Annotated in this window: 49 protein-coding genes and 1 pseudogene (2 of these 50 cut by a window edge); 21 read left to right on the top strand and 29 right to left on the bottom strand. The window is 69.3% G+C overall.

The features are described from left to right. The 7 genes in view from MYA_RS21145 to MYA_RS21115 are tightly spaced (at most 53 nt apart) and all read right to left on the bottom strand, a layout consistent with a single transcriptional unit that may run on beyond the window. A protein-coding gene (locus tag MYA_RS21145) for an ABC transporter substrate-binding protein (RefSeq protein ID WP_014724976.1) crosses the window boundary here: on the bottom strand, window positions 1-860 show its 5' portion. 97 nt of this gene lie to the left of the window's left edge; 860 of the gene's 957 nt are visible here — the first part of the coding sequence; its start codon is at window positions 858-860; the stop codon falls past the left edge of the window. A gap of 37 nt (window positions 861-897) precedes the next feature. Further along, complete coding sequence (locus tag MYA_RS21140) at window positions 898-2,091, bottom strand: c-type cytochrome (protein ID WP_014724975.1); 1,194 nt, start codon at window positions 2,089-2,091, stop codon at window positions 898-900. A 53-nt stretch (window positions 2,092-2,144) separates the two neighbouring features. Then, on the bottom strand, window positions 2,145-2,969 hold the full coding sequence (locus MYA_RS21135) for an ABC transporter ATP-binding protein (RefSeq protein WP_014724974.1): 825 nt from the start codon (window positions 2,967-2,969) through the stop codon (window positions 2,145-2,147). Continuing rightward, a complete protein-coding gene (locus MYA_RS21130) occupies window positions 2,963-4,051 on the bottom strand; it encodes an ABC transporter permease (RefSeq protein ID WP_014724973.1) in 1,089 nt (362 codons plus the stop codon). The genes MYA_RS21135 and MYA_RS21130 overlap by 7 nt, the downstream gene beginning before the upstream one ends. Window positions 4,052-4,055: 4 nt before the next feature. Further along, the gene (locus tag MYA_RS21125; RefSeq protein WP_014724972.1) at window positions 4,056-5,090 is read right to left on the bottom strand and encodes an ABC transporter substrate-binding protein; all 1,035 of its coding nucleotides are present in this window, start codon (window positions 5,088-5,090) and stop codon (window positions 4,056-4,058) included. 37 nt (window positions 5,091-5,127) lie between these two features. Beyond that, a complete protein-coding gene (locus tag MYA_RS21120; protein ID WP_014724971.1) occupies window positions 5,128-5,973 on the bottom strand; it encodes a class II aldolase/adducin family protein in 846 nt (281 codons plus the stop codon). Window positions 5,974-5,991: 18 nt separating this feature from the next. Beyond that, window positions 5,992-7,077 (bottom strand): LLM class flavin-dependent oxidoreductase, encoded by a 1,086-nt coding sequence (locus tag MYA_RS21115; RefSeq protein ID WP_014724970.1) that lies wholly within the window; start codon window positions 7,075-7,077, stop codon window positions 5,992-5,994. Window positions 7,078-7,430: 353 nt separating this feature from the next. Between MYA_RS21115 and MYA_RS21110 the strand changes: the two genes are divergently transcribed. The 5 genes from MYA_RS21110 to MYA_RS21090 all read left to right on the top strand — a co-directional run bounded on the left by MYA_RS21110 (window position 7,431) and on the right by MYA_RS21090 (window position 14,389). Next, a complete protein-coding gene (locus MYA_RS21110; protein WP_014724969.1) occupies window positions 7,431-8,771 on the top strand; it encodes an acyl-CoA dehydrogenase family protein in 1,341 nt (446 codons plus the stop codon). A gap of 309 nt (window positions 8,772-9,080) precedes the next feature. Then, the gene (locus MYA_RS21105) at window positions 9,081-9,647 is read left to right on the top strand and encodes a cysteine dioxygenase (RefSeq protein ID WP_014724967.1); all 567 of its coding nucleotides are present in this window, start codon (window positions 9,081-9,083) and stop codon (window positions 9,645-9,647) included. Window positions 9,648-9,741: 94 nt separating this feature from the next. Further along, a complete protein-coding gene (locus MYA_RS21100) occupies window positions 9,742-11,367 on the top strand; it encodes a rhodanese-related sulfurtransferase (RefSeq protein WP_014724966.1) in 1,626 nt (541 codons plus the stop codon). Window positions 11,368-11,608: 241 nt separating this feature from the next. Then, entirely contained in the window at window positions 11,609-12,676 is a 1,068-nt protein-coding gene (locus tag MYA_RS21095; RefSeq protein ID WP_011882113.1) for a phytoene/squalene synthase family protein, read from the top strand. A gap of 516 nt (window positions 12,677-13,192) precedes the next feature. After that, complete coding sequence (locus tag MYA_RS21090) at window positions 13,193-14,389, top strand: porin (protein WP_011882114.1); 1,197 nt, start codon at window positions 13,193-13,195, stop codon at window positions 14,387-14,389. A 100-nt stretch (window positions 14,390-14,489) separates the two neighbouring features. Here the strand turns inward: MYA_RS21090 and MYA_RS21085 are convergent, their stop codons facing one another. The 3 genes from MYA_RS21085 to pdxR form a co-directional block, all read right to left on the bottom strand. Continuing rightward, window positions 14,490-14,915 (bottom strand): cupin domain-containing protein, encoded by a 426-nt coding sequence (locus MYA_RS21085; RefSeq protein ID WP_011882115.1) that lies wholly within the window; start codon window positions 14,913-14,915, stop codon window positions 14,490-14,492. A gap of 10 nt (window positions 14,916-14,925) precedes the next feature. Then, window positions 14,926-15,363 carry a carboxymuconolactone decarboxylase family protein gene (locus tag MYA_RS21080; protein WP_011882116.1) on the bottom strand — a complete coding sequence of 146 codons (438 nt, stop codon included), beginning with the start codon at window positions 15,361-15,363 and terminating at the stop codon, window positions 14,926-14,928. Between the two features lie 94 nt (window positions 15,364-15,457). Next, a complete protein-coding gene (gene pdxR / locus MYA_RS21075; protein ID WP_014724964.1) occupies window positions 15,458-16,939 on the bottom strand; it encodes a MocR-like pyridoxine biosynthesis transcription factor PdxR in 1,482 nt (493 codons plus the stop codon). Between the two features lie 236 nt (window positions 16,940-17,175). On the opposite strand from pdxR, the gene MYA_RS21070 reads away from it, so the two are divergent. Both MYA_RS21070 and MYA_RS21065 read left to right on the top strand, forming a co-directional pair. Continuing rightward, window positions 17,176-18,093, top strand: a complete 918-nt coding sequence (locus MYA_RS21070; RefSeq protein ID WP_011882118.1) for a LysR family transcriptional regulator — start codon at window positions 17,176-17,178, stop codon at window positions 18,091-18,093. A gap of 143 nt (window positions 18,094-18,236) precedes the next feature. Beyond that, window positions 18,237-18,986 (top strand): SDR family oxidoreductase, encoded by a 750-nt coding sequence (locus MYA_RS21065; protein WP_041494144.1) that lies wholly within the window; start codon window positions 18,237-18,239, stop codon window positions 18,984-18,986. 56 nt (window positions 18,987-19,042) lie between these two features. Here MYA_RS21065 and MYA_RS21060 read toward each other — a convergent pair whose 3' ends face one another. After that, complete coding sequence (locus tag MYA_RS21060) at window positions 19,043-20,689, bottom strand: glycoside hydrolase family 32 protein (protein WP_014724962.1); 1,647 nt, start codon at window positions 20,687-20,689, stop codon at window positions 19,043-19,045. 154 nt (window positions 20,690-20,843) lie between these two features. Beyond that, entirely contained in the window at window positions 20,844-22,424 is a 1,581-nt protein-coding gene (locus tag MYA_RS21055; protein WP_034193502.1) for a glycoside hydrolase family 68 protein, read from the bottom strand. 182 nt (window positions 22,425-22,606) lie between these two features. Here MYA_RS21055 and MYA_RS21050 point away from each other — a divergent pair, with 182 nt between their 5' ends. From MYA_RS21050 to MYA_RS21030, 5 genes are all read left to right on the top strand, one after another. Further along, window positions 22,607-23,620, top strand: coding sequence for a LacI family DNA-binding transcriptional regulator (locus MYA_RS21050; RefSeq protein ID WP_011882122.1), 1,014 nt, complete (start codon window positions 22,607-22,609; stop codon window positions 23,618-23,620). A gap of 423 nt (window positions 23,621-24,043) precedes the next feature. After that, the gene (locus tag MYA_RS21045; RefSeq protein WP_041494292.1) at window positions 24,044-24,730 is read left to right on the top strand and encodes a type 1 glutamine amidotransferase domain-containing protein; all 687 of its coding nucleotides are present in this window, start codon (window positions 24,044-24,046) and stop codon (window positions 24,728-24,730) included. 148 nt (window positions 24,731-24,878) lie between these two features. After that, the gene (locus MYA_RS21040) at window positions 24,879-25,988 is read left to right on the top strand and encodes an NADH:flavin oxidoreductase/NADH oxidase (RefSeq protein ID WP_014724959.1); all 1,110 of its coding nucleotides are present in this window, start codon (window positions 24,879-24,881) and stop codon (window positions 25,986-25,988) included. Window positions 25,989-26,127: 139 nt separating this feature from the next. Further along, entirely contained in the window at window positions 26,128-27,198 is a 1,071-nt protein-coding gene (locus MYA_RS21035; protein ID WP_014724958.1) for an AI-2E family transporter, read from the top strand. A 123-nt stretch (window positions 27,199-27,321) separates the two neighbouring features. Further along, a complete protein-coding gene (locus MYA_RS21030; protein ID WP_041494143.1) occupies window positions 27,322-27,696 on the top strand; it encodes a hypothetical protein in 375 nt (124 codons plus the stop codon). A 60-nt stretch (window positions 27,697-27,756) separates the two neighbouring features. On the opposite strand, the gene MYA_RS21025 is transcribed toward MYA_RS21030, so the two are convergent. Continuing rightward, window positions 27,757-28,551, bottom strand: a complete 795-nt coding sequence (locus tag MYA_RS21025; protein WP_014724956.1) for an SDR family NAD(P)-dependent oxidoreductase — start codon at window positions 28,549-28,551, stop codon at window positions 27,757-27,759. 159 nt (window positions 28,552-28,710) lie between these two features. Between MYA_RS21025 and MYA_RS21020 the strand changes: the two genes are divergently transcribed. Beyond that, entirely contained in the window at window positions 28,711-29,559 is an 849-nt protein-coding gene (locus tag MYA_RS21020; protein WP_014724955.1) for an AraC family transcriptional regulator, read from the top strand. A gap of 57 nt (window positions 29,560-29,616) precedes the next feature. On the opposite strand, the gene MYA_RS21015 is transcribed toward MYA_RS21020, so the two are convergent. The 4 genes from MYA_RS21015 to MYA_RS21000 all read right to left on the bottom strand — a co-directional run bounded on the left by MYA_RS21015 (window position 29,617) and on the right by MYA_RS21000 (window position 33,611). Further along, a complete protein-coding gene (locus MYA_RS21015; RefSeq protein WP_011882129.1) occupies window positions 29,617-30,213 on the bottom strand; it encodes a LysE family translocator in 597 nt (198 codons plus the stop codon). A gap of 94 nt (window positions 30,214-30,307) precedes the next feature. Then, a complete protein-coding gene (locus tag MYA_RS21010) occupies window positions 30,308-31,750 on the bottom strand; it encodes a heavy metal sensor histidine kinase (RefSeq protein WP_014724954.1) in 1,443 nt (480 codons plus the stop codon). Beyond that, window positions 31,747-32,442 (bottom strand): heavy metal response regulator transcription factor, encoded by a 696-nt coding sequence (locus tag MYA_RS21005; RefSeq protein WP_014724953.1) that lies wholly within the window; start codon window positions 32,440-32,442, stop codon window positions 31,747-31,749. The genes MYA_RS21010 and MYA_RS21005 overlap by 4 nt, the downstream gene beginning before the upstream one ends. Before the next feature lie 308 nt (window positions 32,443-32,750). Next, window positions 32,751-33,611, bottom strand: a complete 861-nt coding sequence (locus MYA_RS21000; RefSeq protein ID WP_443101902.1) for a Crp/Fnr family transcriptional regulator — start codon at window positions 33,609-33,611, stop codon at window positions 32,751-32,753. A 167-nt stretch (window positions 33,612-33,778) separates the two neighbouring features. On the opposite strand from MYA_RS21000, the gene MYA_RS20995 reads away from it, so the two are divergent. Next, entirely contained in the window at window positions 33,779-35,431 is a 1,653-nt protein-coding gene (locus MYA_RS20995) for an acyl-CoA synthetase (protein WP_011882133.1), read from the top strand. 36 nt (window positions 35,432-35,467) lie between these two features. On the opposite strand, the gene MYA_RS20990 is transcribed toward MYA_RS20995, so the two are convergent. The 5 genes from MYA_RS20990 to MYA_RS20975 all read right to left on the bottom strand — a co-directional run bounded on the left by MYA_RS20990 (window position 35,468) and on the right by MYA_RS20975 (window position 40,013). Beyond that, window positions 35,468-37,450, bottom strand: coding sequence for a methyl-accepting chemotaxis protein (locus MYA_RS20990; protein WP_041494142.1), 1,983 nt, complete (start codon window positions 37,448-37,450; stop codon window positions 35,468-35,470). Between the two features lie 145 nt (window positions 37,451-37,595). Beyond that, on the bottom strand, window positions 37,596-38,027 hold the full coding sequence (locus MYA_RS20985) for a YqaA family protein (protein ID WP_011882135.1): 432 nt from the start codon (window positions 38,025-38,027) through the stop codon (window positions 37,596-37,598). 387 nt (window positions 38,028-38,414) lie between these two features. Beyond that, complete coding sequence (locus tag MYA_RS30150; RefSeq protein WP_072465343.1) at window positions 38,415-38,669, bottom strand: hypothetical protein; 255 nt, start codon at window positions 38,667-38,669, stop codon at window positions 38,415-38,417. A 78-nt stretch (window positions 38,670-38,747) separates the two neighbouring features. Beyond that, window positions 38,748-39,098 carry a VOC family protein gene (locus tag MYA_RS20980; RefSeq protein ID WP_041494141.1) on the bottom strand — a complete coding sequence of 117 codons (351 nt, stop codon included), beginning with the start codon at window positions 39,096-39,098 and terminating at the stop codon, window positions 38,748-38,750. Between the two features lie 267 nt (window positions 39,099-39,365). Continuing rightward, entirely contained in the window at window positions 39,366-40,013 is a 648-nt protein-coding gene (locus MYA_RS20975; RefSeq protein WP_014724948.1) for a LysE family translocator, read from the bottom strand. Window positions 40,014-40,294: 281 nt separating this feature from the next. Between MYA_RS20975 and MYA_RS20970 the strand changes: the two genes are divergently transcribed. Next, window positions 40,295-40,777 (top strand): Lrp/AsnC family transcriptional regulator, encoded by a 483-nt coding sequence (locus MYA_RS20970; protein ID WP_011882138.1) that lies wholly within the window; start codon window positions 40,295-40,297, stop codon window positions 40,775-40,777. A 684-nt stretch (window positions 40,778-41,461) separates the two neighbouring features. Here the strand turns inward: MYA_RS20970 and MYA_RS20965 are convergent. Continuing rightward, the gene (locus tag MYA_RS20965) at window positions 41,462-43,105 is read right to left on the bottom strand and encodes an IclR family transcriptional regulator (RefSeq protein ID WP_014724947.1); all 1,644 of its coding nucleotides are present in this window, start codon (window positions 43,103-43,105) and stop codon (window positions 41,462-41,464) included. A gap of 177 nt (window positions 43,106-43,282) precedes the next feature. Here MYA_RS20965 and MYA_RS20960 point away from each other — a divergent pair, with 177 nt between their 5' ends. Both MYA_RS20960 and MYA_RS20955 read left to right on the top strand, forming a co-directional pair. Then, window positions 43,283-44,242, top strand: a complete 960-nt coding sequence (locus MYA_RS20960) for an MBL fold metallo-hydrolase (protein ID WP_014724946.1) — start codon at window positions 43,283-43,285, stop codon at window positions 44,240-44,242. Window positions 44,243-44,399: 157 nt separating this feature from the next. Further along, entirely contained in the window at window positions 44,400-45,773 is a 1,374-nt protein-coding gene (locus MYA_RS20955) for an MFS transporter (protein WP_014724945.1), read from the top strand. Between the two features lie 22 nt (window positions 45,774-45,795). On the opposite strand, the gene MYA_RS20950 is transcribed toward MYA_RS20955, so the two are convergent. After that, window positions 45,796-46,596 (bottom strand): SDR family NAD(P)-dependent oxidoreductase, encoded by an 801-nt coding sequence (locus MYA_RS20950; protein WP_014724944.1) that lies wholly within the window; start codon window positions 46,594-46,596, stop codon window positions 45,796-45,798. Between the two features lie 160 nt (window positions 46,597-46,756). Here MYA_RS20950 and MYA_RS20945 point away from each other — a divergent pair, with 160 nt between their 5' ends. Beyond that, entirely contained in the window at window positions 46,757-47,719 is a 963-nt protein-coding gene (locus MYA_RS20945) for a GlxA family transcriptional regulator (RefSeq protein WP_014724943.1), read from the top strand. Between the two features lie 74 nt (window positions 47,720-47,793). Continuing rightward, window positions 47,794-48,942: an epoxide hydrolase family protein gene (locus tag MYA_RS20940; protein ID WP_014724942.1), complete on the top strand. Its 1,149-nt coding sequence runs from the start codon at window positions 47,794-47,796 to the stop codon at window positions 48,940-48,942. Between the two features lie 87 nt (window positions 48,943-49,029). Here MYA_RS20940 and MYA_RS20935 read toward each other — a convergent pair whose 3' ends face one another. Together MYA_RS20935 and MYA_RS20930 are read right to left on the bottom strand one after the other, a co-directional pair. Then, window positions 49,030-49,521 carry a 2,4'-dihydroxyacetophenone dioxygenase family protein gene (locus MYA_RS20935; RefSeq protein ID WP_014724941.1) on the bottom strand — a complete coding sequence of 164 codons (492 nt, stop codon included), beginning with the start codon at window positions 49,519-49,521 and terminating at the stop codon, window positions 49,030-49,032. Window positions 49,522-49,699: 178 nt separating this feature from the next. Next, window positions 49,700-50,668 (bottom strand): LysR family transcriptional regulator, encoded by a 969-nt coding sequence (locus MYA_RS20930; RefSeq protein ID WP_011882146.1) that lies wholly within the window; start codon window positions 50,666-50,668, stop codon window positions 49,700-49,702. A gap of 105 nt (window positions 50,669-50,773) precedes the next feature. Here MYA_RS20930 and MYA_RS20925 point away from each other — a divergent pair, with 105 nt between their 5' ends. Together MYA_RS20925 and MYA_RS20920 are read left to right on the top strand one after the other, a co-directional pair. Next, window positions 50,774-52,132 (top strand): aspartate aminotransferase family protein, encoded by a 1,359-nt coding sequence (locus MYA_RS20925; RefSeq protein ID WP_011882147.1) that lies wholly within the window; start codon window positions 50,774-50,776, stop codon window positions 52,130-52,132. Window positions 52,133-52,206: 74 nt separating this feature from the next. Then, window positions 52,207-53,724: a CoA-acylating methylmalonate-semialdehyde dehydrogenase gene (locus MYA_RS20920; RefSeq protein ID WP_034193517.1), complete on the top strand. Its 1,518-nt coding sequence runs from the start codon at window positions 52,207-52,209 to the stop codon at window positions 53,722-53,724. A gap of 135 nt (window positions 53,725-53,859) precedes the next feature. On the opposite strand, the gene MYA_RS20915 is transcribed toward MYA_RS20920, so the two are convergent. From MYA_RS20915 to MYA_RS20905, 3 genes and pseudogenes are all read right to left on the bottom strand, one after another. Next, on the bottom strand, window positions 53,860-54,234 hold the full coding sequence (locus MYA_RS20915) for a COG4315 family predicted lipoprotein (protein ID WP_014724939.1): 375 nt from the start codon (window positions 54,232-54,234) through the stop codon (window positions 53,860-53,862). A gap of 634 nt (window positions 54,235-54,868) precedes the next feature. Then, on the bottom strand, window positions 54,869-55,795 hold the full coding sequence (locus MYA_RS20910; RefSeq protein WP_014724938.1) for an AEC family transporter: 927 nt from the start codon (window positions 55,793-55,795) through the stop codon (window positions 54,869-54,871). A gap of 143 nt (window positions 55,796-55,938) precedes the next feature. Continuing rightward, window positions 55,939-56,765 (bottom strand): annotated as a pseudogene (locus MYA_RS20905) (LysR substrate-binding domain-containing protein) (it continues 48 nt past the right edge of the window).

Here is a 56,765-nt window from a genome sequence, read left to right as displayed (position 1 = left end):
TGCGCGATCACCGCCGCGTCGATCGGTTGCCAGCGCGTGTTGCGCCGCTCGAACTGCAGCTTTGCCGCCGCCGGCGGGATGCCGATGATGCGCGCGAGCGTCGCGGAATACGCGTCGACGTGCCGGTACGACCACGCCTGCGCACGCACCACGCGTTGCACGAAGTCGCGCAGCACGTCGCGCTTCGCCGCGATCGCGGCATCGGTGGCCGCGATGTAGCTGAGGCCCGACCACAGCCCGCGGCCGTTGACGAGCACGCGCGCGCGGCCGCTCGTTTCGGCGAGCGCGGTGTACGGTTCCCACGTCGCCCATGCGTCGATCGATCCGGTGGCGAGCGCAAGCATCGTGTCGGCCGGCGGCAGGAAGCGGAACGACACGGCGTCGGGCGGCAGGCCGGCCGCATCGAGCGCCTTCAGCGTGACGAAATGGCCGATCGAGCCGCGCGTGGTGCCGATGCGCTTGCCCTTCAGATCGGCCGCGTCTTTCAGCGCTGCGTCGGGCCGCACGAGCACCGCGGTGCCGTACGGGTCCGAGCGGTTCGCGCCGATCACCTTGAGGCGCGCGCCCGACGCGAGCGCGAAGATCACCGGCGCGTCGCCGATCGGCCCGCAGTCGACGGCCGCCGCGTTCAGCGCTTCGGCGAGCGGCGCGGCGGCCGGAAACTCGGTCCACGCGATGTCGTAGGCGACGCCGTTCAACTCGCCGGCCGCTTCGAGCAGCGCGCGCAGCCCGCCTTTCTGGTCGCCGGCGCGCAGCAGCGGCCGCGTGCCCGATTGCGCATGCAGTACGGCCGGCGCGGTGCTCAAGGTGGCGGCGAGTGCGCTGGCCTGCGCGAGGAAGTGGCGTCGGTTCGGATTCATCGTCGGTTCGGTTCGGGCGGAGAAACGGTTCAGGGTGTCAATGCGGCAGCCCGGCCTGCACGTCCTGCACGGGCTCGCTGTCCACGCGCACCAGCAGCGCGGTCAGCGGATCGGCGTTTGCGGCGTCGTCGGACGGACGCGTGCTCGTCTGCGCGCGGCATAGCAGGTCGTCGGCGGACCAGCCGGCGCTGCCCGGCAATGCGCGGGCGCGCAGCCAGCCGCGCCGGTCGGCGAGCAGCTGCGTGCCGCCGAACGCATCGGGCGGCACGCCCGCGATCGTCGCGAACGCCTGCCAGGCGCCGGCCGTCGTCGCGACGCAGTTCGCGCGCGCGCCGGCCGGCGCGTTCGGTGCGGCCGACGTACGAGCGTCGTCGCCGGTCAAGATCAGCGTCTGCCAGCGCGGATCCTCGCGAGGCGGCGTGGCGCCCGCGGCGAGCGCGACGATGCGCACGCGCTGGCCGTCGCGCCAGCGCGCGAGCGGCTGCGGCGCCGCATCGCCGCAGCGCACGTCGAGCGCCGGCAGCGGGACGGGCACGGGCCACGCGCCCTCGGCGCGCGCACCGCTGCCGGCCGACAGCGCTTTCAGGTAATCGAGTACCGCCCACGTGTCGGCCGGCCCGAGCGTCGCCGCAAAGCCCGGCATCGAGGTCGCGCCGTGCGCGTCGCGGGTGCCGTGGCGCACGCGCCAGTACAGTTCGCCGTCCAGCCGCCGCGCGAGCAGCGCGCCCGCGAAGGTCGGCGGCCAGTGCGCGAGCGTCGCCGCGAGCGGCCCTTCGCCGCGGCCGTCCGCACCGTGACAGGCCGCGCAATGCTGCCCATACAGGCGCGCGCCGTGCATCACGTTCGCGACGGAAAACGGTTCGGGATTGCGCTGGAAGCTGGTCGGCACGGCGGGCGCGAGCCACAGCGAAGCCGGCGGCCACGGCGCGAAGCAAGCGCCGGCGAGCGCGGCGATCGACGCGGCCGCACGGTACTTGCGGCTCGCGATCGCGACGCAGCCGAGCGCCGCGGCGAACACGGTCGCCGCGACGGCGAACGCAAGCTGCCGCGTGAGGCCGGCGTCGATGCGCAGCGTTTCGAGCGCGACCCGCTGCGCCCACGGCCACGCGGCCTGGCCGTCGGCGTCGCCGGTCAGGCCCAGCGCATGGAGCGTTTGGGCACACGCGAGCTGCGCGCGATACAGCAGTTGCAGGAACCGCAGCGCCCAATCGGCAAACGGCAGCGCGTTCATCCGCGCCGCGCGTGTCGAGGCAAAGCGCCGGTTCGGCGAGCGACGCCGTGCATCTACCAGCTCGCATCGAGTCCGAGATGCCGCAGCGCGTCGTGGCGCAGCTCGGCGAGCCGCGGATCGCCGCGATGGCGCGGATAGGGCAGGTCGACGCGCAGCTCCGCGACGATGCGCGCCGGCCGCGGCCCGAACACGATCACGCGCTGGGCGAGGAACAGCGCCTCCTCGACATCGTGCGTGACGAGCAGCGCCGAGAAGCCGTCGCGTTGCCACAGCGCGGTGAGCTCGGCCTGCATGGTCAGGCGCGTCAGCGAATCGAGCTTGCCGAGCGGCTCGTCGAGGATCAGCAGGCGCGGGTCATTGACGAGCGCGCGCGCCAGCGCGACGCGTTGCGCCATCCCGCCCGACAGCTGATGCGGAAACGCGTTCGAGAATTCCTGCAGCCCGACGCGCGCCAGCGCATCGTCGACGCGATGCTGGGCGCGGCGCGCGACGCCGCGCGCTTCGAGGCCGAGCGCGACGTTGGCGCGCACGCGACGCCACGGGTAGAGCGTCGGGTCCTGGAACACGACGATCCGCGACGGGTCGGGCTGCTCGATCGGCACGCCGTCCTGCGCGATCGTGCCTTGCCGCGCGGCATCGAGCCCGGCGACGAGCCGCAGCAGCGTCGATTTCCCGCAGCCGCTCGGCCCGAGCAGCGCGACGAACTCGCCGGCGGCGACCGACAGCGTGACGTCGTCGAGCACCGGCAGCGGGCCGCCGGGGCCGTCGAACGCATGACTGACGCGGCGGACGTCGATACGTGCACCGCGCGGCGGCGTGGCGTTTCCGGCGACGGGCGCGGTCGCGGCGAGCGGTTCCACAGCGGCGGCGCTTACCATTTGACGGTTCCTTTCTGCCAGGCGAGCACGCGGTCGCGCACGGCGAACAGCAGCGCGATCAGCCCGGAAAACAGCAGCGCCATCACGATCAGCGCCGCATACATGTTCACGTACGATGCCCAGCCCTGCGCCCAGCTCAGATACCAGCCGAGCCCCGACTTGACGCCCATCATCTCGGCCACGACGAGCACCGTGAACGATGCGCTGAGCCCCATGAAGATGCCGACGAACACGTGAGGGAGCGCGGCCGGAATCGCGACGCGCAACACCAGGAAGCGGGCGTTCGCGCCGAGCGTGCGGGCGACGTCGTAGTACTGCCGATTCACGCTCGCGACGCCCGACCACGTCAGCACCGCGACCGGGAAGCCGGTTGCCAGCGCGATCAGGAACGCGGCGGCCGAATAGCTGGTCGGGAAGAAGTAGAACGTGAGCGGCAGCAGCGCGGTGGCCGGCACCGGCCCCAGCACGCGCAGTACCGGATGCACCCAGTAGCCGATGCGGCGCGACCAGCCGATCGACACGCCGACCGCGAACCCGACCGCGACGCCGTACGCGAAGCCGAGCGACAGCAGCTTCAGCGTGTTGGCGGCGCTGCCGGCGAGGCGCGGCCAGTCGTCGACGTAGACCTCGATGAGCGCCTGCGGCGGCGCGAAGAACGGCGTCGGCAGCCACGCGGTTTTCGCGGTCGCGACCTCCCACGCGGCGAGCACGAGCGGCAGCGCGACGAGCCACGGGCCGGCCGGCCGCACGCGGGCGAGCTGCGCGCGCGTGGCCGGCACGCGCTGGCCGAGCGTCGCGGCGAGCAGCAGCAGCGCGGCGATCGCCCATGCGGCGGCGCCGAACGCGTCGGTATACGCCCAGTCGCTGAAACCGGCGATGCGGTTGGGCCACAGCCGCGTCAGCGCGCCGAGCGCGCTCCACGCGAGCGCGGCGGCGACGCCGGTCGGCCAGTTGCGCGCGCGGCGCGCTTCGGCGGCGAGCGTCGCGTCGCAGGCCGTGCAGCCGGCCGCGGACGCGGCGGCCGCGGATGCGCCCGCGATGGACGCGCGGCGTGCGGCGGAGGCGGGTTCGATCGTCGACATCGGCTCACCCCAGCACGTTCGCATAGACCTGCTGCGCGAAGCGCTGCGGGTCGGTGCTTTTCTTCAGCACGTTGATGCGGCGGAAATCGTCCGCATAGAACGCGATTTCCTGCTGCAGGTCGACGTTGGTCGGATGGTGCGTGTAGGTCAGCGTCGCGTACAGCTTGCGCAGGTCGTCGGGGCTGATCTTCGGCGAATACTTCGCGAACACCTTCGCGGCTTCGTTCGGGTTGTCGTGCGTGTATTCGGTGGCCTGCACGATCGAGCGCGCGAGCGCGGCCGCCGCCGGCCGATCGTTGCGCACCAGTTCGCCGCGCGCGCCGATCACGCAGCACACCTTGCGCGCGTATTCGCCGGACAGGTTCGTCGCCAGTTCCGCATACGCGCCGTTGCTGCGCTTTTCGAGCAGATAGAGGTTCGGGTCGCCGTCGGCGATCGCCTGGATCTCGCCCTTGTCGACGGCGACGCCGAGCAGGTCGGCCGGATACTGGCGCCACGTGATGTCGCGCTCGGGGTCGATGCCGTTCTTCGCGAGCAGGATCGAGAAGAAGTGCTTGCCGGGCGCGGCGAGATCGCTGACGCCGACCGTCTTGCCCTTGAGCGCCTGCAGCGTCGTGACGCCGGCCGCCTTCGCGCCGACGAGCCGCACGCAGCCGCCGTGCGAGCTGCCGATGATCTTCACGTCGAAGCCGGCTTCGAGCGGCTTGAGCCAGCGATGGATCATCCCGACCGCGGCGTCGGCCTTGCCGGTCGCGATCGCTTCGAGCAGCTGGTCGGTCGAGCCGCTGTAGTTGATCAGGTCGACCTTCAGCCCGTTCTTTTCGAAGAAGCCGCGTTCCTGCGCGACGACGATCGGCGTCAGGCAGAACGCGTTCTGGTTCCATGCGAACGTGAGCTTTTTCAGCGGCGCCGCGGACCAGGCCTTGCGGCCCAGTGTGATCGCGGGCGCGGCCAGCGCGACGGCGCCAGCCGCGCGCAGCAGCCGGCGACGCTTGTCGCTAGGGGCGCCGGCCGGCGCGGGTGCGGTGGTATCGGTCATTCGTGTGGTCTCCGGTTCCGGTCGTGCGCAAGGGCGCTCAGTCGAGCAGGTCGGGTTCGTCGGCGACGACGCGTTGGAACAGGCTGTCGAACGCGTGCAACGCGCCGTCGGGGCCGCCGATCTGGCCGTGCGTGTGCCGCGCGGTCGCGTGATCGATCGGTTGCGGCGTGCCGGCCGCTTCGGCCAGCAACTGCGTATGCGCGGCGTTGTCGAGCGCGATGTACCACCACGCGGCCGCCTCGACGCTCGGGCCGGCCGTCAGGATGCCGTGGTTCTTCAGGATCACGCCCTTGTGCGTGGAGCCGTCGGGCCGCGCGAGCGCATCGGCGATGCGCGCGCCTTCGCTGGTGTCGACGACCATTCCCGTGAAGTCGTCGAACAGCGCGTGGTCCTCGTAGAACACGCACGCGTCCTGCGTGAGCGGATCGAGTGGGCGGCCGAGCGTCGACCACGCCTTGCCGTAGGTCGAATGCGTATGGGCGGCCGCGACGAGATGCGGATGCGCGTCGTGAATCGCCGCGTGGATCGCGAACGCGGCCTTGTTCAGCGGCCGGCTGCCGATCGCGGTTTCGCCGCGCGCGTTGACGAGCAGCAGGTCCGACACCTTGATCTGCGAAAAATGCACGCCGAGCGGATTCACCCAGAAGTGGTCGGGCAGCTCCGGATCGCGCGCGGTGATGTGGCCGGCGAGCCCGGCCGCGAAGCCGAAGCGCGCGAACAGGCGGAACGCGGCCGCGAGCCGCTCCTGACGGTGGCGGCGCTCGGCGGCGACGTCGATGCGCGGGGCCGGCGGATCGAACCAGAAGTGCTGGCGCGGCGCCTCGGCGAGCACGAGGCCCGACGCGGTGCGCGTGCGCGACGTGGAAGACAGGACGGCGGACATGGCGATGGTCTCCGTGCGTCAGGCGGCGCGGCGCGCGGCGTCGCGGGCGGCGACGCCGCTGCGCACGCGCGGGATCAGTTCGCGGCCGTAGTCGAGCGCGTCCTCGAGCGGATCGAAGCCGCGGATCAGGAACGTCGTCACGCCGAGGTCGTAGTAGTCGAGCAACGCGTCGGCGACCTGCTCGGGTGTGCCGACCAGCGCGGTCGAATTCGAGCGCGCGCCGGTGAGTTTCGCGATCTCGGTCCACAGCCGCTTGTCGACGCGCGAGCCGCGCTCGGCCGCCGCGAGCAGACGCCGCGCGCCTTCGCTCTGCTGCGGGTCGCCGGTGCCGAGGCCCGCGGCGTCGCGCAGCCGGCGCGTTTCGTCGAGGATCCGGTGGGCGCGCGCCCACGCTTCGTCCTCGGTGGCCGCGAGGATCGGCCGGAACGACACGGAGAAGCGCACCTGCCGGCCGTGTTTCGCGGCTTCGGCGCGCACGCGGGTCGTGAGGTCGCGCACCTGGTCGAGCGATTCGCCCCACAGCGCATAGACGTCCGCGTGCTTGCCGGCGACCGCGAGCGCCGCTTCCGACGCGCCGCCGAAATAGATCGGCACGTGCGGCTTTTGGTGCGGCTTCACTTCCGAGTAGCCCTGCCTGAAGCGATAGTGCGCGCCGTCGTGATCGAACGGCTGCGACTCGGTCCAGATGCGGCGCAGGATGCCGAGATATTCGTCGGTGCGCGCATAGCGTGCGTCGTGGTCGAGGAAATCGCCGTCGCGCTGCTGCTCGCTGTCGGAGCCGCCCGAGATGAAGTGCACGGCGAGGCGGCCGCGGCTGAACTGGTCGAGCGTCGCGATCTCCCGCGCGGCGAGCGTCGGCGCGATGAAGCCGGGACGATGCGCGAGCATGAAGTGAATGCGCTCGGTCGCGGCGGCGGCGAACGCGATCGTCAGCGTCGCGGACGGGCTGGTCGAGTGATGCGGGACGAGAATTCGGTCGAAGCCGGCCGTTTCATGGGCGCGCGCGAAGTCGCGCACGTAGTCGGGGTCGACGGCCGGGCCAGTGGCCGGATGAATTTCCGACTGCTTCTGGCTCTGGATCATGCCGATGAATTCAACGCTCATCTCGGTCTCCGATGCAAGGAAGGCCCGCCGTGCCAGCTGCGGCCGGCGGGGCAGGAATGCAGCGCAGATTACCGTCCGGATCAGGCGCAACGGAAATAACGATTGCCGATTTCAATATCAGATTTGCATGGTTTGGGCGGGCACCATGCTGCGCATACGCTGTGCGCTCCGAATGGATCGACAGGGCGTCTGCCGGCGCCTGTGCGGGCTTGCTGCCGCACGGGCGCAAACGGTCGGCGCGCACGCATGCCGAGCGGCGAAGTCGGCGCGCAGACGGCCGTCGGCGCGGGCACGGCGCTCGCGCGTCGATCCAACGCTGCCCCGCTACCCGTCACCGAAGGGAAACCGTACCGATGTCCGCCAGCCTTGCCGCTTCCGCGCCGCTTCCGGCGCAATCGTCACTGCGTCATCTGCCCGCCGACGATGCACGCGTCGCCGCGTTGCTCGAGCGGCTCGCGCCCGAACTCGCCGCCGACGCCGCGCGCAACGACGTCGACGGCCGTTTCCCGCACGAGAACTTCGCGCGGCTGCATCGCGCCGGGCTGATCGCGCAGGTCGTGCCGCGCGAGCATGGCGGCGCGGGCGCGACGCTCGCGCAGGCGAGCCGCATCGTCGCCGCGATCGCGCGCGCCGACCCGGCGACCGCGCTGGTGCTGACGATGACGTATCTGCAGCATCGCGCGCTCGGCCGTGCGGACAGCCGCTGGCCTGCGCGCGTGCGGCGCGCGGTGTTCGACAGCGCCGTCGACGAAGGTGCGCTGATCAACGCGTTGCGGGTCGAGCCGGCGCTCGGCTCGCCGTCGCGCGGCGGGCTGCCGGAGACGATCGCGCGCCGCGACGGCGACGGCTGGCGGCTGTCCGGCCACAAGCTGTACAGCACCGGGATTCCGGCGCTGCGCTGGCTGGCCGTCTGGGCGCGCACCGACGAGCCAGAGCCGCGCGTCGGCGTGTTCCTGGTGCGGCGCGACGGCGACGGGCACGACGACGCGCGGATTCGCGTGATCGAAAGCTGGGATCATCTGGGCCTGCGCGCGTCGGGCAGCCACGAGGTCGTGTTCGACGACGTGTGGCTGCCCGCCGATCATGCGGTCGACGTGCGCGCGCCCGGCGCGTGGGCCGTGTCGGCCGCGAGCCACGCGGACATCGACGCGCAGACCGACCAGCAGGCATGGATGGTCGCGCTGCTCGGCAGTCTCTACGATGCGGTCGCGCGCGCGTCGCGCGACTGGCTGCTCGGGTTCGCGACGACCCGCGCGCCGAGCGGTCTCGGCGCGCCGCTCGCGACGCTGCCGCGCGTGCAGGAGGCCATCGGCGAGATCGAAGGCTGGCTGCACGCGAACCGCGTGCTGCTCGACGAGCACATCGCGCGCACCGATGCGGGCGACGCGCCGACGGTGACGACGAGCGGCCTCGTCAAGCGAACCGTGACGGAGCAGGCGATCCGCGTCGTCGAGCATGCGTTGAAGCTGTCCGGCAACCACGGGTTGAGCCGCCACAATCCGCTCGAACGTCACTATCGCGACGTGCTGTGCGGGCGCGTGCATACGCCGCAGGACGATGCGATCGCGATGGCGGCCGGCCGCGCGGCGCTCGATGCGGCAGCGGCGGCGGCGGCGCGCAACGCGCCGAGCGACGCCGCGAGTTCGCGCAGCGCGCCGCACGCTGCGCGGGCATTCGATCGAAGCGATGCGTAAGGACGGCGATGGGGCATACCGCGCAGGCCGGACCGCGCCGTGCGTGCGTCGCCGAACGGGCTCGATCGGCCACATCGGCGCGCAGGGCGAAGGCGCCGCAGACTTGCGCGGGACTTCGCACGCGTTGCGCGATCACTGGCTGCGTGATTCCGAGGCCCGCTGCGGCGCGGCTCGGCCGAGTTCGGCGTTCGGCAACGCACGACCACCACAAAGCATCGATATCGCTGATTTTCACGTTTGTTCTGCATGCACGACCAGGTGCATCATGACGATCGATCAAGCCGGGCATTTTTATTCGAGGAGACCCCGATGAGTACGCTTTCGTTGCAGCACACGCCGCTGCGCCCGTTCGTCGAAGGCTTGGGCGCCTTGCTCGCGTCCGGCGCGAACGAGGCGCGCATCCTGGACGACGGCGGCGCGCTGCTCGCCGCGCTGGTCGCGCGCGACGACTGGCTGCCCGACGCGTTCGCGCAACCCGATCCCGAGCGCTACCGGCAGTACCTGCTGCATCTCGACCCCGACGAACGGTTTTCCGTCGTCAGCTTCGTGTGGGGCCCCGGCCAGGCCACGCCGATCCACAACCACACGGTGTGGGGGCTGATCGGCATGCTGCGCGGCGGCGAGTTTTCGCAGCCGTACCGGCTCGACCCGACCGGCAAGCCGGTGCCGTCGGGCGACGCAGTGCGGCTGCAGCCGGGCGAGGTCGAGGCCGTGTCGCCGCGCATCGGCGACATCCATCGCGTGACCAATGCGTACGCCGATCAGGTGTCGATCAGCATCCACGTCTATGGCGCGAACATCGGCAAGGTCGAGCGCGCCGTGTTCCTGGACGACGGCACCGTGAAGCCGTTCATCTCCGGCTATTCGAACGCATGACCCGCAGCGCGGCGGGCCGCGCCCGGCGCGCCCGGCATCCATCCGACGCCCGCTTCGCTTTTCAACGACTTCAACCGAATCCGACCGAGACACCGTGACGCAATCCGCCGATTCCCTTTCCCGTTTTCCCGTCGCGACGTACGAAGACGTCCGCGCACGCCTGCTGGCACGCGACGAACTCGCGCTGATCGACGTGCGCGAGGAAGATCCGTACGCACAGGGCCATCCGTTGTGGGCCGCCAACTTGCCGCTGTCGAAGCTCGAACTCGACGCATGGACGCGCATTCCGCGCCGCGACACGCCGATCGTCGTCTTCGGCGAAGCCGGCGGCGAGGATCTCGCGCCGCGCGCCGCCGCGAAGCTCGCGCAGCTCGGCTACACCGACGTGCGCGTGCTCGACGGCGGCCTCGCGGGCTGGCGCGCGGCCGGCGGCGAGCTGTTCATCGACGTCAACGTGCCGAGCAAGGCGTTCGGCGAATGGGTCGAAGCCGAGCGCCACACGCCGTCGCTGTCCGCCGAGGAAGTGCAGGCGCTGATCGACGCGCAGGCCGACGTCGTGATCGTCGATGCGCGCCGCTACGACGAATACCAGACGATGAACATCCCGACCTCGACCAGTGTGCCGGGCGCGGAGCTCGTGCTGCGCGTGCGCGCGCTCGCGCCGAACCCGGCGACTCAGGTCGTGGTGAACTGCGCGGGGCGCACGCGCAGCATCATCGGCACGCAGTCGCTGATCAACGCCGGCCTGCCGAACCCGGTGGCCGCGCTGCGCAACGGCACGATCGGCTGGACGCTCGCGGGACAGACGCTCGAGCATGGCGCCGCGCGGCGCTTCCCGGACGACGTCGAACCCGCGCAACGCGAAGCAGCGCGCCGCGCGGCGCGCGCGGTGGCCGAGCGCGCCGGCGTGCCGCGCATCACGCTCACTGAACTGGCCGCGCTCGACGAGCCGGGCCGCACGCTGTACCGCTTCGACGTGCGCACGCCCGAAGAATACGAGTCCGGCCACTTGCCGGGCTTCCTGAGCACGCCGGGCGGCCAGCTCGTGCAGGAGACCGATCATCATGCGGCCGTGCGCGGCGCCCGGATCGTCCTGGCCGACGACGACGGCGTGCGCGCCGACATGACCGCGTCGTGGCTCGCGCAGATGGGCTGGGACGTGCGCGTGCTCGAACCGGTCGATCCGGCCGCGTTCACCGAGCGCGGCCAGCCGCCGCGCGCCGTGCCGGCCGCGCCGCAGGTGGCCGAGGTGTCGCCGGCGACGCTCGCCGGCTGGCTGCGCGAAGCGGGCGCCGGCGAGATCGCGATCGTCGACGTGACGACCAGCGCCAACTACGTGAAGCGCCACATCCCCGGCGCGTGGTTCGTCGTGCGTGCGCAGCTGCGCGACGCGCTCCGCGCGATCCCGTCTGCGCAGCGCTACGTGTTCACGTGCGGGTCGAGCCTGCTCGCGCGCTTCGCGGCCGACGACGCGCGCGCGTTGCTGCCGGCGTCCGCGCCCATCTCGGTGCTGACGGGCGGCACGGCCGCGTGGATCGACGCGGGGCTGCCGCTCGAGCACGGCGACACGCATCTGGCTTCGCCGCGCGTCGACCGTTACCGGCGGCCGTACGAGGGCACCGACAATGCGAGCGCGGCGATGCAGGCGTATCTCGACTGGGAGTACGGGCTGGTCGAGCAACTGAAGCGCGACGGCACGCACCACTTCCGCGTGATCTGAGCGCGGCGCGGCAAGCGCGGGGCAGGCGAGGCAGGCGAGGCAGGCGAGGCAGGAGGCAGGCAAAGCAGGCGAGGCGGCGGGCCGCGCACGGCGCTCGGTCGCCGCGCCGGCGGCAGCAGTCGCGCCGGATGCACTAAACTTGCGGGACTTTTGCATCGCCGCGTCGGGCCGCGTCTCGCGCGCACGCGGCGGTGCGGCGAATCGCGGGCCGGCGCCCGCGCCGGCCGACCCTGACCGACCCATGACGACTCATACCGAACCCGCCTACCTGCTCGGCGATCTGCTGAAAAACGTTTCCCGCTCCTTCTACCTGACGCTGCGCGTATTGCCCGACGGCATGCGCGAACCCGTCGGCCTCGCCTATCTGCTCGCGCGCGCGGCCGACACCATCGCCGACACCGCGCTGGTCGCGCCCGAGCGGCGCGCGACGCTGCTGAATGGCCTGCGCGACGAGATCGAGCAGCTCGGCGACGGCGCGGCGCTGTCGCGCTCGCTCGACGACGTGACGCGGATGCAGGCCGATTCGCACGAGCACGTGCTGCTCGGCTCGATGGAGCCGATGCTCGCGCTGCTGCGCGCGCAGCCGGACGCGGATCGCGCGGCGATCCGCAAGGTCGTCGCGACGCTCACGTCGGGGATGGAGTTCGACCTGCGCACGTTCCCCGACGAGCAGTCGGGGCAGGTCGCGTCGCTGCCGACGCGCGACGCGCTCGATCGCTACACGTACCTGGTCGCCGGCTGCGTCGGCGAATTCTGGACCGACATGACGGCCGCGCACACGCGCGCCGCGCGCGGCTGGGACTGCGCGGACATGCGCGAGAAGGGCATCCGCTTCGGCAAGGCATTGCAGATGACCAACATCCTGCGCGACTGCCCGAAGGATCTGCGGATCGGCCGCTGCTATCTGCCGGACGACGTGCTGGCCGCGCACGGCGTCGGCGTCGCCGAACTGATGGCGCCGCACGCGTCGGCGCGTGCGCGCGGCGTGCTGGTCGACCTGCTGCGCGTGACGCTCGACCTGTATCGCGACGCATGCCTGTACACGCTCGCGATTCCGCGCCGCTTCGTGCGGCTGCGGCTGGCGTGTCTGTGGCCGATCATGATCGGCCTCGAGACGCTCGAACGCCTCGCCGGCCACGACGCGTGGCTCGATCCGGCCCGGCCGGCGAAAGTGCCGCGCAAGCGCATCTACCGGATCATGGCGGCGTCGCTCGCGCTCGTCGGCTCGAACGCGGCGGTTCGTGCGCGCCTGAACGCGCTCGTCGGCGCGGTCGACGCGCGGCTCGCGCAGACGGGACGCGCGTCCTGACGCGCGCCGAGCCGCGCTGCCGGCCGTCAGCCGGCTGGCGGCAGCCGGCAGCAGCGTCGCTCGGCGGCATTCTTCGGCCCGCGTTCGCGGGCCGTTTCCATTCAGCGCCCGTCTCCGTACAAAAACGTTTTCACGATTTCGTGTTCCGAAATGTGGCTGTCATGAATGTCAGCGATCCTGCGCGGCGGTGTGATCAGTCTTCGGCCAGGGGGCCGCGCCTCGGCCGGGCACTATGTGCCGAAGGCGTCTGACGACATCGGGCGGTCGCGTTACAGCCGTAAAAATGTAAAGCTAGGGTTTTCACCGGGAAATGCCGGAAAGGCCCGCTGCGTAAGCGTTTTCAGGTGTTAGGTAACCGCTTGGTGAACCACCGCGTTGCGTCGATCATACGATGACCGACCGCACGTGTTGGGAAACGATTGGTAATCCGTCAGAATCGCACCGGCATGTACTCGCACATGTGTCAGTCATAAAACCACACCAGAAAAGAAATCATTCTTTGAGGACGGAGAATCAATGAAAAAGCGCGTCGCTTTCGCCATGACGGCAGCGGGTCTCGCAGCCGCAACCGCAGCCCACGCTCAGAGCAGCGTGACCCTGTACGGTATCGTCGACAACGCCATCGCTTGGCAGAACAACTCGTCGGGAACCGGCGCGACCTCGGGCGGCCACTCGAAGGTGCAGATGGCCACCGGCATCTGGGCGGGCAGCCGCTTCGGCCTGAAGGGCAGCGAAGACCTCGGCGGCGGCACGAAGGCGATTTTCCAACTGGAAGCCGGGTTCAACGCGAACAACGGCTCGTCGCAATGGGCGAACGGCATCTTCACGCGTCAGGCGTGGGTTGGCCTGACCAACCAGACGTACGGTACGCTGACGGCCGGCCGTCAGTACACCGCGTACTACACGCTGCTGTCGCCGTATAGCCCGACGACCTGGCTGACCGGTTACTACGGCGCGCACCCGGGCGATATCGACTCGCTCGACACCAGCTACCGCGCGAACAACTCGCTCGTCTACATGTCGCCGAAGTTCTACGGCTTCACGGTCGGCGGTTCGTACTCGCTCGGCGGCGTCGCAGGCAGCTTCAACCGCGGCTCGACCTGGAGCGCGGCGATCCAGTACCTGAACGGCCCGGCAGGCATCGCGGTCGGCTTCCAGAAGGTCAACAACTCGACGCTCGGCGGCGGCGTGTGGGGCGACAACTCGACGGTCACGAGCGGCGGCCAGCCGGCCGTGTCGTCGATCAACAGCGGCTACCAGACGGCGCAAACGCAGCAGCGCCTCGGTGTGACCGCCGGCTACCAGTTCACGCCGGCATGGGACGTGTCCGTGTCGTACACGAACGTCCAGTACGTTCCGGGCGTCGGTTCGGCGTTCCGCAACACGGCGATCTTCAACACGGCAGGCGCCGTGCTGCATTGGAAGGCAGCGCCGCAGTGGGACTTCGCGGCAGGCTACTCGTACACGGCGGCAACGCAGTCGAACGGCATCTCGAGCTCGGCCAAGTACCACCAGGTCACGCTGTCGCAGTACTACAGTCTGTCGAAGCGCACGGGCCTGTACGCAGTCGAGGCTTACCAGCACGCAAGCGGCAACACGCTGAACAAGACTGGCGGCATCCAGGCAGCAACGACGTCGATCGGCGACGGCGTGGGCGCAGGTTCGAAGCAGAACCAGATCGCTGCCGGCGTTGGCATGATCCACCGCTTCTGATGTCGTGCGGCGCGCGAGCGCCGCTCACGGCACGCGGTACGAAACCGGCCTTCGGGCCGGTTTTCTCGTTTACGGCGCGTGCCTTTGCGTGGCGCCCCGATCACTGGTCGATCGGCGACTTCAGCGGCTGATGCTCGCCGGTCAACCCGAACACGACGAGCTGCGCCGGTTCGGTCGCGCTCGCATTGCGCGACACCATGTGGCGCGAGCCGGGCGGCTCGTACCAGCCTTCGCCGGCGCGATAACGGCGCAGCGGGCCGTCGTTCACCTGCGACAGCACTTCGCCTTTCGACACGACCGCGAACACCGAGCCGAGATGCTTGTGGGCGGCGGATGCCTGACCGGGCGCGTAGTCGACGGTCGCGACCACCGCGAGTCGGCCCGGCGCTTCGGGCACCGGCTGCTGCAGGATGGCGTGCACGTTGTCGCCGCCGTCGTGCGCCTGCGCGGCGGCCGGCAGCGCGACGCCCAGCGCGAGCGCGGCGCCGACGAGCGCGCGGCGCAACGTCATGCTCGTTTGCGTCATCGTCGGCTCCTCACTCGGGCATCTTGCGGAACGCGATCGCGAAGCGGTTCCACGAATTGATCGTGGCGATCAGCATCGACAGGTCGAACAGTTCTTCATCGGTGAAGTGCGGCCGGACGGCTTCCCACACCGAATCGGGCACGTGGCTGCCGGCGACGAGTGTCAACGCTTCGGTCCATTCGAGCGCTGCGCGTTCGCGCTCGGTGAAGAACGGCGTCTCGCGCCACGTGACGACGGTCGCGAGGCGGCGATCGGTTTCGCCGCCCTTGCGGGCATCGCTCGTGTGCATGTCGACGCAGAACGCGCAGCCGTTGATCTGCGACGCGCGCAGGCGGACCAGCTCGGCGAGCGGCTTTTCGATCGAGCACTTCGCGAGGAATTCCTCGGCGTTGCGCATCACCTTGATCGCGTTCGGGTTGGCGGTATAGAAGTTCAGGCGGGGTTGCATCACGGGTCCTCATTCGGTTGGTGCGCACGGCGGCGCGACAGGACCCACTTTAAGCGTGCCACTGGCCCGCTTGAATGACCAATTCCGGGAAAAGTCAGGTGACCACCGGCATCGCACCGGCACCCCCGGATTTCAGCAGCACGGCGAGCCGGGCGAGCGCGGTGTCGATGCGCAGCGCGTCGATTCCGCCGTATCCGAACAGCAGCCCGGCGCGTGCGCCCGCGCCGACATGGAAGCCCGAGATCCCGTACAGCCCGATACCCTCTGCGCGGGCCGCCCGGATCAGCGCCGTTTCGTCGAGCCCCGGTTTCAGCGGCGCGGCCACGTGGATGCCGGCGGTCGGCACGATCGCGTCGAACCAGTGCGCCAGCTCGCCGTGCAGATGCGCGAGCAGCATCTTGCGGCGCGCGTCGTAGTGCTTCTGCACGCGCCGCAGATGCCGCGCGAAATCGCCTTCGAGCATGAAGCGGGCGAGCGCCGCCTGCGTCAGCGTGCAGCTGTGCCAGCCGACGATCTGCCGCGCCTTCGCGAGCGCGCCGCGGAGCGCGCGCGGCGCGATCGCATAGCCGATCCGCAGTTCGGGAAAGATCGTTTTGGAGAACGTGCCGACGTACACGACGAGGCCGGTACGGTCGAGGCTCTTCAACGATTCCACCGGCCGGCCCTCGAAGCGGAATTCGCCGTCGTAGTCGTCTTCGACGATCACCGCGCGGCGGCGCTGCGCCCATTCGAGCAGCGCGATGCGCCGCTCGAGCGTCATCGGCATCCCGAGCGGGAACTGGTGCGACGGCGTCACGTAGACGAGCCGTGCGTCGTCGGGTAGTTGCTCGATCACGAGGCCGTGCGCGTCGACCGGCACGCCCGCCACCGTGGCGCCGAGTGACGCGAACGCCGCGCGCGCGGGCGGATAGCCGGGATTCTCGACGGCGACCACGTCGCCGGGCCGCAGCATCACGCGCGCGACGAGGTCGAGCGCCTGTTGGGCGCCCTGGGTGACCAGCACGTCGTCCCAGCCGCACGCGACCGCGCGGCTGAACCCGACGTAGCGGGCGATCGCGCCGCGCAGCTGCGCGTCGCCGGCCGGGTCGTGGTACTGGCCGGGGCCGCGCGCCTGCTGGCGCAACGCGTGATGCAGGCAGCGCCGCCACGCGTCGAACGGGAACAGCGCCTTGTCGGTCACGCCGCCGCGGAAGTCGAACGCGGGCGAGTCCTGCGGCGCCGGCATGGCGAGCGTGTCGGGCAGTTCGTCCCACAGCGCTAGTGCGCTGACGGCGGCGGGCGGCGGCGTGCCGTCGACCAGCGACGCGGCCGCCGCGGCCGCATGCGGCACGCGCGCGAGGCCGTCGGCGACGAACGTGCCGTCGCCCGCGCGCGCGGTCAGATAACCCTCGGCGACGAGGCGCTCGAACGCGTCGAGCGTCGTCTTGCGCGATACGCCGAGCTGCTTCGCGAGATCGCGGGTGGACGGCAGCCGCGCGCCGCCTTCCAGCCGCCCGTCGACGATCGCGGTGCGCAATTGCCGGAAGATTTGCCCGGTCAGGTCGTGCCGGCCTTCGATGCGGATCGCGATGTCCATTGCAGTGGTTACCTCGACGTAGCGGAATGGGGTGTCGGTCAGCATACCGGAACAGCGGCGGCAGAGCGGCGTGAGCGGATCGCGGATGGGTCGGTGGGCGGACGAGCCATTGCGGCGCGGGGAGGCGGCGGCCGCCCTGCGGTGGATCCCGCCGGTGGATTCCTGCGTGGATCCGATTGGACCGCCGCTCCCCGCTGCCTTAGGATCGACTCCATTACCGCGACCGGAGTGCCCTCATGCTGTCCGAAGACGAACTCGCGTTGCTCGATGCGATCCGGGCGACCGGTAGCCTGTCGCGCGCCGCCGCGCGGCTCGGCAAGGCGCCGTCGACGATCTCGCACGCGGCGCGGCAGCTCGAAACCCGCTTCGACGCGCTGTTGTTCGACCGGCGCGGCTACCGGCTGCAGCTCACGCCGGCCGGTCAGCTGCTGACCGACGAGGCGGCGCGCCTCGCGCTCGACGTCGCGCGGCTCACGCAGCGCGTGCGGCAGGTCGCGAGCGGCTGGGAGGACCGGCTGTGGATCGTCAGCGACGAGGTGCTCGAGTTCGATACGCTGCTGCCGGTCGTACGCGCGTTCGATGCGCTCGAGTCGGGCGTGTCGCTGCGCTTCACGCACGAGGTGCTCGGCGGCACGTGGGAGGCGCTGCGCGACGGCCGCGCCGATCTGGTCATCGGTGCGACCAACGAGCCGCCCGCCATCCCCGGCTTCAAATGGTTCGAACTCGGGGCGATGGAATGGGTGTTCGCGGTCGCGCCGCGCCATCCGCTCGCATCGGTGGCCGGGCCGCTCAGCCGCGATGCGATCGGCGCCCATCGCGCGGTCGTGGTCGCCGATTCGTCGCGCCGGGCCGTCGGCCGCGCGTACGGGCTGCTCGGCGGCCAGTCGCTGCTCGCGGTGCCGTCGATGCGCGCGAAGATCCTCGCGCAGCGCGACGCGCTCGGCGTCGGCTGGCTGCCGCGCCGACGCGCCGCGACGCTGCTGGCGCGCGGCGAGCTGCTCGAGAAGGAGACCGCCGATCCGCGCGAACCGAACGTGCTGTACGTCGCGTGGCGCGGCGACCGCGACGGCCGCGCGCTGCAATGGTGGCTGGAACGGCTGCGCGAGCCGCGGCTCGCGCAGCGGTTGCTCGACGGAATCGACGTGACCGGGTGAGGGCGCGGCGCGCGGCGCAAAGCGCGGCTCCATCGACTCGTTCGACGTTTTCGAACGTGTTCGTCGTGCCGCTCGTACGGCACGGCCGGGCGACGCGCGCATCCTGTGTTCACGGTCAACTCACCGGTTCACAGGAGAACATCATGCAACGTTTCGAAGGAAAGACGGTACTCGTCACGGGCGGCAACAGCGGCATCGGCCTGGCGGCCGCACGGGCATTCGCGGCCGAAGGCGCGCGCGTCGTCATCACCGGCCGCGACGAGCACACGCTCGAAGCGGCCCGCGCGACGCTCGGGCACGGCGCGCTCGCGATCCGCAACGAAGTCGGCAGCGTCGCGTCGGCGCGCGCGCTGGCCGACGCGCTCGGCGCGGCCGGCGTGCGGCTCGATGCGGTATTCGTCAACGCGGGCGTCGCCAAACTCGCGCCGTTCGCGGACACCGACGAGGCGCTGTGGGACCTCGTGTTCGGCACCAACGTGAAGGGCGCGTACTTCCAGATCCAGGCGCTCGTCCCGCTGTTGAATCGCGGCGCGTCGATCGTGATCAACGGCTCGATCAACGCGCATATCGGCATGCCGGGCTCGTCGGTGTATGCGGCGAGCAAGGCTGCGGTCAATTCGTTGGCGAAGACGCTGTCGACGGAGTTGCTGCCGAACGGCGTGCGCGTGAACGTGGTGAGCCCGGGGCCGGTCCAGACGCCGCTGTACGGCAAGCTCGGGCTCGACGCGGCGACGCTCGACGAGACCGCCGACAAGATCAAGGGGCTCGTGCCCCTCGGCCGGTTCGGCACGCCTGACGAAATCGCTTCGACCGTGCTGCATCTGAGCGCGCCCGAATCGGCGTTCATCGTGGGCGCGGAGATCATCGCGTCGGGCGGGATGGGCTTGCTCTGAGCGCGTGGCCGGCGCAGCGGCATGCGTGCCGCTGTGCCGGCCGGGCGTTCGTGTCGCTAGCGCGCAGAAGCCACGCAGTCGCCTTCGCCGGCCCGGTCGCGCGCGCCGAGCGGCGTCACCGTCAGTCCCGAGAACGTCGCAGTGCCCCGTTCGGCGAATACCGAAACACGGTCCGCGTCGGCGGGCGGGAAGACCACGTCCGTCAGCACCGTGCGGCCGCCGTTGGCAAACACTTCGACGGACCCGCGGTCGACGATGATGTCGAGTCGCAGCAAGCCGTTCTCGAGCGGCAAGGCGACGATGTGCTGGCGGCTGAAAGTGGCGGCGAAGTCCGGTGTGCCGGAGCGTGAGCGGTCGAGCGTCAGCGTGCGCGCGGCGGTGTCGTACACAATGCGCGTGCCGATCGCGCCGTCCGCCGACGCCCGCACGACGACGCCTGCGCGGGCCGCCTGCCCAGGTGCGATCGTCACATCGATGCGTTGTGCGACGCCGCGGGTGGCCGGCGGCAATGCACGCGCGGCCGAATCGACTTCCAGCGTGCCCACGTGCACCGCGGGGCGCCGGTCGGCCCATGCGGTGAATGCAGCGGCCGGCGTGACGACGAGCGTCGGCTCCCCATCGATCGCCTTGAGTGCGAGTTCGCGCGGCAACGTCATCGCGCCGCGCCACGGCGCGGTCGGCGATTTCGCCGCGTAGTCCCAGTTGCTCATCCACGCGATCGCGAGCGGGCGGCGGCCCGGCGCACCGGAAAACGTCCCGGCCGCGTAGAAGTCGGCGCCGTGATCGACCCAGCGGAATTGCGCAGGGTCGGAGCCGGCCGGCGCGACACGGTCGGGAACGAACGTGCGGCCGTCGAACTCGCCGACGAAGTACATCGCGCCGGAGCCGCCGGCAATCGACCACGGATTGACGTTGACGATCATCACCCACTTGATGTGCCGCGGATCGTCATCGACGGGTAGCGGCACGAGATCGGGCATCTCCCACAGTGCGCCGGTATGCGGCACGCCCGGCAACGTGAAGTCGCTGAGGAACGACCAATGGATCAGGTCGTCGGAACGGTAGAGCTTGACCACCTGCGCGTCCGCGACCACCGTCGTCATCAGCCAGTAGCGCCCCGGCGCGTACCACGAGACCTTCGGGTCGCGGAACGCCTTCGATTCCGGATCGAGCGTCAGTACCGGATTGTGCGCGTACGGTTGCCAGCTTGCGCCGTGGTCGAGGCTGTACGCGATCGACTGCGCCTGGGTGCCCGGCGGGTGCCCCGAACCTTCCTTGTAGACGCTCGTGTACACCGCGATCAGCGGCGTATCGCCCGGCGTGCCGAGGCCGGAAGTGTTGTGCGGGTCCGCGACGATCGAGCCGGAGAAGATTTCCTCGGTCGCGTTCGCGTGCATGGCCACCGGCTGCTCGTGCCAGTGGACGAGGTCGGTGCTGGTCGCATGGCCCCACGACATGTTGCCCCAGTCGGCGCCCAGCGGGTTGTACTGGTAGAACAGGTGATAGCGGCCGTTCTCGTAGACGAGGCCGTTGGGGTCGTTCATCCAGTTGCGTTGCGGCGTGTAATGGAACGCGGGCCGCCATTGCGGCGTGCCGTCGGCGGGCGTTGCGGTGCAGGCGGCGCTCGCCGCCTGTACGCCGGCCGAGCAGGCGAGCAGGAGTCCGGCGAGCCGGAGGAAAAAGCAGGGGAAAGTCGATGTCATGCGAGAGGCCGGGCGTCGTCGTGCGGGGCGGGAGAGAAGCGCGCACGCTGCCGGCGCCGGCTGCATGCGCGTGATGGGGAACGGAAGGCGAGGCGCACGCGCGACACGCGCGACGTGCGCCTCCGCAGCAGGCGGCGTGTGCCGCCTGAGCCCGTTACGGCCGCGTGCCGGGGCCGCCGTCGTTGTGGCCGGCGCCCGTCGCCGGCAGATTCGACGGAATCTCGCCGTATCCGCCGAGGCCGCCGCGGCCGTAGCTGCGGTCGACCGCCGTCGACGTGCCGTTGATGTTCACCTTCACGGTCGGCGCGAGCGTGCCGCCGCGGCGCGGGCCGATCGCGTCGATGAACGACTCGACGAGCCCGCCCGGCATCACGTAGTGCGAATACGACTGGAATTCGCGCGGATTCTGATTCGGGTCCTGCGCATACGGGGCGCCGGCCGGTGCGGAGAAGTCGGTCGGGTTGCCGAGCACGAGGCCGCTGCCGCCGTTCAGCGGCTGGAAGTCGCTGCGGATGCCGTTGCCGACGAAGCCGTAGACGCCGTCGGGGCCGTCGACGCCCGCGGCCATCGTGGTGCGGTGGCTGATCGTGAACAGGTAGTACTTGCCGTCCTTCAGATAGATCTGCGGGCGCTCCGTCTGGTCGTCGACGCAGTTCGCCGACAGGATCGGCGGCAGGAACTTCCACTCGGTGAGTTGCGGGTCGGTGGCCACCGCAAGACCGACGTTGGCCTTTTGATACACTGCGCCCGCGTTCATCACGGCGTTGAGGTCCTCACGGTACGGATCGTTCGGCGCGTAGCCGAGATCGGCTTCCGTGCAGGTGCGTGCGCCGCGGGGGCCGCCGGTATTGCCTTCGAACACCATGTAGGTCTTGCCGGGGTGTGCGGGATCGGTGAACACGAACGGGTCGCGGAACGAGAAGTAGGTGTTCTGCTGGCCGGTCTGGTAGTAGTTGCCGTCGGGCTGCAGCAGCGCCTTGTGGTCGTCGAAGCCGGTGAACCACACATGCTTGTCGTCGGCATGGATATGGCCGTCGGCACGCGTGATGATCGCCTGCGGCGGCGTGATGTCGGCGCCGCCCGGTGCCGAGCGGTTGAACGACGTCGCGGTGTAGTACAGGCTGACGTTGTCGCCATGCGTGAGGCGCGCGGAGCCCGACCATTCGGCGTTGTTGGTCATCGGCGACGTGCCGAACACCTTCACGCTCGCCCCGTCCGGGAACAGATGCCCGCCCCAGATCCAGCCGCCGTTCGCCGGCCGCAGCGCTGCCGGCACGCCCGCGCGGCGATAGAAGAAGCCGATGCGCGCATGCACGTGGCGGTCGTCGAAGGTATAGCCGGCGTGCGGGTCGGCGGTCAGCGAGAAGATGACTTCCCAGCCCTTGTAGCTGAGCTGGTTCGCGCGCAGGTCCGCCAGCGGCCAGGTGTCCCACACCCAGACGTCCGAGTTGATCAGCGGGAAATCCTGCGGGATGGCGGGCATCGTCAACGCCTGCGGCAGCGAGTTCCGGTCGGCGCCGGACGTGTGCGACTGTGCGACGATCTGACGGATGTCCGCACGGGTCCAGCGCATCGTGAAGTTGCTCTCGGGGTCATGCGCCTGCTGCGTGTGAGGCGTGGGCGCGGGTGCGCCGGCGGTCTGCGCTTGCGCAGCGCCCGCGAAGGCGGCCAGTGCGGCGCCGGCGAACAGCAAACGTTTGGCCGCGGTCGCGCGGCAAAAGGGAAAGCGTGTCATGGCGGTGAGTTGTCCCGTTGACGGTAAAGGTGAACGAATGACGGCGGCATCGATGTCCAAACCGGTTTGGATACTATTTCAAACCGGTTTGGTCGTCAAAAGATAATTTTTTGACGGTATTAATTGCTGTCCGGAAATAATTGCCGCGCTGATGGTGGGGCGCGACTCGAGCGAGGAGCAACGTGAAGGTGAATCTGAAGGCGCTGTCGGATGCGCTCGGGCTGTCGCGCACGACGGTGAGCCGTGCGCTGAACGGCTATGACGACGTGAGCGAGGCGACCCGCGAGCGTGTGATGAGGGCTGCGCGCGAACTCGGCTATGTGGCCGACCCGACCGCACGCCGGCTCGCGACGGGGCGGGCCGACACCATCGGCATCGTTTATCCGTTCGGCGCGGGCGATCTGGGCGACCCGCGTTTCGGCGAAGTGGTGGCGGGCGTGACCGAGCGGCTCGCGGAACGCAATCTCGATTTCATCATCGCGGCCGCGCGGCCGAACGCGGAACTGGACACCTATCGGCGGCTGGTCGAAGGCAAACTGGTCGACGGCTTGATCGTTGCGCGCACACTGGTCGACGATCCGCGGCTCGCCTACCTGCGATCGAGCGCGTTTCCGTACGTCGCGTACGGCCGCACCCGCGCCAGCGAGCCCTATGCGTGGTTCGATTTCGACAACGAGGCGGGCGCGCGCGACGCCGTGCGGCGGCTCATCGGCCTCGGTCATCGCCGCATCGCGATGATCAGCGCGCCGCTGGCGCTCAATTTCGCGATGCAGCGCCGTGCCGGTTATCTCGCGGCGCTGCGCGAGGCGGGCATCGAGCCTGATCCGGTATGGCAAATCGAATGCGCGTTTACGCGCGACGGCGGACGCGAAGGCGTCGAGGCGCTTCTCGCCGTATCCGAACCGCCGACGGCGCTGCTCGTCGACAACAACATCGCCGGCTGCGGTGCGTTTCGCGCGCTGGTCGAACGCGGCCTGCGCCTCGGTCACGACATGTCGTTGATCGTCTACGACGGCGTGCCGCCCGATGTCGCGCTTCCGCATCGCGTGACCGCGGTGGTGCAGCCGACCGGCCATACGACCGGGCGTGCGCTTGCCGAGTTGATGCTCGGGCTGCTTGCCGATGGCGTGCACGGGCAGCGGCTGGAGCACCCGGTGCTCGAGATCGGCGACACCGACGGGCCGCCGCCAGGCTGAGCGGTGCGGCGACGCGGCGGTGCGAGGCGAGGGCGAGCCGCCGGTCGTCGGCCCGGTGGAGTTCGCCCGCTCCACAAAAGCCATGACATCGACAGGGTGTAGTCGACGCGACTAGACGACCGGTCTAATTCGCGACTATCATCCCGTCTCGACAGTGCAACGAGACAGCCGCCATACAGGCCTGTGCGCCGAAGTCCTGTCGATCTGGGCGGAACTTCCGTCTTTTTTATGCCTTTCAACTAGACGACTGGTCTAATAGCCAGGCAAACATATTCTGCGTGGACGGGCACGTTGCCGCGCGGCGACGGCCTAACCGGCAGGCGCCAAGTCGTCGCCGGCAGCGACAAGCGGCACGCGCCATGCGCGACATCGACCGCCGCCGCGACGCGGCCCGATCCACCCGATTCGAAGGAGTATCCGATCATGAAGATTCTGGTTGTCCTGACCTCGCACGACACGCTCGGCGACACCGGCAAGAAAACCGGCTTCTGGCTCGAGGAGCTGGCCGCGCCGTACTACGCGTTCAAGGATGCGGGCGTCGATCTGACGCTCGCGTCGCCGAAGGGCGGCCAGCCGCCGCTCGACCCGAAGAGCAGCGATCCGTCCGCGCAGACGGACGCGACGCGCCGCTTCGACGCCGATCCCGCCGCCAAGGCCGAACTGGCGGCCACGCGCAAGCTGACCGACGTGTCGGTCGACGACTACGACGCGGTGTTCTACCCGGGCGGCCACGGCCCGCTGTGGGATCTCGCCGAGGATCTGCATTCGATCGGCCTGATCGAGCGCGCCCTGTCGGCCGGCAAACCGGTCGCGGCCGTCTGCCACGCGCCGGGCGTGTTGCGCCACGTGAAGGACCCGGCCACCGGCGAGTCGGTCGTGCGCGGCAAGCGCGTGACCGGCTTCACCAACAGCGAGGAAGCGGCCGTCGAGCTGACGGAAGTGGTGCCGTTCCTCGTCGAGGACATGCTGAAGACCAACGGCGCGCAGTTCGAGCGCAGCGCCGACTGGGCGCCGCACGTCGTCACCGACGGGCTGCTGATCACCGGGCAGAACCCCGCGTCGTCGGCGCCCGCGGCCGAGGCGCTGCTCGCGAAGCTCGGCCGCCAGTAAGCGCGTACCCGGCGCGGCGATTGTCGCGCCGGCTCAATTTGCGCCGGCGCGCTTGGTTCGCGCGCCGGTCGCCCCAAAACGTTCCGCCGTGCGCCTCGCACGGCGGCTCACCCCGTCGTTTTGCCTGACCAACACAAAGGAGTGGTGGATGTCTGCCCTGTTCGAACCGTTCAAACTCAAGGATGTCACGCTGCGCAACCGTATTGCGGTGCCGCCGATGTGCCAGTACGTCGCCGAGGAAGGCGTCGTGAACGACTGGCATCACGTTCATCTGGCCGGCATCGCGCGCGGCGGCGCCGGTCTCGTGATCGCGGAAGCGACGGCCGTGGCGCCGGAAGGCCGCATCACGCCGGGATGCGCCGGGTTGTGGACCGATGCGCAGGCCGAAGCATTCGCGCCGTCGGTCGCGGCGATCAAGGCGGCCGGCGCGGTTCCCGGCATCCAGATCGCGCATGCGGGCCGCAAGGCGAGCGCGAACCGTCCGTGGGAAGGCGACGACCACATCGCGGAAGGCGACCCGCGCGGCTGGCAGACCATCGCGCCGTCGGCGATCCCGTTCGGCGCGCATTTGCCGAAGATGCCGCGCGCGATGACGCACGACGACATCGCGCGCGTGCAGGCCGATTTCGTCGCGTCGGCGCAGCGCGCCCGCGACCTCGGCTTCGAATGGCTCGAACTGCATTTCGCGCACGGCTATCTCGGCCAGAGCTTCTTCTCGGTTCACTCGAACCAGCGCGACGACGAGTACGGCGGTTCGGCCGAAAACCGCGGCCGCTTCCTCGTCGACACGCTGAAAGCCGTCCGCCGGGTATGGCCCGAGCATCTGCCGCTGACCGCGCGTCTCGGCGTGATCGAATACGACGGCCGCGATGAAGAGACGCTCGCCGAATCGATCGCGCTCGTGCAGCGGATGAAGCAGGAAGGGCTCGACATGCTGAGCGTGTCGGTCGGCTTCTCGACGCCGGATGCGCAGATTCCGTGGGGGCCGGCGTTCCTCGCGCCGATCGCGCAACGCGTGCGCCGCGAGACCGGCCTGCCGGTGTCGTCCGCGTGGGGCATCGACACGCCGCAGCTCGCGAATCGCGTCGTGGCCGAGCAGCAGCTCGACCTCGTGATGGTCGGCCGCGCCCATCTGGCCGATCCGCACTGGCCGTACTATGCGGCCAAGCAGCTCGGCGTCGAGCGTCCGTCGTGGACGCTGCCCGCGCCGTACGCGCATTGGCTCGAACGCTACCGCGTCGCCGACAAGGTGGCCTGAGCCAGAGCGCGAGCACGCGCCGTGCATTTGACAATGCTTGGCAAGGCGCGTGCCTCGCGTCGCGACATCGATGGATAGAATGGCGGTTCGTGCAGGCATGCGGCCTGCGCGAACCGCCATTCCTACTTTCCGAGGTGCCATGACCGCACAGGTCCCGCCGTCAAACGACATCGCCGCGCGGCCGCGCGCACAGCAGATCGCCCGCGTCGTGCTGTATGCGGCGCTGCTGGTGCTCGCGTTGTGGGTGATCCGCGATTTTCTTCCCGCCATCGCGTGGGCCTGCGTGATCGCGATCGCGCTGTGGCCGCTGTTGAAGCGCTTCGAATCGAACCGCTGGTTTCGCGACCGGCCGACGCTGATCGCGACCGTCGTCACCGCGGGCGTTTCGCTGCTGGTCGTGCTGCCGGTCGCGATCGCGCTCGGCCAGGCGATTGCGCAGGCGCACGACCTGCGCATCTGGCTGCACTCGATCCAGGACAACGGCATCGCGCTGCCCGACGTGGTGAGCCGCTTGCCCTACGGCTCCACGCAGATCGCCGACTGGTGGCAGGCCAATCTCGGTCACCCGCTGCACGCGGGCACGGCGATGCATGGCGCGAACGGCGAGAAGGTCATCGCGTTCGGGCGGCAATTCGGCACGAAGCTCGCACACGCGCTGTTCGAATTCGGCTTCATGCTGGTCACGCTGTTCGTCATCATGCGCGCCGGCCACCAGCTGTCGGGCGCGTTGCTGCTGGGCGCGCGGCGTGCGTTCGGACGCGGCGGCGCCGCGCTGATCGAGCGGATGGTCGCGGCCGTGTACGGCACCGTGACGGGGCTCGTCGTCGTCGGGCTCGGCGAAGGCGCGATTCTCGGCGTCGCGTACGCGCTGGCCGGGCTGCCGCATGCGGCGCTGCTCGGCTTCGTGACGGCCGTGGCGGCGATGCTGCCGTTCTGCGCGCCGATCGTGTTCTGCGGCTCCGCGCTGTGGTTGTTCGTGCAGGGCGCGACGGCATGGGCGATCGTCGTGCTGGCGCTCGGCATCGTCGTCGTGTTCGTCGCCGAGCATTTCGTGCGGCCGGTGCTGATCGGCAACTCGACGCGGCTGCCGTTCCTGCTGGTGCTGTTCGGCATCCTCGGCGGCGCCGAGACGTTCGGGCTGATCGGACTGTTCGTCGGCCCCGCGCTGATGACCGTGCTGACGATGCTGTGGTCCGAGTGGGTCGCATGACGACGGACGCGCCGGCCGGCGCGTCGGCCACCTGTCTGTAGATTTCTTTTCGATCCGGACCCAAAGGTCGAGTAGCATGGGGCTTTCGATCACGCCGGCATGGCGCAGCAGGTTTCCCCGAGCATGCGATTGATTCCGTTGTCCCATCCCGCCGCGACGCTGTCCCTGGCCGCCAGTTGCCTGATGCTGCATGGCTGCGCGTGGTTCGACTCGTGGCTGCCGTTCTCGTATTCACGCACGCCGTTGCCGCGCGCCGCATCGCGGCACGGCGCGACCCGCGCCGACGTCGTGCGCGCTGCCGGCAACCCGCGCAGCGTGTGGATGGTCCGCAACGGCAGCGGCGTCTGCTACAACTACTTCATCGAACACGGCAACGAACACCGGCCTTATTTCGTCGTGTTCGACAAGGCCGGCGCGGTCACGCGATCCGGCTTCGACACCTGCATGGATGCCGACCGCAAGGGCATGCTCCAGTCGCACAAGGCCGCCGCGCGCTAGTACGACGGCAAGGCAGACGGCAAGGCGCAAGGCCCGCCGTCGTGCAATGTCACACTGCCGTCACGCGATCGTGTCCACCACGCCGCCGTCGACGCGCAACGCGGCGCCCGTCGTCGCCGACGCCTGCGGCGAGCAAACGTACACGACCAGATTCGCGACTTCCTCGGTGGTCGCCGGCCGCTGAATGATCGAGCTGGCGCGCTGGCTGCGCACGAAATCGACCGCGACGTCGTCGATGCTGCGGCCGGTTTCGTCGGCGGTCTGCTTCAGCAACGCGCGCACGCCTTCCGACATCGTCGGGCCGGGCAGCACCGAATTGACCGTCACGTTGGTGCCGGCCGCGAGCTTCGCGAGCCCGCGCGCGATCGCCAGCTGCGCGGTTTTCGTGAAGCCGTAATGAATCATGTCGACCGGAATGTTCAAGCCCGATTCCGACGAAATGAACACGATGCGCCCCGTGTTGCGCGCGAGCATCCCCTTCAGGTAGTGCCGCGCGAGGCGCACGCCCGACATCACGTTCATCTCGAAGTAGTGCGACCACTCGTCGTCCGCGATGTCGAAGAAGGGCTTCAGCCCGTAGATGCCGGCATTGTTGACGAGGATGTCGGCGTCCGGCGTGTGCTGCGTGACACGTGCGACGCCTGCGGCGTCGGACAGATCGGCGGCGACGCCGTCGAATTGCGCGCCGGGCACCGTGGCGCGCAACTGCGCGAGGGCGGCTTCGACCGACTCGTCGCTGCGCCCGTTGACGATCACGCGCGCGCCCGCACGTGCGAGCCCCTCGGCGATTGCCAGCCCGATGCCGGCGGTGGAAGCGGTGACGACCGCGGTCTTGCCTGTCAGATCGATGTGCATGAGCGTACCGGTGAAAGAAGGAAGGGAACCGCCGCGTGCGCCGCGGCGGGTGGAACCCAAAGCTTAGGCGATTCGGCGGCAACGCGTCCGTTCGCTGTTGCGTCGCGCCGCGCAGTCTTGTACGGTGTGCGTTTGCCGTCCGAACCGGGAGCCTGTCGCGTGAGCCGTTCCGCCCGTCCTGCCGCCGTGCCGTCGCCGTTCTGGCGCGACACCGCATTGCCGTTCATCGAGGCGCGCAGCGTCGACGACGGCCGGTCGATCTGCTACGCGAAGCACACGCACGACACGTTTTCGCTCGGCGCGATCGTCGGCGGCACGAGCACCTATCTGAACGGCGCGCGCAAGGAACACGTGGGGCGCGGCGTGCTCGTGATCGTCGATCCCGAGCAGGTGCATGCGTGCAATCCCGACGGCGCCGATCCGTGGGCATACCGGATGGTCTTCGTGGACGTGCCGTGGCTCGCGCGTCTGCAGCATTCGCTGGGACGCAGCCCGAACTGCGATTTCCACGGCTTCGCCGCGAAGGCGACGCAGCGGCGCGACCTGTTCGCGCAGTTCGGCGGCTTCTATCGCACGCTCGTCGCGGCCGAGGTCGATCCGCTCGGCAAGGAAAGCGCGGCGGTCGAGTTCTTCACCGCGCTGCATCGCGCGCTCGACCGCGCGTTGCCGGCCGGTCGCCGGCCGGGCGCCGACAACGCCAAGCTCGCGCGCGCGGCCGACTACATCGCCGCGCATTGCCGTCAGGCCGTCACGCTCGATGCGATCTGCGCGGCTGCCGGCCTGTCGCCGTCCTATCTGATCCGCGCGTTCAACGCCCGTTACGGGATGACGCCGCACGCATTCCTGATCGACCGGCGCGTGCAGTACGGCCGCGCGGAGCTGCGGCGCGGCCGGTCGATCGCCGACGTCGCGCTCGATGCCGGCTTCGCGGATCAGGCGCATTTCCAGCGCGCGTTCCGCCGCATCGCGGCCGCGACGCCGGGCCAGTATCGAAGCGCGGCGAGTTGAGGCGAGCAGTGCGGCCGTCATCATCGACGGGCGGCCGCATGCAACGAAGCGCCGCCGCTACACGTCGAGCAGATACAGCGCGCTGCCGGCGAGCAGCAGCGCCATCGCGCGGTTGAACAGCCGCATCCGGCGCGCGTTCGCGAGCCGTTCCCGCAGCGCGGCGCCCGCGTACGCCCAGCATGCGATCGACGCAAAGCAGATCACCAGATACAGCGCCGCGAACTGCCACACCTGTGCGCGGTCGCCGTCGGCCGCATAGGCGCCCATCGCCGCCACACAGGCGAGCCACGCCTTCGGGTTGAGCCACTGCATCGCGGCGCCTGCGGCCGCCGACGGGCCAGCCGCGTCCGCTGCATGCGGGTCGGCCGGCAGCCGGCCGTCGTCGAGCGCGAGCCGCAACGCGAGGTAAAGCAGGAACGCGATACCCGACCACTGGATCGCCGTGGTCAGCATCGGCCAGCGCGCGAGCGCGGCGTGCATGCCGAGGCCGATCAGCAGGAACAGCGCGACGAAACCGAGCGTCGCGCCGGCCGCATAGCGCAGGCTCGCGCCAAGACCGTGGCGTGCGCCCGCGCTGAGCGCGACGATGTTGACGGGACCGGGTGTGATCGACGACGCCAGCGCGAACGCGGCCATCGAAACCAGCATGCTCATCAGGTGTCTCCATGCGACAGGTTGAAAGTCGCATCGAGACTACGGGCGCCGCGTCGGCCCGTATTGAAGAAAACTGCCCTCGGCGCGCGGACCGTCAGCGCAGCGCGCGCGATGCCTGCGCCAGCACGGGCGGCCCGTCGGCCTCGACACCGAGCGCGGGAGCGCGGCCGTCCGCATGTATCGCCACGGAGAAGCCGAACGTGTTGACGCCGCCCGAGCAGGTGACGAACACGCCGCCGCCGTGCATCTCCGCGACGGCCTTGACGATCGACAGCCCGAGCCCGTGGTTCTCCTTGCTGTTCGCGCGCGCTTCCTCGAGCCGGTAGAAACGCTCGAACACGTGCGCGCGCTGCTCGCGGTCGATCGGCTCGCCGGGGTTCGCGACCGACACGTCGACGAGCGTGTCGCGGCGCGCGATCGTGACGGTCAGCGTCGCACCGGGCGCCGAATGCTGGATCGCGTTGATCAGCAGGTTCGTCATCGCGCGCCGGAACAGCGACGGATCGACGGCCGCGCGCGCATCGCCGTGCAGCTGCACGCGCAATTGCGCTTCGTCGAGCGGAATTTCGAGGAAGTCGAGCATGCGCCGCACTTCGTCGGCGAGCGACACGTGCTTCAGGTCGGTCGCGCGCTCGCCGCGATCGCTGCGCGACAGGAACAGCATGTCGTTGATGATCACGCGCAGCCGTTCGAACTCTTCGAGGTTCGACTGCAGCGTCTGGCGCATCCGGTCGACCGAGCGGTCGCGGCTCGTCAGCGCCACCTGCGTCTGGCCGATCAGGATGCTGATCGGCGTGCGCAGCTCGTGCGCGACGTCCGCGTTGAACGCCTCGAGCCGCGCGTAGGTCTGCTGGATGCGTTCGAGCGCGCCGTTGAACGATGCGGCGAGCTCGCGCAGCTCGGTCGGCAGCGCGTCGGTGTGCAGCCGCTGACGGCGGCTGGTCGCGCTGACGGCCGCCGCGTCCAGCGACAGACGCTCGAGCGGCGCGAGCCCGAAGCGTGCGACCGCGCGGCCCAGCAGCAGCGTGACGGCGCTGGCGATCGCGATCAGCGCCGCGAGCGTCCACGCGAAGCGGCGCAGCATCCGCTGCGTGCGTTCGCACGACGACGCGACGATCAGCTTCAGGTCCGGGCGCTCGCCGCTGCCGGCGATCGGGATGGTCTTCGTCATCACGTCGTAGCTGCTGTGGTTCAGCGCGTACTGCTGGAACGCGCCGAGCGGCGAGCCGACGGGCACGCCGTCGACCGGGCGGCCGAAGCGGAAGTCGGCGTCGGGGCTGTCGATCTGGTAGCGCGTCGATCCGTCGGGCGGTTCGAGGTCGGCGAGCTTGTCCTGCATCAGGCGGCCGCGCATCGCCGTGGTCGCATGCGAGACGATCATCTGCGCGACCTTCGCGCGCGTGTCGATCGTCGCGCGCAGCTCGGCGAACAGCTGGCGTTCCATCACTGCGAACAGCCCGCAGCCGACCAGCGAGAACACGAGCAGCGACACGATGCCGAACATCGCCGCCAGCCGCAGCGTGATCGAGCGCTTCATGCGTGCCTCTCGCTGTCGCCGTCGTCGCGCGCCTCGAGCACGTAGCCCATGCCGCGGATCGTATGCAGCAGCTTGTCCGCGAACGGGCCGTCGAGCTTCGCGCGCAGCCGCTTGATCGCCGTCTCGACGACGTTCGCGTTGCTGTCGAAGTTCACGTCCCACACCAGCTCGGCGATGGTCGTCTTCGACAGCACGTCGCCGCTGCGCCGCGCGAGCACGCCGAGCAGCTGGAATTCCTGGGCGGTCAGGTCCAGGCGCGTGCCGTCGCGCGTCGCGCGGCGGCCGATCAGGTCGACGCGCAGATCGCCGATCGAGATCAGCGTCGATTCCTGCACGCGCGCGCGGCGCGTGAGCGCGCGCAGCCGTTCGATCAGCTCGAGGAACGAGAACGGCTTGGTCAGATAGTCGTCGGCGCCGCCGCGCAGCCCGCGCACGCGATCGTCGACGCGGTCGCGGGCGGTCAGCATGATCACGGGCGTCTGCTTCTGCCCGCGCAACGCGCGCAGCACGCCGAAGCCGTCGAGCTTCGGCAGCATCACGTCGAGCACGACCACGTCGTAGTCGAACTCGACGGCCTTCCACGCGCCGTCTTCGCCGTCGAGCGCGGTGTCGACGACCCAGCCTTCCTCGGTCAGGCCGCTCTTCAGGTATTCGACGACCTTCGGTTCGTCTTCGACGATCAGGACTTTCATGGACAGGTTCGCGTAACGGATTGAGGGCCGGCGTGCGCGCCGGGCTGCGGGAACGGCTGCACGGCCTTGACGGCGGCGCGATGCGTGCGATTTCGCGCGACTTCGTGTGCGCCCGGCGCCGCGATCCTGCATGGCTAGCCGCTGCAACGACCGTGCGGCGAGCCGCAAATCGACGCGCGGACTTCGAATGATAGGTGACGGCGCGCAACGCGTTACTGGCGCGAAACTGGCGGAATTGTCAGGATCGCGTGCGGCGGCGCGCACCGATTCGTCGGATTCATCGGGTTCCTCGCGCCGACCCCCGCCGCTCAGATCTGCTCCATGCCGACCCGCGCGAGCGCCGCCAGATCGACGACCTCGATCTGGTTGTAGGCGAGCCGCAGCACGCCGCGTTTTTCGAGCTGCTGCAACGCCTGGTTGATCCGCTGCCGCGACACGCCGACGAGCATCCCCAGTTCCTCCTGCGAAATCGCGAGCGACGGGCCGGTGTCCGGGTACAGCGCCGCGTTGAAGAGCTGGGCGAGCGACTGCGCGACCCGCGCATCGACGTCGAGCAGCCTGCTGTTCTGGATCGACGCGATGAACTCGCCCATCCGGTTGTTCAGCTGATGAATGACGAAGCGCGTGAACGGCAGGCTGGTGTCGAGCAGCGCGTGGAACGTGTCGACCGGCACCATCAGCACGGTCGAGCGCTGGACCGCAACGACCTCGTACTTGCGCAGCTCGCGCTTGATCACGCTGCCTTCGCCGAACCAGCCGCCCGACGGCACGCCGGAGAACGTGCAGCCGCGCCCCGAGGCGTTGAAGATCGCCAGCTTCAGCAGGCCGCGATGCACGCCGATCCAGTACTCGGACGGCGCGAGCCGCTGCGCGATCACGTCGCCGGCCTCGTGCCGCTCGGCGTGCGACTGCGCGAGCACGAGCGCCTGGTGCTCGGGCGCCAGCGCGCGAAACCATGCGCACTGGCCGAACATCGTGGCGAGGTCGGGGAGTGGGGCGGGGGCGATGGGGGCGGCGGCCGCCACGGCCGAGTCGGGTGCGTCAAATGCGCCTGGTCCGGCCGGAGTAACGGTCGCGACGGCCGTGACGGCCAAGTCGGCCGACCGGTCGTCCGGCGGCTCGGCGTGGGGCGCGGCCGTCTCGGGCGGCGCAACGGGATGGTCGTGCATGGGTGCGGGTTTGCGAGGATAGGGATAACGCGAAACGCTCGAAAGGGACTCTGTCGTTTCGATGACAGACGGCTCACAATAGCGCCCGTTAGGCTATCGGCAATTGAACCACATCAAAGCAGGCCGCCGTGCATGCGCGCCGGCCGAAAGAAGACGGAGACAGGATCATGACCCAGATGTTCGAGGCCGGACTCGGCCGCCGCGAAGCCAACTACGTGCCGCTCACGCCGATCGATTTCCTGGTCCGCGCGGCGGAAGTCTACGGCGCGCGGCTCGCGATCGTGCATGGCGACGTGCGGCGCACGTGGGCCGAGACCTACACGCGGGCCAAGCAGCTCGCGAGCGCGCTGGCCCGGGCCGGCGTCGGGCGCGGCGAGACGGTCGCCGCGCTGCTGCCGAACATTCCCGCGATGGTCGAAGCGCACTTCGGCGTGCCGATGGCGGGCGCCGTGCTCAACACGATCAATACGCGGCTCGACATCGCGTCGATGCTGTTCATGCTGCGGCACGGCGAAGCGAAGGTGCTGATCGTCGACACCGAATATGCGGAGCTCGCGCATCGCGCGGCGCTGGAAGTGCCGGGGCTGAAGATCGTCAGCGTCGCCGACGCGATGCCCGCCGATCCCGCCCGTTTCGCCGGCGCGACCGACTATGAAGCGTTCGTCGCGAGCGGCGACCCGGACTACACCTGGACGCCGCCCGCCGACGAGTGGGAGGCCATCGCGCTGAACTACACGTCCGGCACGACCGGCGACCCGAAGGGCGTCGTCTATCACCATCGCGGTGCCTATCTGGCGGCGATCAGCAACATCCTCGAATGGGACATGCCGAAGCACGCCGTGTATCTGTGGACGCTGCCGATGTTCCACTGCAACGGCTGGTGCTTCCCGTGGGCGATCGCCGCGCGCGCGGGCGTCAACGTCTGCCTGCGCAGGTTCGACGCGAAGACCGTGTTCGACCTGATCCGCAACGAGCGCATCACCCATTACTGCGGCGCGCCGATCGTGCAGAGCGCGATCGCGAACGCGCCGGCCGAGCTGCGCGCCGGGATCGACCACAAGGTGCATGCGATGGTCGCGGGCGCCGCGCCGGCGCCGGCCGTGATCGCCAAGATGAAGGAAATCGGCTTCGACCTGCTGCACGTGTACGGGCTGACCGAGGTGTACGGCCCGGCGACCGTCTGCGCGAAGCAGGCGCACTGGGACGACTTGCCCGACGACGAGCGCGCGCGGCTCAATGCGCGCCAGGGCGTGCGCTACCACCTGGAAGCGGGCGCGACGGTGCTCGATCCGGACACGATGGAGCCGGTGCCGGCCGACGGCGAGACGCTCGGCGAGATCATGTTCCGCGGCAACATCTGCATGAAGGGCTACCTGAAGAACCCGCATGCGACGGACGAGGCGTTCCAGGGCGGCTGGTTCCATACGGGCGATCTCGGCGTGCTGACGCCCGACGGCTATATCCGGATCAAGGATCGCCGCAAGGACATCATCATTTCGGGCGGCGAGAACATCTCGAGCATCGAGGTCGAGGACGCGCTGTACCGGCATCCGGCCGTCGAAGTCGCGGCGGTGGTCGCGATGCCCGATCCGAAGTGGGGCGAGGTGCCGTGCGCGTTCGTCGAGCTGCGCAACGGGATGAGCGCCACCGAGGACGAAATCTTCGCGCATTGCCGCCAACTGCTCGCAGGCTTCAAGGTGCCGAAGGTCGTGCGCTTCGGCGAGCTGCCGAAGACCTCGACCGGCAAGATCCAGAAGTTCCAGCTGCGCAACGCAGTCGGATCGGACAAGGCGATCGACCTGGCCGGCGACAAGAAGTAACGAAGTAACGGTCCGGTCGCGCGGCGGCGTAGCACGTCACGCGCTGCGCGCCAGCCGGAACACGCTGACGGCTTCGGACAGTTGCGCGGCCTGGTCGCGCAACGCGACCGCCGCACGCTCGGCCGCCGAGATCAGCGTCGCATTCTGCTGCGTCGCGTCGCCGATCTGCGTGATCGCCAGATTCACCTGCTCGATGCCGGTCGACTGCTCGCGCGACGCGGTGCTGATTTCGCCGATCAGCGTGCTGACCTGCTCGACGCGCTGGACGATGTCGCGCATCGTGCCGCGCGCGGCGTCCGCGATCCGGTAACCCTGTTCGACCGTGGTCGCCGATTCGGCGCTCAACCCCTCGATCTCCTTCACTGCGGCGGCGCTGCGTTGCGCGAGCGCGCGCACTTCGGCCGCGACCACCGCGAAGCCCCGGCCGTGCTCGCCGGCCCGTGCGGCCTCGACCGCCGCGTTCAGCGCGAGGATGTTGGTCTGGAACGCGATGCCTTCGATCGTGGTCGTGATTTCGGCGATCCGGCGCGTCGTGCGGCCGATGTCGTCCATCGTCGCGACCACGCGCTGCACGGCCGCGTCGCCGTCGGTGGCCGCCGCCGACGCGTGCGCCACCAGCGCATCGGCCTGCGCTGCGTGCTCGGCGTTCTGCTGCACGGCGGTCGTGATCTGCTCCATGCTCGCGGCCGTTTGCTCGACGCTGCTCGCCTGCGTCGCGATCCGCGCAGCGATGTCGCTGCTGCCGGCCGCGATGCCGACCGTCCCGCTCGCGATGTCCGAAGCGCTGCCGCGCACCTGCGCGACGATCCGGGCGAGGCCGTCGCCGATACCGTCCACCGCCTGCACCAGCCGGCCGATTTCGTCGTTGCCGGCGACCCCGCGCGCGGTCGCGCCATCGCGGATCCGCACGCTGAGATCGCCGGCCGCATAGCGTTCCGACGCGCGGGCCGCCGCATCGAGCGGCCGGCTCACGACGCGCCGCACGACCAGCACGAACAGCCCCGCGAACGCCGCCACCAGCACGGCCGCGATCATCAGGAAGCGATTGCGCAGCGTGCGCATGCCGGCTAGCAGCTCGTCGTCGAGCGCGATGCCGCCGACCAGCCATTGCCATTGCGGGATCGTCGTGAACGACACGAATTTCGCGGTGGGCTGCGCGTCGTGCGCGGCCGGGTCGAGCGACGTGTACGCGAGCCGGCCCTGGCCGGCGGCGAGCATCTGCGCGTACGGTGCGCGCGTGTCGTCGGCGCGCTGCCCGGCCGCGTCGGGATGGACGACCAGGGTGCCGCGCGACGCGCCCGGCGACGCATCGACGACGAAGTAGTAGCCGTTGTCGCCGATCTTCAACGCGCGGATGCCGTTCTCGACGACCTGCAGCTCCGCGCCGACGTCGAGGCCGACGAACAGTGCGCCGATCACGCGGCCGGTCGCGTCCGTGACCGGCTTGTATTGCGTGATGTACGGCCGGCCGAACAGCTTGGCGAGGCCCGTGTAGCTGCGTCCGGCGACGAGCGGGCCGTACGCCGGGCCGGCGCGGTCGAGGCGCGTGCCGACCGCGCGCGTGCCGTCCTGCTTCTTCAGCGACGTCGTGATTCGCACGAAGTCGTCGCCGTCGCGCGCGAAGATCGTCGCGATCGCGCCGCTTTTCTGCAGAAACTGGTCGGGGATCGCGTAGTCGAGATCGAGCGGCTGGCCGCCGGCCGACAGCACGGGCGCGGCGACGCCGCCGATGTCGACGGTGCGCGCCGGATCGAGCGAGAAATCGGCCGGCAGGAAGCTCGCGAACAGCGCCATCGCGCGGTTGGCTTCGGCCGACAGCGCCTTGTCGAACATCTCGACCATCGCGCGGATCGACTGCTCCTTGTCGGCGATGCGTGCATGCGCTTCATCGGCCAGCTGCTCGCTGGCGAAGTGGGCGAGCGCCCATGCGAACGCGGTGAACAGCAGTGCGACGAGTACACACGCCAGCGCGGCCAGACGCGCGCCGACGCTCGCCCGGCCCAAGTGGGTCAATCTCATGGGAATCCTGAGTGGGTGTGAGGAGCGGAACGCACGCGTCACCGCAGACTGTAAGGAGTACGGCAGCTTCGGCGGATTCTTTAGCGATGCGAAACCGGCCGGGTGCGCAGTGGGCGCGCGCGCCGGCATGCTGGAGCGGACGCCGTCAGCGCGTCACGAGCCACGCGATGACCAGATACCGCGCGACTTTCGCGATCGTGACGATCGCGGTGAAGGACCACAGCGGCTCGCGCAGCACGCCGGCGATCATCGTCAGCGGATCGCCGATCACCGGCGCCCAGCTGAGCAGCAGCGACCAGCGGCCATAGCGTGCGTACCAGCGCTCGGCGCGCGCGAGCGCGGCCGGTTTGATCGGGAACCAGCGGCGCTCGCGGAAGTGTTCGATGCCGCGGCCGAGCGCCCAGTTGATCACCGAGCCCGCGACGTTGCCGACGCTCGCGACGAGCACCAGCGCCCACGCGGGCTCGCGAGCGGCGAGCAGCAGGCCGGCGAGTACGGCTTCGGACTGGAGCGGCAACAGCGTCGCCGCGATCATCGACACGGCGAACAGGCCGCCGTAGGTGAGGAGTTCGGACATCGCGCGATTGTACTGGGCGCGTGGAGCGGGGGAGTGTTCTTGGCGGCGGTGGTGGTGGGCAGCGCGGTGCGACCCACGCGATACGGCCTATGCGATGCGATCTACGCGCTAAGGCTGATGTGGTGTGGCCGCGCGGATGCGACCTATGCGCTGCGATCGCGATCTATGCGACAGAGTTGCGTAAGTCGAGACCTGACCTCTCAGTCAGCGTCAGACAAGGCCTGAGATTGCTCATTCCGTCACTTCATCGAGGGCCGTGATCGATCCGATTCGGACAGTCGAAGCTTCCGACCGCCGACACTTCATGATGCAGTTTCTCTTAAGCGTGATTCAAAACTTTGACCGGTCCAAATGGGTCTTGTGTGTTACATAGCTTAAGATAGGAACCTATAATTCCAACGCGCGATGAACTGCTGCCATTAAAACATCCCTATCGATTGCTGAATTCACAGGGAATCGTTCAAATTCTTGGCCGACTCGAAGGTCGGCGTAAAGCCCCGTCGCATCTTCGTGGAAGTGCAGAAAAGATCGAGATTTTCTGTAAAAAACACCGGTTGAACGTTCACGTAAGTCCGGAAACTCACGCAAGTCGCGAAGGGTACTTTCAAGCTGCCCGAGCGCTGCTAGACCTGCGTGTTTCACGGGGTTCCATCCTTGTGGTTAGTCGGTCGACATCCGTTGCAGGAAGCAAGCCGACCGGTTCCTGCGGAGGGCAGCAAGCTATTCGTGGCAACTGCACAGCTCGAATTCGTGGCCCTCGGGGTCGCTGAGAACAACGCTCTGCATGGTCTCAATGTTTAGCGCATCGAGAACGACTTTTGCTCCAAGAGCCTTCGCGCGTTCCACAAATGTGTGCAAGTCAGATATATCGAACTCGAACACCGGTACGCATCCGCTACCGGCGAACTCATCACCGAAATCGTTCAGTAATAACCCGAATCGGATTTCACCTAGCGAAAACTCGGCCCATCTCTCCGTCTTGCGGTTCGGCGGCTGCTCTAATAAATTTTCCCAGAATGTTGCGGCCCGCTCGAGGTTATTCACTTTCAAATAAGTGCTTCGGATTCGCATCGAAATGCTCCGGGAATGGGTCTCGCAAGGCGCAGAAAATTATAGCGGTTCAAAAATATGATGCTAATGATCGTCGACGGCCTACGTCCCGGTGCCGAATGTCCCAAAGTGCCGAACCGAGTCAGCCGATGCGGCGAGTCGACGCGATACTGCCCACGCGGTCTGCTCTATGCGACGGACCTACGCGGCCCGGCCACTCCCGCGCCGCAAATTCCGGGCTACCGCGCGTCACACGGGCGCAATCACCGACGCGCCCGCCCGCGGCCCTCAGTTCCAACCGGCCATGATCGCGCCCATCCCGACCAGCAGCCCGCCCGTCACGCGGTTCATCGCGTGCATTCGCGCGGGTCGCTGCAATGCGCGGCTGAGCCGGTGCGACAGCAGCGCCATCGACGCCATGCCGCCGACGAACAGCAACGCGAACGTCGTCGCCAGCAGCAGGAATTGCCCGTTCAGGCTCCAGTCGGCATTCGGGACGAGGAATTGCGGAAAGAACGACGGGAAGAACAACAGCGTCTTCGGGTTCAGCCCGGATGTCGCGACGCCGCGCCAGAACAGCGCGCGTTCCGATTCGGCGTCGCGCGCGGCGTGGCCGGTCGCGGGTGCTGCGGTCGCCGCAGCGTCGGCCGGCGCGCGGCTCAACCATTGCTTGCAGCCGAGCCATACGAGGTAGGCGGCGCCGGCCCAGCGCAGCACGGCGAGCGCGTGCGTATCGAGGTGGACCAGCGAGTTCAGACACAGTGCAGTCAGTGCGAGCTGCAGCAGCACGGCGAGCGTGCCGCCCCATACGCAGGGCAGCGCGCGGCGCCAGCCGGTGCGCAATGCCTGGTTCATCGTGAGGAGGTTGACGGGGCCGGGCGCGTAGATGAGGACGGCCGATGCGGCGACGAACGACAGATAAAGCCGGAACGACATGACAGGGACCACGGAACAGGGGTTCGGGCGCCGGCCCGGACAACCGGATAGGCGTACGGGAGGCGGGTTTCGCATGCCTGCGTGACCGGCGCCGCAACTCGTGATTGCGGTCGGACATCCGTCGCGAGGGGGTTGTCGCAGCGGGCGCGCCGGTCGACAGGCATGGAGAAAATGTATCAAGCGCGGCGGTTAAAAGGCTTCCTGTTTTCCGGCGAAGGGCCGCTCAAATCGGAACCTCGTTCGGCTAGAATGAAAATTCTCAGTAGAAAATTCCTTTTGCCATGGCCACCCGCGAACGCACGCCGAAAACCCTCGACAACCAGGACCGCAAGATCCTCGCTGCACTGCAAAAGAACGCGCGTCTGTCGAACGCCGAACTGGCCGAACAGATCGGCATGTCGACCACCGCCTGCTGGAACCGCACGCGGCAGCTCGAACTCGACGGCTACATCGACGGCTACGTCGCGCTCGTCAACCAGCGCATGCTCGGCTACGCGGACATCGTGATCCTCGAAGTCACGCTCGATCGCCACGAGGACGATGCGCTGGGCCGCTTCGGCGCGGAACTCGCGGCGCTGCCGGAGGTGCTCGAAGCGTATCTGGTGTCGGGCGAGTACGACTACTGGATCAAGGTCGCGGTGGACGGCACGGCCGGCTACGAGCGCTTCCTGCGCGAGAAGCTGTACCGGATTTCGAGCATTCGCCACAGTCGCTCGATGTTCGCGCTGCGGTGCATGAAAGACGTGCCGTCGATTCAGGTGTGACGACGCGGGCGCGGCCGGCCCGGGCGTGGTTGGGCCGTACTACGGTCGAAGTGGGGAAGGCGGCTACCATCGCGCCGCCGAGGCCCGCTGCGCGCGGCATTCGAACCGGGCGCAGCGGCTGCCGATCCGGGGCACCGACGGCAATTGAAAGCGGATGAATCTTCCGCGACGCGGCGGCCGGCGCTGTCGGGTGCGCCTTCGGTGTTTCCGCGAGACGCCCGGACGTCGTTACGTCTATCGGTGCTGAACCGACGGCTCGTAAGACCAAGCGGGCCGGTCGGCTCGACGCGCGCTTAGCGCGGCAGTCGTGCGTGTGCTTGCGCGATGATTTCGCAGTTTTCGAGGTGCAGTGCCCAAGCTTCCGCGATCAGATCACCAATACGTGCAAGCCAGCCAGCGGATTCGGCAGAGCGGTTCGAGACATTAGACGTTTGCATGACGAAACCCCATTTGGGTGGTGATTAGGGATAACCCTAATGATAGAGAAACATGGCCACCTTGTGAAATGCGATTTCGTTATATGAGAATTCCTGACGGTTATCGTTGCGACTGCACAACAACGGACCTGCACGCCTTCGCCGGGAGGTGACGGCCAGCAGCGTCGCGGCCGCGCCGTCACGGCATTGCGACGCGGGGCAACACGCCGGCGAGCACCGCCGAGGGATGGCAAGCAACCGCAGGCAATCACCCGCCGATCCACCCGAATCGCCACGACAGCCGGCGCGCGGCCGCGAGCAGCGTATGAGCGAGTTCGCTGTCCGTCCCGCGCGGGAAACCGCGCGACGAGCCGATGATCGCGATCACCAGCCGAATGCTGCCCGTGTGATCGAACACCGGCGCGGCGATCGTCCCGATGCCGGGCACGGGCGCGTCGAACGCGAAATCGAGCTGATCCATGCGGATCGTCGCCAGCCGCGCACGGAACCCGTCGTCCACTTGCGTCGCGCCGCCTGCCAGCCGCACCGGCTCGTCGGCCAGCAGGCCGGCGAGCACGTCGTCGGACATGCCGGACGCGAACACGCGCCCGATCGCGGTATTCACCAGCGACATCACGGTGCCGACCTGCAGGCTCACGTGCTGCGGCCGCGCCGATTCCTCCAGGCGAATCACGGTCGGGCCGAGCGGCCCGAGCGTCGCCGCGGCCACGCTCATGTCGGTCGCGGCCGCGAGCGCGACGATCTCGGGCTCCGCATCGCGCGTCGGCGACACGCGCTGCATCGCGATCAGCCCCAGCGCCAGGCCGAGCGGACCGCCGTCGAAGCAGCCGGCGTCGTCGCGGCTCAGCAGGCCGATCTTCTGCAGGCTCACCAGATGCGGAAACGCCTTGGCCGCCGGCATGCCGGCCGCCGCCGCGAGGTCGCGCAACGGCAGCCCGCGGCCGGCCGATACGAGTGCGAGCAGCAACTCGCCCGTGCTGTCGAGTGCGTTGATGCCGCGCTGTGCTTTCGCATCGTCGCCGAGGGCGGGCGGGATGCGCGGCACGGCCGGCGTGTCCGGCCGCACATCGGGCGCGGCGTCGAGCGACGCAGTGGCTTGCCGTGCCGCGTCGCGCAGGGCGGTCGCGATCGGGCCGTCCCAGCCGACATCGATCGAGCCGCTCGGGCCGATCACCGTCAATGCCAGCTGCAGCCGTCCGTGTGCGTCGAGCACTGGCACGCACATCGCGCTGACCCCGGGGCTGGGCCGATCGACGCTGCGTTCGATGCCGCGTGCGCGGATCGCGTCGAGTTCGGCGCGCGACGGGTGCGCGTCGGGCCGGGCATGCGCGTCCGCGTGTGTGTATTCATGCGCATCTGCACCGGCGGCGTGGCTCGCCGTCATCGCGTCGAGCTGCGCAGGATCGCCGAACGCGCGAAACACGCGGCCGGTGGCCGTCGCGTCGAGCGACATCACCGAGCCGACGTGCAGGTTCATGTGCAGCGGATAGCCGCCGTGCTCGATGCGCACGATCGTCGGCCCGAGCACGCCCGGCACCGACAGCGCGACGCTCAAGCCCACCGTTTCCGCGAGCCTGGCCGCATGCGGCAGCGCGGCCCGATAGGCCGGCTGGCGCTCGATCGACATCAGCCCGAGCCGCAGCGACAGCGGGCCGGGCTCGTAGTTGCCGGTCAGCGCGTCGCGCTTCACGAGCGCCAGCCGCGTCAGGCTGACCAGATAGGTGTGCGCCTGCGCACTCGACAGGTCGGCCGCCGCCGCCAGCTCCGACAGCCCGAGCGGCTTGCGCCGGCGCGCGAGCGCGTCGAGCAGCCGGCCGCCGACCTCGACGCTCTGGATGCCGCGCTGCGCCTTCGGCGGCGCGTCGTCCGCGCTGACTTCATGGTTCTGCACGCGTTGATTCTTCCGATGACGAAACCCCGCATGGTATCCGACGCCCCTTGTCGCGCCCGTCCGCAGGTTTACCCGTATTAAACAATAGCAAGCGCGTTTGTCATTGACAAATTGTCGACGCAGGACGATCATCGGCTCACTCCCTTCAACACATGGCTCGCAGCCACGGAACGCAACATGGCCAAAGCATTCGCCTCCCAAGCCGATCTCGAAGAGAAGAAGATCACCTGGACGCAGCTGTCCGAGAACGCGTACGCATACACCGCCGAAGGCGACCCGAACTCGGGCGTGATCGTCGGCGACGACAGCGTGCTGATCGTCGACACGACCGCGACGCCCGCGATGGCGCAAGACCTGATCGCGAAGATCCGCAGCGTGACCGACAAGCCGATCAAGCACGTCGTGCTGTCGCATTACCACGCGGTGCGCGTGCTCGGCGCGTCCGCATATTTCGCCGAAGGCGCGCAGCACGTGATCGCGAGCCGCGGCACCTACGAGATGATCGTCGAGCGCGGCGAAGCGGACATGAAGTCGGAGATCGAGCGCTTCCCGCGGCTGTTCGCGGGCGTCGAGACGGTGCCCGGCCTGACCTGGCCGACACTCGTGTTCGAGCGCGAGATCACGCTGTTCCTCGGCAAGCTCGAAGTGAAGATCATGCACGTCGGCTCGGGCCATACGAAGGGCGACACGATCGTCTGGCTGCCGTCGCAGAAGGTGCTGTTCTCCGGCGATCTGGTCGAATACGACGCCGCGTGCTATTGCGGCGACGCGCAGCTCGAACAGTGGCCGGCCACGCTCGAGGCATTGCGCGCGCTCGGCGCGGACAAGCTCGTGCCGGGTCGCGGCCCCGCGCTGCTGAACCCGGCCGACGTGAACAAGGGCCTCGACTACACGAAGGACTTCGTGACGACGCTGCTCGAGCAGGGCCGCAAGGCCGTCGAGCGCAAGCTCGACCTGAAGGCGTCGATGGCGCTCACGCGCGAAGCGATGGATCCGAAGTTCGGCCACGTGTTCATCTACGAGCACTGCCTGCCGTTCGACGTGTCGCGCGCGTTCGACGAGGCGAGCGGCATCACGCATCCGCGCATCTGGACCGCGCAGCGCGACAAGGAAATGTGGGTCGCGCTGCAGGACTGAGGGCGGCACGGCGGCGCGGCGTCCGCGCGGACGTCCGGTCGTCGTTCTGACGGCGCGCATCGGCGCGCCGCGTTCCGATCTCACAAGAAAGCAGGGCGCACGCACGCCCTCGGAGACTGCCGCGCGCTCGCATCGCGCGGCCCGTTTGGAGACAGACATGCCCCAACCGCTTCCCGCCGAAGCGACGCTCGCGCACGCGAGCGCCTCGGCTTCCGCTTCCGCTCCCGCCTTCGAATCCGCCGGCGCGCCCGCAGCGGGCGATGCGCTGCTGTTCCGCAAGATCGCGTGGCGCATCGTGCCGTTCCTGTTCCTCTGCTACGTCGTGTCGTTCCTCGACCGCATCAACATCGGCTTCGCGCAGCTGCAGATGAAGCACGACCTCGGCTTCAGCGACGCGATGTACGGGCTCGGCGCCGCGGTGTTCTACGTCGGCTACGTGTTCTGCGAGGTGCCGAGCAACCTGCTGCTCGCACGCTTCGGCGCGCGCCGCACCTTCATGCGCATCATGCTGCTGTGGGGGCTCGCGTCGACCGGCATGATGTTCGTGTCGCAGCCGTCGCATTTCTATGTGCTGCGCTTCCTGCTCGGCGTGTTCGAGGCCGGCTTCTTCCCCGGCATCGTGCTGTATCTGACCTACTGGTTCCCGTCGAACCGGCGCGCGGCGGCGATCTCCGTGTTCTTTGCCGGCGTCGCGGTCGCCGGCGTGCTCGGCGGCCTGCTGTCGGGCTGGATCATGCGCGACATGAGCGGCGTGCTCGGGCTGCACGGCTGGCAGTGGATGTTCGCGATCGAGGGCGCGCCGGCGATCGTGCTCGCCTGCTTCGCGTTCACGTATCTGGTCGATCGCCCGCAGGACGCCGCGTGGCTCACGCCCGACGAAAAGGCGCGCGTCGCGGCCGTCTGCGGCGATGCCCGCGCGCACGGCGCGCACGACCGGCGCAGCGTGGCGGCCGCGCTCGCGAATCCGCGCGTCTACCTGTTCGCGTTCGTCTACTTCTCGCTCACCTGCGCGTCGCTCACGCTCAACTTCTGGATGCCGCTGATGATTCGCGACTTCGGCGTGACCGACGTCGTGGCCGTGAGCCTCTACACGGTCGTGCCGAACGCCGTCGGCGCCGTCGGACTGATCCTGATCGCGCGCCGCTCGGACCGCACCGGCGAGCGCCGCCGGCACTTCGCGTGCTGCACGCTCGGCGGCGCGCTTGCGCTCGCGGCGCTCACGCTGCATCTGCACAGCTTTGCGGCGATGCTCGCATGCCTGTCGATCGCGGCGACGCTGATCTTCGCCGCGCTGCCGATCTTCTGGGCGGTGCCGACCCGCTACCTGTCGGGCAACGCGGCGGCGGCCGGGATCGCGCTGATCAGCAGCATCGGGATCACGAGCGGCATCGTCAGCCCGTGGGTGATCGGGATCATCCGCACCCGCACCGGCAGCATGGATCTCGCCGTGTACCTGCTGGCCGCGCTGCTCGCGCTGAGCGGCGTCGCGCTGCTGGTGGGGGTGAAGGGCGACGCGGGGCGGCGGGGGTGATTTAGGGGCGAGCGCCGCCGCGCTACCGCGCAACCACATAACGCGCCGCCGGCGCGTTCGCCGACAGATGCGGCGCCATCGTGCGACGCGCGGCGTCGTACGCTTCCCATTCGTCGGCCGCATGCAGCGACGGGATCGTCACGAGCTCGCCGCGATCGAAGCCGACCAGCGCCGCGTCGACGAGCTCGGACGCCGACATCACGATCTCCTTCGGCAAGTGCTCGAGCGGCAGGCCGCCGGTCTGCCAGAATTCGGTCGCGGTCGCGCCGGGCAGCACGGCCTGCACCTGCACGCCGCGCTCCGCGAGTTCGTGATGCAGCGACTGGCTGAACGCGAGCACGAACGCCTTGGTGCCGCCGTACACGCCGTTGAGCGTTTCCGGCGACAACGCGACGATCGACGAGATGTTGATCACCGCGCCGCGCCCGCGTGCGACGAAGCCGGGCACGGCCGCATAGGTCAGCCGCGTGAGCGCGGTGACGTTCAGGTCGATCATCCGCGTCATCGCGTCGACGTCGCTGTCCAGCAGCGCCGCGTGCGTGCCGACGCCCGCGTTGTTGACGAGCAGCGTGATGCTCGCGTCCTCCTTCAGCTTCGCCACGACGGCGGCGAGCGACGCGCGATCGTTGAGGTCCGCGGCGACGATCTCGACGCTGCGCCGCGTGTCGTTCGTGATGCGCTCGGCGAGCGCGGCCAGCCGGTCGCGATTGCGTGCGACCAGGATCAGGTCGTAGCCGCGGCGCGCGAGGCGGTCTGCGTAGATTGCGCCGATGCCGGACGATGCGCCCGTGATGACGGCCGTACCGCGATGTGCTTCAGTCATGATGTCGCTCCGTGTTGGGGAAAAGGGTGACTGCATGGCTGCATTCTGGCGTCGAATCGCCGCGACACAAATGACGTAGATGGGTATGATTTCGGACATCGGGCCGGTCAATCGCGATCGCGACGCCCGCCCGCCCGCCCGCCCGCCTCCGGAGATATGCATGCACCGCATCGGCTTCCTGCTCAGCGACGGCTTCCAGATCATGGCGCTCGCCGCGCAATCGGTGTTCGAGTACGCGAACCTGACCGCGGGCGAGCCGTTCTACGCGATGGACAACTATTCGGTCGACGGCGGCGAGGTGCGCTCGTCGCTCGGGCTGCGGGTCGCTACGCGACCGTTGCGGGGCCGGCGCACCGACGTCGACACGTGGATCGTCGCGGGCGTCAACGATCCGTTGGCGTCGCCCGCGCCGGCCGCGGTCGTCGCGTTCCTGCGCCGTGCCAACCCGCGCGCGCGGCGGATCGCCGGCATCTGCACGGGCGCGTTCGTGCTCGCCGAGGCCGGGCTGCTCGCACAGCGCCGCGCGACCACGCACTGGGCGTTCGGCCGCGACATGCAGAAGCGTTTTCCGGACGTTCGGGTCGAGGAGGACCGCATCTACATCGTCGACGGGCCGGTGTGGACGTCGGCCGGGATGACCGCGGGCCTCGATCTCGCGCTCGCGATGGTGGAGAAGGATCTGGGCGCAGAGGCCGCGCGCTCGGTCGCGCACAAGCTCGTGATGCAGCAGCGCCGCGCGGGCGGGCAGTCGCAGCATTCCGAAATGCTCGATCTCGCGCCGAAGTCGGACCGGATCCAGAACGCGCTCAACTATGCGCGGCAGAACCTCGGCCGTGCGCTGACCGTCGAGGCGCTGGCCGACGCCGTGCACCTGAGCCCGCGGCAGTTCAGCCGCGTGTTCACGCTCGAAACCGGGCAGTCGCCGGCGAAGGCGATCGAGCGGCTGCGGCTCGAGGCCGCCCGGCTGATGATCGAGCAGAGCCGGCATTCGCTCGACGTGATCGCCAAGGAGAACGGTTTTCGCGACCGGCGGCATCTGCGCGATGCGTTCGTGCGCGGCTTCGGCGTGCCGCCGCAGGCGATCCGGCGCGACGCGCGCGCAGACGTGGGCGAAGCCGGCTGACGCGTCGCGGCGCCGTCTGCGCGCGTTATAAAAATCGCGCAGAATCGCGTCGATATCCTTCGCGAGGAGACACGATGCACGCCGTCCCGTTCAACATCGAGATTCCGGATCATGCGCTCGCCGACCTGCGCCGGCGCCTGCGCGACACGCGCGTGCCGCTGCTGACGCCTGCCGAGCCTTGGCAGCAGGGCGTCGACGGCGCGTGGCTGCGCGACCTGACCGCGTACTGGGCCGAACGATTCGACTGGCGCGCGGTCGAGCAGGCGCTGAACCGCTTGCCGCAGTTCGTCGCGGACGTCGGCGGGCAGCGCGTGCATTTCATCCATCGGCGCGGCGCGGGGCCGAACCCGTATCCGCTCGTGATCACGCACGGCTGGCCAGGGTCGGTGTTCGAATTCGACGCGCTGATCGAGCGCCTGTGCGACCCCGCCGCGTTCGGCGGCGACCCGCACGACGCGTTCGACGTCGTCGTGCCGTCGCTGCCCGGCTTCCTGTTCTCGCCGCCGCCGGCGGCGCCCGGCGTCGCGGCATTTCAGGTCGCCGACTGCTGGGCCGCATTGATGGCCGGCCTCGGCTATCGCCGCTTCGGCGCGCAGGGCGGCGATCTCGGCGCGGGCGTGTCGATCGCGCTCGGCGCGCGACATGCGGACGTGGTCGACGGCATCCACCTCAACTACCTGCCGGGCAGTTACGAGCCTGCGATCGACGCGGCCGCGCCGCTGACCGACGAACAACGGGCGTTCGTCAAGGAGCGCGCCGAATGGGCCGCGCTGGAAGGCGGCTATGCGCATGTGCACATGACGCGGCCGCAGACGCTCGCCGCCGCGCTCAACGACTCGCCGGCCGGGCTCGCCGCGTGGATCGCCGAGAAGTTTCGCGCGTGGAGCGATTGCGACGGCGACGTCGCGCGGCGGTTTTCGCACGACACGCTGCTGACCGGCATTTCGCTCTACTGGTTCAGCGCGTGCATCGGCTCGTCGATGCAGATGTATTGGGAGAACCGGCTGCAGCCGATGCGCTTCGCGGCCGGGCAGCGCGTGACGGTGCCGATCGCGTTCGCCCGCTTTCCGAAGGAGATCAGCCGGCCGCCGCGCAGCTGGGTCGAACGGGTGTTCGAGGTCGTGCAGTGGACCGACATGCCGAGCGGCGGCCATTTCGCGGCGATGGAAGAACCGGACCTGCTGGCCGACGATATTCGGCGGTTCTTTCGGCGTTTTCGATGATGGGCGGCGGGCGGGTGGCAGACGCGGACGAGCGGAGCCGTCCGCCGTCCGCACGGTCGGCCTCGCGGCGCGCCGCTGTTGCCCGTCTTAGCGGGTGACGAACGCCGTCGCGTCGTGCGGTGCGGTACGCGCGTGCTTGCGCTGGCGCAGCAGCGCGACGCGGCAATTCTCGCGGGCGGTCTCGCGGCCGTCGTCGTCGAGCAGCACGAGGTCGCCGCGCATCACGTTCAGCGTGATCACGTCGTCGCCGGGCGCGCCGAGCGTTTCCGGCGTATGGACCGACCCGGCCGGTTCGAGCACCGTCGAGCCGGCGTGCGCGATCCAGTCGTATTCGCGGTAGCGCCATGCGCCCTGCAGCGTGTGCACGAACACGTCGCCGTCGTGGCGATGACGCGGCAGCGTGCCGCCGGCCGGCATCTTCAGCAGGGCGGTGAGCGTGTCCTCAGCCGCGTTGATGTGCAGGTACTTGATCGCGAGCCCCGGCAGGTCGGCGCTCATCGGCAGCCACGGCAGCGCATCGCCGGGCAGGCAGGAAATCGGCGGCAGGTCGGTGGAGAGCGGGGCGGACGGCTGCGTCATGGCGTGAGGCGGAGCGGAAACGGGAAGTGCGCATTATCGCAGAGGCGGATCGGGCGGCCGATGGGGGGCGCGGCGGTCGGCGCCGGGCACGGGGGCAACCGCCGACCGCCAACGGCGGTTCCACACATGCGCCGACCTCCCGGCTACTTTGCCCGACGCGGCCGCCTCATTGCCCCGCCTACGCCCGCTCCCCCGATCCTTCGCCCGCATGCCCCGCCGCATGCGCGGCCTCGAGGCACGACTGGAACAGCAAAGCCGCCCGCGACGGCCGCGGCGAGCGCCGCAGCAGGCTCACGAAGCGGCAGCGGTAATTGAACCGATGCGGCGCGATCGGCTGCATCAGCCCCTTGTTTTCGAAGCTCTCCGCGTAATGGTCGGGCAGGAAGCCGAGATAGCGCCCGGACAGGATCAGCGTCGCGATCGATTCCTGGTCGGAGGCGGTCGCGCTGCGCGTGAGCTTCGCGCGATGGCTCAGCTCCATGTTCGGCGAGTGAAAGCCGAGCCCCGCGAACGCATGGTTGCGGATCGAGGTCCACGTGAGTTTGCCGTGCGGCGCGTCGTAGAGCGGATGCTGGCGGCCGCAGTACAGCAGCATCCGCTCGTCGAACAGTTCCGCATAGACGAGGCTGCCCGAATTGCGGTGCGCGGGAATGATCCCGACCTGATAGCTGCCGTCGATGATCCCGCGCTCGACCTCGTTGATCGACGCGACATGCAGGTTCAGCGCCACGTCCGGCGCCTCGTCCGCGAACTGGCGGATCGCGTCGCCGAGCCGGGCCTGCGGATTGGTGGCCGTCTTGTCGAATACGGCGATGTGCAGTTCTCCGCCCATCTTGTCGTGAATGCCGTCGATCCTGCTGCGAAACGCCTCCATCGACGCCAGCAGTCGCAGCGTCTCCTCGTAGACGGTCTGCCCCTCGGCGGTCAGCGTGAAACCGGCGCGGCCGCGCCGGCACAGCACCAGGCCGAGGCGCGTTTCCAGATCCTTCACGTGCCGGCTGATGGTCGAGATGCCGATATTCAGCTCGAGTTCCGCGGCCGCCATCCCGCCGCACTGGACCACGCCCTTGAACACCCGCAGCAGCCGCAGGTCCATGTCGCTGAGCTGCCCGAGCAGCGCGCGGCTCTTCGGTTTCTTTGCTTGCATAGTTGCGCAAGTGAACATTGATATTGCGATATTCAAAAGACTAATCGGCGTCCCGACAATGCGCAACATCATTACCCGTACGAGGGGCGCACCGCGCCGACCCACATGACCGACACGATCTCCGCCAGCCAGCACGAAGACACGAACCTCCGCACCGACGCCGCATGGCTCGACGCGCACTGGATGCCGTTCACCGCGAACCGTCAGTTCAAGTCCGACCCGCGGATGATCGTGTCCGCCAAGGACGCCTATTACACGGACGCCGAAGGCCGCAAGATCTTCGACGGCCTGTCGGGCCTGTGGTGCACGGGCCTCGGTCACGGCCGCACGGAAATCACCGAAGCGGTGAGCCGCCAGATCGCGCAGCTCGACTACGCGCCGGCGTTCCAGTTCGGCCACCCGAAGTCGTTCGAGCTCGCGAACAAGATCAAGGAGCTGACGCCGGCCGGCCTCGACTACGTGTTCTTCACGGGCTCGGGCTCGGAGGCGGCCGACACGTCGCTGAAAATGGCCCGTGCCTACTGGCGCGCGAAGGGCAAGGGCACGAAGACGCGCCTGATCGGCCGCGAGAAGGGCTATCACGGCGTGAACTTCGGCGGCATCTCGGTCGGCGGGATCGGCGCGAACCGCAAGCTGTTCGGCCAGGGCATCGACGCCGATTTCCTGCCGCACACGCAGCTCGCCGAAAACAAGTTCTCGCGCGGGATGCCGGATAACGGCGCCGACCTCGCCGACCGTCTGCTCGACCTGATCACGCTGCACGACGCGTCGAACATCGCGGCCGTGATCGTCGAGCCGTTCTCCGGTTCGGCAGGCGTGGTCATCCCGCCGAAGGGCTATCTGAAGCGCCTGCGCGACATCTGCACCGCGCACGACATCCTGCTGATTTTCGACGAGGTCATCACGGGCTTCGGCCGCTCCGGCGCGATGACGGGCGCCGATGCGTTCGGCGTGACGCCCGACATCATGAACTTCGCGAAGCAGGTGACCAACGGCACGCAGCCGCTCGGCGGCGTGATCGCGACGAAGGAGATCTACGACACGTTCATGGCGGCCGGCGGCCCCGATTACATGCTCGAGTTCCCGCACGGCTACACCTATTCGGCGCACCCGGTCGCGTGTGCGGCCGGCGTGGCGGCGCTCGACCTGCTCGTGAAGGAAGACGCGGTCGCGCGCGTGCGCGATCTCGCGCCGCATTTCGAGGCGGCCGTGCACGGGCTGAAGGGGCAGCGCCATATCGCCGACATCCGCAACTACGGGCTCGCGGCCGGCCTGACGATCGCGGCGCTGCCGGGCGAGCCGGCACGGCGTCCGTACGAGATCGCGATGCGTTGCTGGGCGAAGGGTTTCTACGTGCGCTACGGCGGCGACACGATCCAGCTCGCGCCGCCGTTCATCGCCGAGAAGCGCGAGATCGACAACCTCGTCAACGCGCTGTCCGACGCGCTGAACGAAGTCGACTGAGCGAGCGCCGCGTCATCGCGACCACCGCGGTCACCGACGTGACCGCGACCAACGAATCGACGAAAGAGCCATCCATGAAACACGACAGCAATGTGACTTCCACCCTCGGCCATCTGATCGACGGCAAGCGCGTCGACGGCGGCAGCCGCGTGCAGCCGGTGTTCGACCCGGCCACCGGCGAATCGCACAAGAGCGTCGCGCTTGCCGACCAGCTGACCGTCGACGCCGCGATCGCGTCCGCGCAGGCCGCGTTCCCGGCGTGGCGCAACACGCCGCCGCTGAAGCGCGCGCGCGTGATGAGCCGCTTCAAGACGCTGCTCGAAGAGCATGCGGACGAACTGTGCGCGCTGATCACGGCCGAGCACGGCAAGGTGCTCGCCGATGCGATGGGCGAGCTGCAGCGCGGCATCGAGAACGTCGAATATGCGAGCTACGTGCCCGAGCTGCTGAAGGGCGAGCACAGCAAGAACGTCGGCCCCGCGATCGACTCGTGGAGCGAGTTCCAGGCGCTCGGCGTGGTCGCCGGCATCACGCCGTTCAACTTCCCGGTGATGGTGCCGCTGTGGATGTGGCCGATGGCCGTCGCGTGCGGCAACACGTTCGTGCTGAAGCCGTCGGAGCGCACGCCTTCGTCGACGCTGCGCATGGCCGAGCTCGCGCTCGAGGCCGGCCTGCCGCCCGGCGTGCTGAACGTCGTGAACGGCGACAAGGAGGCGGTCGACACGATCCTCACCGACGCGCGCGTGAAGGCGGTGAGCTTCGTCGGCTCGACGCCGATCGCCGAGTACATCTACTCGACCGGCTGCGCGAACGGCAAGCGCGTGCAGGCGCTGGGCGGTGCGAAGAACTTCGCGGTCGTGATGCCCGACGCCGACATCGACAACGCGGTGAACGCGCTGATGGGCGCCGCCTACGGTTCGTGCGGCGAGCGCTGCATGGCGATTCCGCTCGTCGTCGCGATCGGCGATGAAACGGGCGACCGCATCGTCGCCGGGCTCAAGGCCGAGATCGAAAAAATGAAGGTCGGCCCCGGCAACGGCGCGGGCGTCGACATGGGGCCGCTCGTCACGAAGCAGCACTTCGACAAGGTCACGGGCTTCGTCGACGCGGGCGTGGCCGCCGGCGCGACGCTGGTGGTCGACGGCCGCGGCGTGAAAGTGGACGGCCACGACGGCGGCTACTACCTCGGCCCGTGCCTGTTCGACCACGTGAAGCCGGGCATGCCGATCTATCAGCACGAGATCTTCGGGCCGGTGCTCGGCGTGATCCGGCTGAACTCGCTCGACGAAGCGATGGCGCTGATCGACGCGCACGAATACGGCAACGGCACGTGCCTGTTCACGCGCGACGGCGAGGCCGCGCGCTATTTCAGCGACAACATCCAGATCGGCATGGTCGGCATCAACGTGCCGCTGCCGGTGCCGGTCGCGTACCACTCGTTCGGCGGCTGGAAGCGCTCGCTGTTCGGCGATCTGCACGCTTACGGCCCGGACGCGGTGCGGTTCTACACGAAGCGCAAGACGATCACGCAGCGCTGGCCGTCGGCCGGCGTGCGGGAAGGGACGGTGTTCAGCTTCCCGTCGAACCGCTGACGCGTTCGCGGCTGCCGCGCCCGGTGCGCGGCGCCGCGTGTGCGAAGCAACGCAGGCCCGCGCCGAGCAACGATCGGCGCGGGCTTTTTCATGCGTGCGGCCCGTGTGGGCGCGGCGAACGCGCGCGAACGGCGCCTACGGCGCGACCACGTGCCATGCGTTCTTGAAGTTGTCGCCGTTGCGGTCGCCCTGTTTCATGTCCTTCGAGAAGAAATACAGCGGCTTGCCCTTGTATGCCCATTGCGGGCTGCCATCGTCGCGCTTGACGATCGTATAGGGGCCGACCGGCACATCGGTCGCGCTGGCCTTGTACGGCGGCCAGAGCGCTTCGCACTGACCGCTGCACGCGCTGGTGCCCGCGTTCGGTTTGTCCTTGTCGAACGCGTAGACGGTCATGCCGTTCGCGGCGACGAGCGCGCCGTTTTCGATTTTGGTGATCGAGCCTTGAGCCGACGCCGAAACGGACGCCATGGCGAGCAGGGCGGAACTGACGAGCAGCACGGCTTTCATGGATACCTCCTGATGGTCCGGTGGGCGGCACAATCGCGCACACGGCCGGGCGTGCGCGCAATTGCGGGGCGTGGCGCCGGAACGCGGCGCCGGCGCCGCCGGTGCGGGCGTCGGACGGTCGGACGGTCGTGCGCGACGCATGCACCGACACGCTCCATTCACCATAGGCGGTTTTCGGCGCGGCTGCGAGAAGAAGCGGGCGCGCATCGGCGCCGCTGGGGGTATGCAGGCGCGCGTGCGGCTGCATCGGTGGGGCGGGCGGCGATTGGCGATTGGCGGAAGCGGTGCGAGCGTTCGCGGTCGGAAGCGTTGGCGCGCGCCGACGTCGGGCGCACGCGCGAACGCGCGGCGGCTGACGCGGCGATGTGCGACAGACGACGCAGCCCGTAGCACCGCAGGCGCCCGCGGCTCCGTAGCGCCTCGATACCGCAGCACCGCATACGGCAGCATCGCGGCACGGCGGCACGGCTGCACGGCTGCACGGCTGCACGGCGACACGGCGACACGGCGACACGGCGACACGGCGACACGGCGACACGGCGAATCGGCGAAACGGCGAAACGGCGAAACGGCGAAACGGCGAAACGGCGAAACGGCGACAACCCGTCGCCCTCCACCCGCCGACCTTTCAGCGCTACATCGGCAGCGCGCCGAACGCGGCCAGCACGACCGGCATCGCGAATGCGGCCGCAATCGTCTGGAACGCGGTGATGCCTGCCATCAGCGGTGCATCGCCGCCGAGCTGGCGCGCCATGATGTACGACGAGGACGACGTCGGCAGCGCCTGGAACAGCAGCGCGATCGTCAGCGCGGCATCGCCGAGCCCGAACAGGCGGCCGGCCGCGAGCGTCGCAAGCGGCATCGCCATGAACTTGAACGCAGACGCGATACACATCGGCTGCATCCAGCCGCGCGCCGCGTCGAACCGCAGCGCAGCGCCCACGCACAGCAGGCCGAGCGGCATCGACGCGGCGCCGAGCGCGCGCACGGCCGGCTCGATCGCTGGCGGAAACGCGATCCCGCCCGCCTGCATCGCGATCCCGAGCGCGCAGCCGACGACCAGCGGATTCGACACGATCCGGTGCACGAGCGCCCATGCGCCGAGTCGCGTCGCGCCGAAGCGCGCGAACACCAGCACGCACATCAGGTTGACGGTCGGCACGATGGCGGCGACGCATACGGCCGCGAGCGCGATCCCGCGCGCGCCGAACAGCCCGGCGGCGAGCGCCGTGCCGACATAGTTGTTGAAGCGCACCGCGCCCTGGAACACCGACGTGAAGCCCGCGCCGTCGACCTGCACGAACCGGCGAACCAGCAGCACGAGCGCCGCGACGACCGCGGTCGACCCGACCAGCGCCGCGGCGAGCGGCACGACCGGCAGGGCTTGCAGCCGCGCATTCGCGAGGCAGTGCGCGAACAGCGCGGGCAGCAGCACGTAATAGCAGAGCCGCTCGGCTTGCGGCCAGAACGCGTCGCCGATGAAGCCCGTGCGCCGCAGCCCGTGGCCGAATGCGACGAGCAGCGCGACCGGCGCGAGCGCGAGCAGGACGGGGCCGATCATCGGCGCGCCTTCAGGCAGGCGGCGAAGCACGGCGACGCGGGAATCCAGCGGGCAGGCGACATGACGGCGGGCGATCGAAAGAGTGACGATGCCGCCAAGTTAGCACGCCGATCCAGCAGCAATAATGGTTAATTATCGGGCGTTCAATGAGAAATTCTCATCGCTGACGCGGTGACTTCGGCCGCCAGCGCACGCGCGAAGCGCTCGGCCGGGCGCGATTGATGTTCGAGCAGCACGACCTCGCGGCCCATCTGCGGCTCGCCGAACGGCAGGCGCGTGACGGGCGGCAGCCGCGCGAGCGTCGCGTCGGGCAGCGCGACGATCGCCGCGCCGAGGCCGCGCGCGACCATCCGTGCGATCGTCTCCGCGCTGTCGAGCACCATTTGCTCGCGCACGCGCACGCCGATGCGGCGCAGCTCGGCGGCGATCATTCGGCCGGCCCAAGCCTGCGCGTCGAAGCGGATGAACGGCAGCGCGTCGAGCAGCGTGCGCGCGTCGCGTGCGGCGGCGCGAGCAGCCAGAAGCGGTCTTCGTACAAGGTGGTCCACGTGAGCGCGGGCGGGTGCGGGCGCACCGGGCGCGTCGTGATCGCCGCGTCGAGCTCGCCGGCGGCGACGCGGTTCGCGAGTTCGGCCGACATGCCGGCCGACACGTGCACGTGCAGCGACGGATCCGCGGCGCGCAGCGCCAGCAGCGCATCGGGCAGCGGGCCCGACAGCGCGGTCTGGATCGCGCCGATGCGCAGCCGGCCGACGAGCTTCTTCTCGTCGCTGAGCGCATCGGGAATCCGGTCGACCAGCGCGAGCACCTGTTCGGCCTGCGCGAGCAGAATGTTGCCGGCTTCGGTCAGCACCGGCTGACGGCGCGACCGGTCGAACAGCCTGACGTTGTATTCGCTTTCGAGCGCCTTGATCTGCAGGCTCACCGCCGATTGCGTAAGGCCGATCGCTTCGCCGGCGCGTGCGAAGGT

It is taken from the genome of Burkholderia sp. KJ006 (assembly GCF_000262695.1).
Lineage (GTDB): Bacteria > Pseudomonadota > Gammaproteobacteria > Burkholderiales > Burkholderiaceae > Burkholderia > Burkholderia vietnamiensis.
The sequence above is the reverse complement of the archived record's forward strand: the minus strand, read 5'-3'. Positions and strand labels throughout refer to the sequence as shown.

Bases quoted from the DNA above. Each gene is read 5' to 3' on its own strand.
- MYA_RS21140 (WP_014724975.1), bottom strand. From the start codon at position 2,091: ATGAACGCGCTGCCGTTTGCCGATTGGGCGCTGCGGTTCCTGCAACTG.
- MYA_RS21135 (WP_014724974.1), bottom strand. From the start codon at position 2,969: ATGGTAAGCGCCGCCGCTGTGGAACCGCTCGCCGCGACCGCGCCCGTC.
- MYA_RS21130 (WP_014724973.1), bottom strand. From the start codon at position 4,051: ATGTCGACGATCGAACCCGCCTCCGCCGCACGCCGCGCGTCCATCGCG.
- MYA_RS21125 (WP_014724972.1), bottom strand. From the start codon at position 5,090: ATGACCGATACCACCGCACCCGCGCCGGCCGGCGCCCCTAGCGACAAG.
- MYA_RS21120 (WP_014724971.1), bottom strand. From the start codon at position 5,973: ATGTCCGCCGTCCTGTCTTCCACGTCGCGCACGCGCACCGCGTCGGGC.
- MYA_RS21115 (WP_014724970.1), bottom strand. From the start codon at position 7,077: ATGAGCGTTGAATTCATCGGCATGATCCAGAGCCAGAAGCAGTCGGAA.
- MYA_RS21110 (WP_014724969.1), top strand. From the start codon at position 7,431: ATGTCCGCCAGCCTTGCCGCTTCCGCGCCGCTTCCGGCGCAATCGTCA.
- MYA_RS21105 (WP_014724967.1), top strand. From the start codon at position 9,081: ATGAGTACGCTTTCGTTGCAGCACACGCCGCTGCGCCCGTTCGTCGAA.
- MYA_RS21095 (WP_011882113.1), top strand. From the start codon at position 11,609: ATGACGACTCATACCGAACCCGCCTACCTGCTCGGCGATCTGCTGAAA.
- MYA_RS21090 (WP_011882114.1), top strand. From the start codon at position 13,193: ATGAAAAAGCGCGTCGCTTTCGCCATGACGGCAGCGGGTCTCGCAGCC.
- MYA_RS21085 (WP_011882115.1), bottom strand. From the start codon at position 14,915: ATGACGCAAACGAGCATGACGTTGCGCCGCGCGCTCGTCGGCGCCGCG.
- MYA_RS21080 (WP_011882116.1), bottom strand. From the start codon at position 15,363: ATGCAACCCCGCCTGAACTTCTATACCGCCAACCCGAACGCGATCAAG.
- pdxR (WP_014724964.1), bottom strand. From the start codon at position 16,939: ATGGACATCGCGATCCGCATCGAAGGCCGGCACGACCTGACCGGGCAA.
- MYA_RS21070 (WP_011882118.1), top strand. From the start codon at position 17,176: ATGCTGTCCGAAGACGAACTCGCGTTGCTCGATGCGATCCGGGCGACC.
- MYA_RS21065 (WP_041494144.1), top strand. From the start codon at position 18,237: ATGCAACGTTTCGAAGGAAAGACGGTACTCGTCACGGGCGGCAACAGC.
- MYA_RS21060 (WP_014724962.1), bottom strand. From the start codon at position 20,689: ATGACATCGACTTTCCCCTGCTTTTTCCTCCGGCTCGCCGGACTCCTG.
- MYA_RS21055 (WP_034193502.1), bottom strand. From the start codon at position 22,424: ATGACACGCTTTCCCTTTTGCCGCGCGACCGCGGCCAAACGTTTGCTG.
- MYA_RS21045 (WP_041494292.1), top strand. From the start codon at position 24,044: ATGAAGATTCTGGTTGTCCTGACCTCGCACGACACGCTCGGCGACACC.
- MYA_RS21040 (WP_014724959.1), top strand. From the start codon at position 24,879: ATGTCTGCCCTGTTCGAACCGTTCAAACTCAAGGATGTCACGCTGCGC.
- MYA_RS21035 (WP_014724958.1), top strand. From the start codon at position 26,128: ATGACCGCACAGGTCCCGCCGTCAAACGACATCGCCGCGCGGCCGCGC.
- MYA_RS21030 (WP_041494143.1), top strand. From the start codon at position 27,322: ATGCGATTGATTCCGTTGTCCCATCCCGCCGCGACGCTGTCCCTGGCC.
- MYA_RS21025 (WP_014724956.1), bottom strand. From the start codon at position 28,551: ATGCACATCGATCTGACAGGCAAGACCGCGGTCGTCACCGCTTCCACC.
- MYA_RS21015 (WP_011882129.1), bottom strand. From the start codon at position 30,213: ATGAGCATGCTGGTTTCGATGGCCGCGTTCGCGCTGGCGTCGTCGATC.
- MYA_RS21010 (WP_014724954.1), bottom strand. From the start codon at position 31,750: ATGAAGCGCTCGATCACGCTGCGGCTGGCGGCGATGTTCGGCATCGTG.
- MYA_RS21005 (WP_014724953.1), bottom strand. From the start codon at position 32,442: ATGAAAGTCCTGATCGTCGAAGACGAACCGAAGGTCGTCGAATACCTG.
- MYA_RS21000 (WP_443101902.1), bottom strand. From the start codon at position 33,611: ATGCACGACCATCCCGTTGCGCCGCCCGAGACGGCCGCGCCCCACGCC.
- MYA_RS20995 (WP_011882133.1), top strand. From the start codon at position 33,779: ATGACCCAGATGTTCGAGGCCGGACTCGGCCGCCGCGAAGCCAACTAC.
- MYA_RS20990 (WP_041494142.1), bottom strand. From the start codon at position 37,450: ATGAGATTGACCCACTTGGGCCGGGCGAGCGTCGGCGCGCGTCTGGCC.
- MYA_RS20985 (WP_011882135.1), bottom strand. From the start codon at position 38,027: ATGTCCGAACTCCTCACCTACGGCGGCCTGTTCGCCGTGTCGATGATC.
- MYA_RS20980 (WP_041494141.1), bottom strand. From the start codon at position 39,098: ATGCGAATCCGAAGCACTTATTTGAAAGTGAATAACCTCGAGCGGGCC.
- MYA_RS20975 (WP_014724948.1), bottom strand. From the start codon at position 40,013: ATGTCGTTCCGGCTTTATCTGTCGTTCGTCGCCGCATCGGCCGTCCTC.
- MYA_RS20970 (WP_011882138.1), top strand. From the start codon at position 40,295: ATGGCCACCCGCGAACGCACGCCGAAAACCCTCGACAACCAGGACCGC.
- MYA_RS20960 (WP_014724946.1), top strand. From the start codon at position 43,283: ATGGCCAAAGCATTCGCCTCCCAAGCCGATCTCGAAGAGAAGAAGATC.
- MYA_RS20955 (WP_014724945.1), top strand. From the start codon at position 44,400: ATGCCCCAACCGCTTCCCGCCGAAGCGACGCTCGCGCACGCGAGCGCC.
- MYA_RS20950 (WP_014724944.1), bottom strand. From the start codon at position 46,596: ATGACTGAAGCACATCGCGGTACGGCCGTCATCACGGGCGCATCGTCC.
- MYA_RS20945 (WP_014724943.1), top strand. From the start codon at position 46,757: ATGCACCGCATCGGCTTCCTGCTCAGCGACGGCTTCCAGATCATGGCG.
- MYA_RS20940 (WP_014724942.1), top strand. From the start codon at position 47,794: ATGCACGCCGTCCCGTTCAACATCGAGATTCCGGATCATGCGCTCGCC.
- MYA_RS20935 (WP_014724941.1), bottom strand. From the start codon at position 49,521: ATGACGCAGCCGTCCGCCCCGCTCTCCACCGACCTGCCGCCGATTTCC.
- MYA_RS20930 (WP_011882146.1), bottom strand. From the start codon at position 50,668: ATGCAAGCAAAGAAACCGAAGAGCCGCGCGCTGCTCGGGCAGCTCAGC.
- MYA_RS20925 (WP_011882147.1), top strand. From the start codon at position 50,774: ATGACCGACACGATCTCCGCCAGCCAGCACGAAGACACGAACCTCCGC.
- MYA_RS20920 (WP_034193517.1), top strand. From the start codon at position 52,207: ATGAAACACGACAGCAATGTGACTTCCACCCTCGGCCATCTGATCGAC.
- MYA_RS20915 (WP_014724939.1), bottom strand. From the start codon at position 54,234: ATGAAAGCCGTGCTGCTCGTCAGTTCCGCCCTGCTCGCCATGGCGTCC.
- MYA_RS20910 (WP_014724938.1), bottom strand. From the start codon at position 55,795: ATGATCGGCCCCGTCCTGCTCGCGCTCGCGCCGGTCGCGCTGCTCGTC.